This window comes from Streptomyces sp. NPDC088810 (assembly GCF_044750305.1).
GTDB lineage: Bacteria > Actinomycetota > Actinomycetes > Streptomycetales > Streptomycetaceae > Streptomyces.
In genome coordinates this window covers 225012-281101 of the sequence record NZ_JBIVJQ010000007.1, presented here as the reverse complement: position 1 = coordinate 281101, position 56090 = coordinate 225012, and the positions used below count along the sequence as shown (strand labels likewise).

Annotated in this window: 52 protein-coding genes, 3 tRNA genes and 1 pseudogene (1 of these 56 only partly in view); 39 read left to right on the top strand and 17 right to left on the bottom strand. The window is 71.9% G+C overall.

The window, feature by feature from the left end; translation table 11 throughout:
• The 8 genes from ACIP4Y_RS23610 to ACIP4Y_RS23575 form a co-directional block, all read left to right on the top strand.
• On the top strand, positions 1 to 176 hold the end of the coding sequence (locus ACIP4Y_RS23610; RefSeq protein WP_401396721.1) for an RRQRL motif-containing zinc-binding protein. The gene continues 196 nt to the left of window position 1, outside the view; 176 of the gene's 372 nt are visible here — the last part of the coding sequence; its start codon lies off the left edge, out of view; its stop codon occupies positions 174 to 176.
• Positions 146 to 511: a DUF6251 family protein gene (locus tag ACIP4Y_RS23605; protein ID WP_401396718.1), complete on the top strand. Its 366-nt coding sequence runs from the start codon at positions 146 to 148 to the stop codon at positions 509 to 511. The genes ACIP4Y_RS23610 and ACIP4Y_RS23605 overlap by 31 nt, the downstream gene beginning before the upstream one ends.
• 263 nt (positions 512 to 774) lie before the next feature.
• A complete protein-coding gene (locus ACIP4Y_RS23600; protein ID WP_401396715.1) occupies positions 775 to 2559 on the top strand; it encodes a MarR family transcriptional regulator in 1785 nt (594 codons plus the stop codon).
• A gap of 150 nt (positions 2560 to 2709) precedes the next feature.
• On the top strand, positions 2710 to 3627 hold the full coding sequence (locus tag ACIP4Y_RS23595; RefSeq protein WP_401397060.1) for a bifunctional DNA primase/polymerase: 918 nt from the start codon (positions 2710 to 2712) through the stop codon (positions 3625 to 3627).
• 77 nt (positions 3628 to 3704) lie between these two features.
• Positions 3705 to 4043: a hypothetical protein gene (locus ACIP4Y_RS23590; protein ID WP_401396712.1), complete on the top strand. Its 339-nt coding sequence runs from the start codon at positions 3705 to 3707 to the stop codon at positions 4041 to 4043.
• Positions 4040 to 5188 carry a DUF3631 domain-containing protein gene (locus ACIP4Y_RS23585; protein ID WP_401396709.1) on the top strand — a complete coding sequence of 383 codons (1149 nt, stop codon included), beginning with the start codon at positions 4040 to 4042 and terminating at the stop codon, positions 5186 to 5188. Before ACIP4Y_RS23590 ends, ACIP4Y_RS23585 begins: the two co-directional genes overlap by 4 nt.
• Positions 5189 to 5366: 178 nt before the next feature.
• On the top strand, positions 5367 to 5564 hold the full coding sequence (locus tag ACIP4Y_RS23580; protein ID WP_250288263.1) for a helix-turn-helix domain-containing protein: 198 nt from the start codon (positions 5367 to 5369) through the stop codon (positions 5562 to 5564).
• Complete coding sequence (locus ACIP4Y_RS23575) at positions 5564 to 6835, top strand: tyrosine-type recombinase/integrase (RefSeq protein WP_401396706.1); 1272 nt, start codon at positions 5564 to 5566, stop codon at positions 6833 to 6835. Before ACIP4Y_RS23580 ends, ACIP4Y_RS23575 begins: the two co-directional genes overlap by 1 nt.
• An 81-nt stretch (positions 6836 to 6916) precedes the next feature.
• Here the strand turns inward: ACIP4Y_RS23575 and ACIP4Y_RS23570 are convergent.
• Together ACIP4Y_RS23570 and ACIP4Y_RS23565 are read right to left on the bottom strand one after the other, a co-directional pair.
• Positions 6917 to 6989: transfer RNA gene (locus tag ACIP4Y_RS23570), tRNA-Arg, on the bottom strand.
• A gap of 184 nt (positions 6990 to 7173) precedes the next feature.
• A tRNA-Ser gene (locus ACIP4Y_RS23565) sits at positions 7174 to 7264 on the bottom strand.
• 198 nt (positions 7265 to 7462) lie between these two features.
• Between ACIP4Y_RS23565 and ACIP4Y_RS23560 the strand changes: the two genes are divergently transcribed.
• Together ACIP4Y_RS23560 and ACIP4Y_RS23555 are read left to right on the top strand one after the other, a co-directional pair.
• Complete coding sequence (locus tag ACIP4Y_RS23560) at positions 7463 to 7933, top strand: SSI family serine proteinase inhibitor (RefSeq protein ID WP_401396703.1); 471 nt, start codon at positions 7463 to 7465, stop codon at positions 7931 to 7933.
• Positions 7934 to 8178: 245 nt separating this feature from the next.
• Positions 8179 to 12828: a PAS domain-containing protein gene (locus ACIP4Y_RS23555; RefSeq protein WP_401396700.1), complete on the top strand. Its 4650-nt coding sequence runs from the start codon at positions 8179 to 8181 to the stop codon at positions 12826 to 12828.
• Positions 12829 to 12865: 37 nt separating this feature from the next.
• On the opposite strand, the gene ACIP4Y_RS23550 is transcribed toward ACIP4Y_RS23555, so the two are convergent.
• Positions 12866 to 13447 carry a TetR family transcriptional regulator gene (locus tag ACIP4Y_RS23550; RefSeq protein WP_358640899.1) on the bottom strand — a complete coding sequence of 194 codons (582 nt, stop codon included), beginning with the start codon at positions 13445 to 13447 and terminating at the stop codon, positions 12866 to 12868.
• A gap of 136 nt (positions 13448 to 13583) precedes the next feature.
• Here ACIP4Y_RS23550 and ACIP4Y_RS23545 point away from each other — a divergent pair, with 136 nt between their 5' ends.
• The gene (locus tag ACIP4Y_RS23545; protein WP_401396696.1) at positions 13584 to 14795 is read left to right on the top strand and encodes an MFS transporter; all 1212 of its coding nucleotides are present in this window, start codon (positions 13584 to 13586) and stop codon (positions 14793 to 14795) included.
• A gap of 468 nt (positions 14796 to 15263) precedes the next feature.
• On the opposite strand, the gene ACIP4Y_RS23540 is transcribed toward ACIP4Y_RS23545, so the two are convergent.
• From ACIP4Y_RS23540 to ACIP4Y_RS23520, 5 genes are all read right to left on the bottom strand, one after another.
• Complete coding sequence (locus tag ACIP4Y_RS23540; RefSeq protein ID WP_358640896.1) at positions 15264 to 16919, bottom strand: long-chain fatty acid--CoA ligase; 1656 nt, start codon at positions 16917 to 16919, stop codon at positions 15264 to 15266.
• A 137-nt stretch (positions 16920 to 17056) separates the two neighbouring features.
• Positions 17057 to 17608, bottom strand: a complete 552-nt coding sequence (locus ACIP4Y_RS23535; protein WP_358640895.1) for a SigE family RNA polymerase sigma factor — start codon at positions 17606 to 17608, stop codon at positions 17057 to 17059.
• A 149-nt stretch (positions 17609 to 17757) separates the two neighbouring features.
• The gene (locus ACIP4Y_RS23530) at positions 17758 to 18924 is read right to left on the bottom strand and encodes a lipid-transfer protein (protein WP_358640893.1); all 1167 of its coding nucleotides are present in this window, start codon (positions 18922 to 18924) and stop codon (positions 17758 to 17760) included.
• Positions 18921 to 19313, bottom strand: a complete 393-nt coding sequence (locus tag ACIP4Y_RS23525) for a MaoC family dehydratase (RefSeq protein WP_401396691.1) — start codon at positions 19311 to 19313, stop codon at positions 18921 to 18923. Before ACIP4Y_RS23525 ends, ACIP4Y_RS23530 begins: the two co-directional genes overlap by 4 nt.
• On the bottom strand, positions 19310 to 20215 hold the full coding sequence (locus ACIP4Y_RS23520; protein ID WP_401396688.1) for a bifunctional MaoC family dehydratase N-terminal/OB-fold nucleic acid binding domain-containing protein: 906 nt from the start codon (positions 20213 to 20215) through the stop codon (positions 19310 to 19312). Before ACIP4Y_RS23520 ends, ACIP4Y_RS23525 begins: the two co-directional genes overlap by 4 nt.
• A gap of 323 nt (positions 20216 to 20538) precedes the next feature.
• On the opposite strand from ACIP4Y_RS23520, the gene ACIP4Y_RS23515 reads away from it, so the two are divergent.
• The gene (locus tag ACIP4Y_RS23515) at positions 20539 to 21408 is read left to right on the top strand and encodes a bifunctional DNA primase/polymerase (RefSeq protein ID WP_401396685.1); all 870 of its coding nucleotides are present in this window, start codon (positions 20539 to 20541) and stop codon (positions 21406 to 21408) included.
• Between the two features lie 16 nt (positions 21409 to 21424).
• Here the strand turns inward: ACIP4Y_RS23515 and ACIP4Y_RS23510 are convergent, their stop codons facing one another.
• On the bottom strand, positions 21425 to 21754 hold the full coding sequence (locus ACIP4Y_RS23510; RefSeq protein ID WP_358640885.1) for a helix-turn-helix domain-containing protein: 330 nt from the start codon (positions 21752 to 21754) through the stop codon (positions 21425 to 21427).
• Positions 21755 to 21882: 128 nt separating this feature from the next.
• Between ACIP4Y_RS23510 and ACIP4Y_RS23505 the strand changes: the two genes are divergently transcribed.
• Both ACIP4Y_RS23505 and ACIP4Y_RS23500 read left to right on the top strand, forming a co-directional pair.
• Complete coding sequence (locus ACIP4Y_RS23505) at positions 21883 to 22263, top strand: STAS domain-containing protein (protein ID WP_401396681.1); 381 nt, start codon at positions 21883 to 21885, stop codon at positions 22261 to 22263.
• Positions 22264 to 22519: 256 nt separating this feature from the next.
• On the top strand, positions 22520 to 24247 hold the full coding sequence (locus ACIP4Y_RS23500; protein ID WP_401396678.1) for a SpoIIE family protein phosphatase: 1728 nt from the start codon (positions 22520 to 22522) through the stop codon (positions 24245 to 24247).
• Positions 24248 to 24790: 543 nt separating this feature from the next.
• Here ACIP4Y_RS23500 and ACIP4Y_RS23495 read toward each other — a convergent pair.
• Together ACIP4Y_RS23495 and ACIP4Y_RS23490 are read right to left on the bottom strand one after the other, a co-directional pair.
• Entirely contained in the window at positions 24791 to 25774 is a 984-nt protein-coding gene (locus ACIP4Y_RS23495) for a pentapeptide repeat-containing protein (protein WP_401396675.1), read from the bottom strand.
• Between the two features lie 382 nt (positions 25775 to 26156).
• A complete protein-coding gene (locus ACIP4Y_RS23490; protein ID WP_401396672.1) occupies positions 26157 to 26714 on the bottom strand; it encodes an AAA family ATPase in 558 nt (185 codons plus the stop codon).
• Between ACIP4Y_RS23490 and ACIP4Y_RS23485 the strand changes: the two genes are divergently transcribed.
• From ACIP4Y_RS23485 to ACIP4Y_RS23455, 7 genes and pseudogenes are all read left to right on the top strand, one after another.
• Positions 26650 to 26865, top strand: a complete 216-nt coding sequence (locus ACIP4Y_RS23485; protein ID WP_401396669.1) for a DUF6284 family protein — start codon at positions 26650 to 26652, stop codon at positions 26863 to 26865. The two genes, ACIP4Y_RS23490 and ACIP4Y_RS23485, sit on opposite strands and share 65 nt — an antisense overlap.
• Positions 26862 to 27206 carry a hypothetical protein gene (locus ACIP4Y_RS23480; RefSeq protein ID WP_401396666.1) on the top strand — a complete coding sequence of 115 codons (345 nt, stop codon included), beginning with the start codon at positions 26862 to 26864 and terminating at the stop codon, positions 27204 to 27206. Before ACIP4Y_RS23485 ends, ACIP4Y_RS23480 begins: the two co-directional genes overlap by 4 nt.
• Positions 27207 to 27317: 111 nt before the next feature.
• Complete coding sequence (locus ACIP4Y_RS23475) at positions 27318 to 27461, top strand: hypothetical protein (protein WP_401396663.1); 144 nt, start codon at positions 27318 to 27320, stop codon at positions 27459 to 27461.
• A pseudogene (locus ACIP4Y_RS23470) lies at positions 27458 to 28070 on the top strand (protein spdB); the annotation flags it as partial. The gene ACIP4Y_RS23475 and the pseudogene ACIP4Y_RS23470, both read left to right, overlap by 4 nt.
• 53 nt (positions 28071 to 28123) lie before the next feature.
• Positions 28124 to 28522, top strand: a complete 399-nt coding sequence (locus ACIP4Y_RS23465; RefSeq protein ID WP_401396660.1) for a tyrosine-type recombinase/integrase — start codon at positions 28124 to 28126, stop codon at positions 28520 to 28522.
• A gap of 2 nt (positions 28523 to 28524) precedes the next feature.
• On the top strand, positions 28525 to 28863 hold the full coding sequence (locus ACIP4Y_RS23460; RefSeq protein WP_201724401.1) for a helix-turn-helix transcriptional regulator: 339 nt from the start codon (positions 28525 to 28527) through the stop codon (positions 28861 to 28863).
• A gap of 305 nt (positions 28864 to 29168) precedes the next feature.
• Complete coding sequence (locus ACIP4Y_RS23455; RefSeq protein ID WP_401396656.1) at positions 29169 to 30863, top strand: hypothetical protein; 1695 nt, start codon at positions 29169 to 29171, stop codon at positions 30861 to 30863.
• Positions 30864 to 30871: 8 nt separating this feature from the next.
• Here the strand turns inward: ACIP4Y_RS23455 and ACIP4Y_RS23450 are convergent, their stop codons facing one another.
• Positions 30872 to 31495, bottom strand: coding sequence for a hypothetical protein (locus ACIP4Y_RS23450; protein WP_401397073.1), 624 nt, complete (start codon positions 31493 to 31495; stop codon positions 30872 to 30874).
• 66 nt (positions 31496 to 31561) lie between these two features.
• Here ACIP4Y_RS23450 and ACIP4Y_RS23445 point away from each other — a divergent pair, with 66 nt between their 5' ends.
• The 3 genes from ACIP4Y_RS23445 (at position 31562) to ACIP4Y_RS23435 (ending at position 34140) form a co-directional block, all read left to right on the top strand.
• A complete protein-coding gene (locus tag ACIP4Y_RS23445) occupies positions 31562 to 31897 on the top strand; it encodes an RRQRL motif-containing zinc-binding protein (RefSeq protein WP_401397057.1) in 336 nt (111 codons plus the stop codon).
• A 1-nt stretch (position 31898) separates the two neighbouring features.
• Entirely contained in the window at positions 31899 to 32216 is a 318-nt protein-coding gene (locus tag ACIP4Y_RS23440; RefSeq protein ID WP_401396653.1) for a hypothetical protein, read from the top strand.
• 127 nt (positions 32217 to 32343) lie between these two features.
• A complete protein-coding gene (locus tag ACIP4Y_RS23435; RefSeq protein WP_401396650.1) occupies positions 32344 to 34140 on the top strand; it encodes a tyrosine-type recombinase/integrase in 1797 nt (598 codons plus the stop codon).
• Between the two features lie 134 nt (positions 34141 to 34274).
• On the opposite strand, the gene ACIP4Y_RS23430 is transcribed toward ACIP4Y_RS23435, so the two are convergent.
• A tRNA-Ser gene (locus ACIP4Y_RS23430) sits at positions 34275 to 34361 on the bottom strand.
• A gap of 84 nt (positions 34362 to 34445) precedes the next feature.
• Entirely contained in the window at positions 34446 to 35831 is a 1386-nt protein-coding gene (locus ACIP4Y_RS23425; RefSeq protein ID WP_401396647.1) for a S1C family serine protease, read from the bottom strand.
• Positions 35832 to 36115: 284 nt separating this feature from the next.
• Here ACIP4Y_RS23425 and ACIP4Y_RS23420 point away from each other — a divergent pair, with 284 nt between their 5' ends.
• The 3 genes from ACIP4Y_RS23420 (at position 36116) to ACIP4Y_RS23410 (ending at position 38893) form a co-directional block, all read left to right on the top strand.
• The gene (locus ACIP4Y_RS23420; RefSeq protein WP_401396645.1) at positions 36116 to 36943 is read left to right on the top strand and encodes a glycerophosphodiester phosphodiesterase; all 828 of its coding nucleotides are present in this window, start codon (positions 36116 to 36118) and stop codon (positions 36941 to 36943) included.
• A 113-nt stretch (positions 36944 to 37056) separates the two neighbouring features.
• The gene (locus tag ACIP4Y_RS23415; protein WP_401396642.1) at positions 37057 to 37785 is read left to right on the top strand and encodes an ATP-binding protein; all 729 of its coding nucleotides are present in this window, start codon (positions 37057 to 37059) and stop codon (positions 37783 to 37785) included.
• A 145-nt stretch (positions 37786 to 37930) separates the two neighbouring features.
• Positions 37931 to 38893 carry a DUF5926 family protein gene (locus ACIP4Y_RS23410; protein WP_401396639.1) on the top strand — a complete coding sequence of 321 codons (963 nt, stop codon included), beginning with the start codon at positions 37931 to 37933 and terminating at the stop codon, positions 38891 to 38893.
• A gap of 259 nt (positions 38894 to 39152) precedes the next feature.
• Here ACIP4Y_RS23410 and ACIP4Y_RS23405 read toward each other — a convergent pair whose 3' ends face one another.
• Entirely contained in the window at positions 39153 to 39713 is a 561-nt protein-coding gene (locus tag ACIP4Y_RS23405) for a hypothetical protein (protein WP_401396636.1), read from the bottom strand.
• Between the two features lie 55 nt (positions 39714 to 39768).
• Positions 39769 to 40434, bottom strand: coding sequence for a bifunctional DNA primase/polymerase (locus ACIP4Y_RS23400; RefSeq protein WP_358635624.1), 666 nt, complete (start codon positions 40432 to 40434; stop codon positions 39769 to 39771).
• Positions 40435 to 41045: 611 nt separating this feature from the next.
• Between ACIP4Y_RS23400 and ACIP4Y_RS23395 the strand changes: the two genes are divergently transcribed.
• From ACIP4Y_RS23395 to ACIP4Y_RS23385, 3 genes are all read left to right on the top strand, one after another.
• Positions 41046 to 42425: a PP2C family protein-serine/threonine phosphatase gene (locus tag ACIP4Y_RS23395; RefSeq protein WP_401396632.1), complete on the top strand. Its 1380-nt coding sequence runs from the start codon at positions 41046 to 41048 to the stop codon at positions 42423 to 42425.
• Between the two features lie 166 nt (positions 42426 to 42591).
• Positions 42592 to 44076 carry an aminopeptidase P family protein gene (locus ACIP4Y_RS23390; protein WP_401396629.1) on the top strand — a complete coding sequence of 495 codons (1485 nt, stop codon included), beginning with the start codon at positions 42592 to 42594 and terminating at the stop codon, positions 44074 to 44076.
• 119 nt (positions 44077 to 44195) lie between these two features.
• Complete coding sequence (locus ACIP4Y_RS23385; protein WP_401396626.1) at positions 44196 to 45587, top strand: PLP-dependent aminotransferase family protein; 1392 nt, start codon at positions 44196 to 44198, stop codon at positions 45585 to 45587.
• Here the strand turns inward: ACIP4Y_RS23385 and ACIP4Y_RS23380 are convergent.
• Positions 45570 to 46013 (bottom strand): ATP-binding protein, encoded by a 444-nt coding sequence (locus ACIP4Y_RS23380; protein ID WP_358635632.1) that lies wholly within the window; start codon positions 46011 to 46013, stop codon positions 45570 to 45572. The genes ACIP4Y_RS23385 and ACIP4Y_RS23380 overlap by 18 nt on opposite strands.
• Positions 46014 to 46212: 199 nt before the next feature.
• Here ACIP4Y_RS23380 and ACIP4Y_RS23375 point away from each other — a divergent pair, with 199 nt between their 5' ends.
• From ACIP4Y_RS23375 to ACIP4Y_RS23335, 9 genes are all read left to right on the top strand, one after another.
• Entirely contained in the window at positions 46213 to 47043 is an 831-nt protein-coding gene (locus ACIP4Y_RS23375) for a hypothetical protein (protein WP_401396623.1), read from the top strand.
• A gap of 161 nt (positions 47044 to 47204) precedes the next feature.
• On the top strand, positions 47205 to 47927 hold the full coding sequence (locus ACIP4Y_RS23370) for a YcnI family protein (protein ID WP_401396620.1): 723 nt from the start codon (positions 47205 to 47207) through the stop codon (positions 47925 to 47927).
• A 102-nt stretch (positions 47928 to 48029) separates the two neighbouring features.
• Positions 48030 to 48683, top strand: a complete 654-nt coding sequence (locus tag ACIP4Y_RS23365) for an SCO family protein (protein ID WP_401396617.1) — start codon at positions 48030 to 48032, stop codon at positions 48681 to 48683.
• Complete coding sequence (locus ACIP4Y_RS23360) at positions 48680 to 49144, top strand: copper chaperone PCu(A)C (RefSeq protein ID WP_401396614.1); 465 nt, start codon at positions 48680 to 48682, stop codon at positions 49142 to 49144. Before ACIP4Y_RS23365 ends, ACIP4Y_RS23360 begins: the two co-directional genes overlap by 4 nt.
• Positions 49145 to 49157: 13 nt before the next feature.
• Positions 49158 to 51083: a copper resistance CopC/CopD family protein gene (locus ACIP4Y_RS23355; protein ID WP_401396612.1), complete on the top strand. Its 1926-nt coding sequence runs from the start codon at positions 49158 to 49160 to the stop codon at positions 51081 to 51083.
• 8 nt (positions 51084 to 51091) lie between these two features.
• A complete protein-coding gene (gene efeB, locus ACIP4Y_RS23350) occupies positions 51092 to 52378 on the top strand; it encodes an iron uptake transporter deferrochelatase/peroxidase subunit (RefSeq protein ID WP_401396609.1) in 1287 nt (428 codons plus the stop codon).
• Positions 52379 to 52458: 80 nt separating this feature from the next.
• Positions 52459 to 53391, top strand: a complete 933-nt coding sequence (gene pheA / locus ACIP4Y_RS23345) for a prephenate dehydratase (protein ID WP_401396606.1) — start codon at positions 52459 to 52461, stop codon at positions 53389 to 53391.
• Positions 53392 to 53964: 573 nt separating this feature from the next.
• Positions 53965 to 55242 (top strand): serine--tRNA ligase, encoded by a 1278-nt coding sequence (gene serS / locus ACIP4Y_RS23340; protein ID WP_358635654.1) that lies wholly within the window; start codon positions 53965 to 53967, stop codon positions 55240 to 55242.
• On the top strand, positions 55239 to 56036 hold the full coding sequence (locus tag ACIP4Y_RS23335; RefSeq protein ID WP_401396602.1) for an HAD family hydrolase: 798 nt from the start codon (positions 55239 to 55241) through the stop codon (positions 56034 to 56036). The genes serS and ACIP4Y_RS23335 overlap by 4 nt, the downstream gene beginning before the upstream one ends.
• Positions 56037 to 56090 lie beyond the last annotated feature (54 nt).

The following is a 56090-nucleotide window of genomic DNA, read 5'->3' as shown; positions in this document are numbered from 1 at the left end:
CGGCGAAGTGGGCGGCTCTGGCCAAGGCCAACGCCGCCCGCCGCACCTGCCCCGAGTGCCGCCGGGATGCGGGATACGTCATCCCGCCCTCGCTCGGCATGTGCTCTACCTGCGCTTTCCCCGACAACGCCCCGGAGGGTGCGTCATGGAACAGCTCCCCGCACACCGCCCGCTGACTGTCGTCCAACTCCCGGACGGCAGCCACGTCTACGCCGACCCGGCCAACCTGCCCGCGCAGCAGCCGAGCGGGCCGCAGGTGGTGCACATCCACCAGGCGCCGCCGGACCGCACGGTGCAGCGCGTCGCGCTCGGCTCCGGGGTCGGTGCCGGCGCGGTCGCGGCCGGCGTCTACTTCGGCCCGCTGCTCGTCGGCGTGCTCACCGCCATCGCCGCGAACCTGGCCATGCTCGCCTTCATCGCGCTCGTGCTCGGCTGGGCCGTGGTCACCGTCGTCCGCTCCATCTCCGAGGGCGGCAAGAGCACCGGCAAGCGCGGCCGGAAGAGCCACTGAAACACCCCGACGCCACAGACGGCCCCCAGAGCGTCTGAGCCTCCTTCTGTGTGGGGTTTGACCCCCGGAAGGCTGTTCGGCCGCCATAGGCCCCGTAGCGACGCAGGGTGACGGAGGTTTCCGCCCTCGCGCGCGCACGCGTAGGGGCCGCCTCGGAAACCAGGAAACCGGAAACACGCTCACTCCGCGTAACACATACGTGTGGTGACGGGCCGTCGCAGGGCCCGTCACCACCGACCCACTACCCCTGAGAAGAGGACTCCGTGAGCCACGGACAAGTCTGGCGTGCCCACCGCCAGTACGCCGCCACCGCTGCACGATGGACCGCCGACGTGTGGCGCAAGGAAGCCGACCGCCGCGCCGCTCTGCGCGCCCAGCGCAAGCCGCTCGTAGCCGACGCCCGCGCCGCCCTGGAACGGGCCCGCGCCGTCGACCCCGAGGGCGTCACCTCCCTGCGCCACCGCGCCGAACGGGAGCTGCGCACCGCCAAGCGACGCGTACCGGACCCGATGTGGCTGTTCGCCACCAAGACGACCGCCGCGCTCGGCATCGCCGGATACGTCTGGCTCCCGCAGGTCCCGACGCGTGTGTGGGTGTGGTCGGCCGTCGCCGTCGTCGCGGCCGTCACCGCCCTGTTCGTGTGGGTGGCCGTGCGCGAGCGCGACACCACCGGACTCAAGCCCACCGCCGAAGAGAGCGCGCTGCTGAAGCGCCTTCAGCCGCAGCACTGGAAGGACCACGCCGAACAGCGCGGCCTCGCCGGCACGCTGACCGGCCGGCCCAAGCTCACCGAAGCCGGGATCGTCGTCGCCGTCCGGCTCGACGGCACGTGGACGGCGACCAAGCTCCGCGCCGCCGAGGACCACATCCGCGCCCTGCTCGGCGCCCGCACGAGCCTGCGCATGCAGATCAAGGCGGGCAAGCAGGGCGGCTGGGCCGAACTCATCCTGCGCACCCGCTCGGCAGCCGACGGCGACGACCTGAAGTGGACACCCGAACGGCGCTCCCTCGGCGTCGACACCGTCACCGGCGAACAGGTCACCGTGCCGCTCGGGGAACGGCTGCTCATCGCCGGCCGGTCCGGCGCGGGCAAGTCGGTTGCGTCCCGGCCGCTGCTGTACGACGCGTCCGAGGGCGCCACGAACGCGCTCGTCATCATCGACCTCAAGCGCGTGGAAGGCCGCCTGTGGGACCACCGGGCCCGCGTCGCCTCCACCCCGCGCGAAGTCGTCGACGTGGTCGATGAGCTGGAGACGGAGATGCTGGACCGGCTCAGCGTGCTGCCCAAGGGCCAGGACACCTGGACCCCCACGAAGGAGCGGCCCCGCATCACGGTCGTCGTGGACGAGGGCGCCGAGGTCATGACGGCCGCCGACAAGGTCCCCTACGAGACCGAGACCGGCGACGGCAGGACCCGCACCGTGACCCGGTCCGCGCTGCCGGGCCTGGAGTCCATCGCCCGCATGGGCCGCGCCGCCTGCATCGACCTGTGGTGGATGACCCAGAAGCCCAGCATCAACGACGGCATTCCCAAGCAGATCGCCCCGCAGATCGGCGTTTCCATCTGCCTCGCGGTCCGCACGCCGGCCGAAGCCCGAGTCGTCCTCGGCGAGGACGCACAGGCCAAGGGCTGGAACGCCGACGAACTCCCCGTTCCCGGTGTCGCGCTGATCCGGGACGGCAAGCGCAAGCCCGACCCCGTCAAGGTCCGCTACATGGACAAGGCCGTCGTCATCGCCCTGCCCGACCGCACCCCGTGGTCCCGCACCGTCGCCCCCACGGTGGAAGCCGCGGGCACCCCGACGCTCACCCTCGTCAAGAACACGACGCTGGACGAGCCCACCACTGACAGCGCGGTGGCCCGCGTCCTGAAGGCCATCGAGACCGCCGACGACCCGGTCCGCCAGAAGGACCTCGTCACCATCACGGGCCTGTCCAAGAGCGCTGTGTCCAAGGCCGTCAAAAGGCTCACCACCGGCGGCATGGTCGTCCGCGCCGTGGACGGTCGCCTGACCACCACGCGCGGCGACGAGTCCGCCGCCGCCTAACCCATCCGCACAACGACGACGGCGGCCCCCTTCCGCCAAGAACCGGGGCCGCCGCCTTCCACCAGACCGTCAACAGACCTGTGGAGGTCTCCCAGCATGACCCAACCGACCCACATCCGGCGAGACGGCGAGCGGCCGTTACTGGGCGGCATGACCGGCACCCCGAGCGCATCCCTGGAGTGCCTGCCGCAACTCGCATCCGCTCTCACGGCGGCCGAACGCGGCTGGCCCGTCATCCCGCTTCACCCCGGCAGTAAGCGCCCGGCCGGGCACGCCGAACGTGTCTGCCCCCGCACCGGTCGGTGCGCCGGCGGGCACCGCACCCCGGAAGAGCGCGCCACCACCGACCCCGAACTGATCCACGCGGCGTGGGCCCACCGCCCGTACAACGTCGGGATCGCGACGGGACCGGCCGGGCTGCTCGTCATCGACCTGGACCCGGTCAAGGCGGAAGAGCCAGAAGGAGCGCCTGACGGCGCCACTTCCTTGCAAGCGCTCTGCGAGCGCGCCGGGCAGGTCCTCCCCGACACCTACCGGGTGCGGACTGCGCGCGGTGAACACCTCTACTTCACCGCCCCCGCCGGGGTGCGGTTGAAGTGCAGCGTGGACCGTCTCGGACCGCACATCGACACCCGCGCCTGGGGCGGCTACGTCGTCGCCCCCGGCAGCACCACCCCCGACGGCACGTACGAGGTCGCCCACGACGCTCCTGTGGCCGAACTGCCCGACTGGCTGACCGCGTTGCTCACCGAGCCGGACCAGCCCGCTCCAGCGCCCGTGCGGGTGCACGACGGCACCCGCGCCGCGCGCGCGGCGTTGGAGCGCGAGTGCGCCGTCATCGCCTCCGCGACCGCGGGCGGGCCGAACGGCCGCAACGTCACCCTGCACCGCAGCGCCTGCAAGGTGGCCCGGTTCGTGGCGTGGGGCGACATCCCCCGGCACGTGGTGGAGGAGGCAATCCAGGGGGCGGGGGAGTCGACGGGCCTGCCGCCGGCCGAGTGCCGCGCCACCATCCGCAGCGCCTTGGACTGGGTCATCGGCCACGCCACCCCACGGGAGGCGGCATGACGGCGCCGACTCCCCCCGCCCTGGATTGCCCCACCTCAGTTCCGACCGGCCCGAACGTCGCCACACAGGCTGTGAACATGGCGGCCGTGGGCGAGCCGAAGGAGGCCGCCCGTCAGGGCGTCGTAACTGCCCTTCTCTCGAACCGGTCCCCGATGCGGCCGGGTGTCGACCCGACCCCGGACGCGCCCGGGATCCGGATCTTCGCCCCGCCGGTCTACCGACACCCCTACGACGGCGCCCGCTGGTCAATGCGCCCCGGCGCCCTGCCCACCGCCGCCTACGCCTGCGCCTGCGGGCTGACCGGCACCGCCACCGGGCCCGACGGCGTCGCCGCGCTGGTCACCGAGTACGACGCCCACCGCTCCGCCTGCACCGGAACGTCCGCCCCGCCGTGTGAAGGGAGGCACGCCGCATGACCAACCGCATCGACGGCGCCGCGCTGCTCAACGAGGTGGAAGCCTTCCACCGCCGCTTCAACGTCTTCCCGCACGAGGCCGCCTACGTGGCCGTGGTCCTGTGGGACGCACACGCCCACCTGCTCGACTGCTTCGAGTCCACCCCGCGCCTCGCCTTCCTGTCCCCCGAACCGGGGTCCGGGAAGTCCCGTGCGCTGGAGATCGTGGAAACGCTCGTGCCCAACCCGATGGCCGCTGTAGACGCCTCCGCCGCCGCGCTCTTCCGCGCGGTGGCCGGGGTCGACGGCAAGCGGCCCACGATCCTCTTCGATGAGATCGACACCATCTTCGGCCCCAAGGCCGGGGAAAACGAGCAGCTCCGGGGCTTCATCAACGCAGGACACCGCCGCAACCGGCCGATGTTCCGCTGCGTGGGAGACGGCGCCAACCAGACCGTGCAGGCATTCCACTCCTACGCCGCCGTCGCCGTGGCCGGGCTCGGCTACCTGCCCGACACCATCCGGGACCGCTCCGTCAACATCCGCATGCGCCGCAGGGCCCGCAACGAGACGATCGAGCCCTATCGCACCCGCATCCACGAGAAGGAAGGGTTCGCACTGCGTGACCGGCTCGCCACCTGGGCAGAGCGGGTCAGCGAGCAGGTCATGAACGTGTGGCCGGCCATGCCCGAAGGCGTCACGGACCGGCCCGCCGACGTGTGGGAACCGCTGCTCGCGGTCGCGGACGCCGCCGGCGGGGACTGGCCCGACAGGGCCCGCGAAGCCTGCGTCGTCCTGGTCGCAGCGTCCAAAGCCAACGACAAAGGCAGCCTCGGAGTGCGGCTGCTCACCGACCTGCGCGACCACGTCATGGTCGGCATCGACCGCCTGCCCACGGTCGCAATCCTGGACCGGCTCAACGCCCTGGACGATGCTCCGTGGGCGGACCTGCACGGCAAGCCGCTCGACAACCGGCGCCTGTCCCGGATGCTCGCCGAGTACATGACGGCGGACAACGAGCCCATCACCTCCCGCAACATCAAGGCCGCCGGGAGCGTCCTCAAGGGCTACTACGCCGCCGATCTGAGGGACGCGTGGGCCCGCTACTGCCCCCCACCCCCGGAAAGTCCGCTACCTCCGCTACCGGGCACCGAAAACGTGGCCTGACCAGCACTAACGCGGTAGCGGCAACCGGCTCCGGTTGCCGCTACCGCCCCGCTACCCATCCGCTACCGCTACCCCTTCCCGCTACCGGCAGCAGGCCCCTGACCTGCGCGGTAGCGGAGGTAGCGGAAGTAGCGGCCCTCAGAGGGACCCCGACGGACAGTCCTAGAGGAGACACCGCGTGACCACCGCCATGCCCGCCAGCCACGAAGCGCTCAAGGTCCCCGAAGTCATGGCAGCGCTTCGCCTCAGCCGCAGCAAGGTCTACGACCTCATTCGCTCCAAGCAGCTCCCGAGCTTCACCGCCGGCCGGGCCCGCCGCATCCCGGTCGACGCCGTCCGCGAGTACATGCGCAACCAAATGGAGGAGGCCGCCTGATGGCCAAGCGACGCGCCAACGGCGAAGGAACGATCACCAAGCGCACCGACGGCCGCTATCACGCCGCCGCCTACGTCTACCGCCCCGACGGCACCCGCACCCGGAAGTTCGTCTACGGCAAGACCCGCGAGGAAGTTGCCGACAAGCTGACGGAGATGCAGGAGATGACCCGTCAGGGCATCCCCGCAGCGTCCTCGACCATGGCGTTCGGGGACTACCTGACGTACTGGCTCGCCACCATCGCCCCGGAGCGTCTCAAGCCTGCGACGCTGAACAGCTACGAGGGTCTGTCCCGGCTCTACATCCGGCCCGCACTCGGCAAGAAGCGGCTGAACCGGCTGTCGCCGGCGGACGTGCGCCGGTTCCTCTCCGAGTTCAAGTCAGCCTGCCTGTGCTGCCTTCGGGGAGCGGACAAGGAACGCCCGGAGGACAAGCGCACGTGCTGTGCGGTCGGTCGCTGCTGCGAGCGGCGCCCGTCCGCGCGCACCGTTCAGTACGTCCATGCCGTACTGCGGTCCGCGTTGCAGCAGGCCATCCGCGAGGAACTGATCGCGCGAAACGTGGCCCGGATCGTGGAGACGCCCACCGTCGACCACAAGGAGGTTCGCCCGCTGGACGCCAGCGAAGCCAAAGCACTGCTCAAGACGGCTCGCCCCCACCGCCTCTACGCGTTGTGGCTGTTGCTGATCTCCACCGGCCTGCGCCGCGGTGAGGTGCTGGGTCTGACGTGGTCGGACGTGGACCTGAACGCCGGTACCCTCCGGGTTCGCCGGAACGTGCAGCGCATCCGGCGAGAGCTGATCTTCGGCACGCCGAAGACGACGCGGTCCATCCGCACGGTCTCTCTGCCCCGGCGGTGCGTGCAGGCGCTCACAAAGCACCGCGAGGCGCAGGATCGTGAGCGCAAAGTCGCGGGACCGAAGTGGAAGCCGGCGGAGGGACAGCCGGCGGGGCTCGTCTTCACGACCTCCACCGGCAGGGTGATCGATCCGCGCGGGCTGAACAGGATGCTCACGATCCTGTGCCGGGACGCCAAGGTGCGACGGGTACGGGTGCACGACCTGCGCCACACCTGCGCGTCGCTGCTGCTGGCTCAGGGGGTCGACGCGCGCACCATCATGGAGACGCTGGGGCACAGCACGATCACGATGACGCTGGACACCTATGCGCATGTGATGGGGACGACGCTCCGGGCCGCCGCCGACCGGATGGACGACGCGTTGGGGCTGGACGACGACGAGGACAACGTGGAAGACGAGACGGCCGCCTGAAGATCTCTTCTCAGGGACGTTGATGTCAGCCGCTGATGTCAGAAGCCCCGCCGGATTAACCGGCGGGGCTTCTGACCTGTGTGCACTCGGCAGGATTCGAACCTGCAACCTTCTGATCCGTAGTCAGATGCTCTATCCGTTAAGCTACGAGTGCTTGTTCTTTTGTTTTGCCTTCGCTCCCGGTCCTTTCGGCCCGCTCGCGGCGACAGGAAGAACATTACATGACTGCCGCCGTCATGTGAAATCCGATCCTCATACCCCTTGTGACCTGCGAAAACGTCCAGGACGGGGGGAGAACGACGAAGCCCCGGTCCTGGGGACCGGGGCTTCGGATGGGGCGGAGGCGGAGGGATTTGAACCCTCGATGGGCTTTAAGGCCCAAACCGCATTAGCAGTGCGGCGCCATAGACCGGACTAGGCGACGCCTCCAGCACAACCGCTCACGCGAGCGCGCGAATGGTGCGTGCAGATGATGACACAGGCGAGCGCCGCGTCACCAATCGCCCCCCACGGTACTAGGCAGGCGGGCCGCAGGGCAAAGGGCTTCGCCGGGCGGGGCGGGAGGGAACCGGAGGCAAAGGGGGGAGCCCGGCGCAACGTCTCGGCGACAGCGGCGTTGGAACGGGCATGGTCTCTGTACTGCCGGGCGCCGGGCGGCGCCTTCTGTGGGCGTCGCTCTCCGCCGTCGCGTCCCTCGTCCCGCTCACCGCCGTACCCGCCGCCGCGGCCGGCGCGCTGCCGCCACCGGTGCGGCCCGAGGACGGGGCTGATCACCTGACCGTCGTGGTCCGGCACGCCGGGGCGGGGCGGGACGGGACGTACGAGGTGTCCTGCCATCCCGCCGCCGGCCGGCATCCGGACGCCGCCGGGGCCTGCCAGGTGCTCGACGAGCACACGCGCTGGGGCCGGGACCCCTTCGCGCCGGTGCCCCCGGACACCACCTGCACCATGCTCTACGGCGGCCCGGCCACCGCCCGGGTCACCGGTACCTGGGCCGGTCGCCCGGTCGACGCCTCGTACGACCGCAGCAACGGATGCGAGATGGGGCGGTGGGACCGGATGGTGCCGCTGCTGCCGAAGCCGGGCGGCCCGGCGTAGGGGCGGCCCACGGGGCCGCGGGGTGCTTGGCGGACGCATTGGTTCCGTAAAGGTCCGGAGGAGGACCGGGGGAGCCGGCCCATGCGGTCACGCGTTCGCCGTCACTTCCTCGTGGGACCTCCCTCTCATCCGGCGCCGCAAGCGCGATCCGTGCCCTTAGACTCCCTCGCGTGACACGTCGCGGGCCGGTTGGCAAGATGGCCCGAGCGGTCGGCAAGGTGCGGTAACAGGGAGGAAGGCGTCTCGTGAGCAGCAGGCCATCCCGAGGCGCTGCTCGCCTCGCAGCCATACTCGACGCGCTGCCGGATGCGTTGGTCCTGGTCAACGCCAACGGAACCGTCGTCAACGCCAACACCATCGCGCTGGAGGCCTTCGAGGCGCCCGGTACGGCTCTCGTGGGGCGCGGGCTGCTCGACCTGCTGCCCGAGTTCGACTCCCGGCTGATCCCCGGGTCGATGCGGCGGCCCGATCACATGGATCCCACGGGGCGGACCAAGCCGACCCGGATGGTCGCGCGGCGGACCGACGGGACCGAGTTCCCGGTCGAGGTCACCAGCGCCAACCTGAACGGGCAGCAGGCGTACGACGGTTACGGCTACACCGGCGACGAGCTGCTCATGATCGTGGTCCGGGACCTGTCCGGGACCGTCGACACCGAGGCCGAGCTGGCCCGCTCCCAGCGGCAGACCGAGATGATCCTGCGGGCTGCCGCGGAAGGCGTCGTGGGCACCGACACCGACGGGCGGATCGTGCTCGTCAATCCGGCCGCCGCCCAGATACTGGGGTACCGGGCCGGTGAGCTGGGCGGCAAGGAGCTGCACACCCTGGTGCTGCACTCCCGTGCCGACGGCTCGCCCTTCCCGTACGACGAGTCGCCGCTCGCCGACACCCTGCGCTCGGGGCGCAAGCACCGGGTGCGCGGGCAGGTGCTGTGGTCCAAGGGCGACAAGAAGGTGCCGGTCGATCTGACCACCGCGCCGGTGCGGGACGGGGACCAGCTCGTCGGCGCCGTGATGACCTTCACCGACCGGCGGCCGTACGACGCCCTGGTCGAGGAGAAGGCCGCGCTGGAGCAGGCGCACGCCGAGGAGCTGGAACGACTCTCCGAGGAGCACGCCTCCGACCTGACCGCGCTGCGCCAGCAGCACGTCACCGAGGTCGAGGAGCTGCGCGAGAAGCACGCGGAGGAGCTGGCGGCCGGCGAGGAGCGGTACGCCTCCCTCGCCGAGCGGGAGAAGGACCGCTACGAGGCGCTCGCAGGGCGGCACGAGCAGCTGCTCACGCTGCTCGGCGAGTCGCTGCGCGGACCGCTGGACGAGCTGCGCCACGAGCTGTCCGCGCTCGCCGCCGACGACGCCGGTCAGCTGTGGCCCGAGGCCAATCAGGTGCTGCACCACCTCTCCGCCGGATACGCGCGGATCACGACCCTGATCGACAACGTGCTCGGCTATCAGCGGCTGGACGCGGGCAGTGAGGACATCACCCGGACGAAGGTGATGCTGGACGCCGTCGTCGCCGCCGGTGTGGACGGGGCCGTCGAGCTGATCGGGCCGGGGCGCGTGCAGTTCGCCGTCCACGCCCCGCCCATCGAGGCCGAGGTCGATCCGCAGCGGCTCGCCACCGCGCTCGCGCATCTCGTGGCGGACGTCGCGGGGGTCGACGCCACCGGCAACACGCCCGTCTCGGCGGGCGGTTATCTGGACAACACCGTCGTCGTGGCCGCCGCGCAGCGCGGCGAGGTCGCGCGTATCGAGGTGCGCGGACCGTACGCCGGCGGGGACCCGGTGCACGAGCCGATCGTGCGCGGGATCGTGCGCGCCCACGGAGGCGTGCTGCAGACGCACGAGGTGCCGGGCATGAGCGGCAGTGCCTACGTGCTCGAGGTGCCGCTCGGCGGCGGGGCGGGCGCGGTCGCCGCCGACTCCCCCGGCACGGTGCAGGTCCCGGACGGCGCCGAGGGTGCCGCGGACGACTCCGGTGCGGCCGAGCAGGCCGGCGCGGGCGGTCGGCGGCGGGCCCGGCGGGCCTCCACGGACGCCTTCCTGGAGAGTGACGTGGCCGGCGCGGATGACGCCGGTGAGGCGGAGGCACCCGTACCGACCGGGCGGCGCCGGCGGCGGGCCGGCGCGCCCGCCGAGGAGGCTGTCGCGGTTCCGGCCGAGGCCCCGGAGGGCGCGTCCGGCGGGACCGGGCGGCGCCGCGGGCGGCCCGCCGAGATCGGCGCCGGAGGCGCCGGTGACGGCGAGGGCGTGGCCGAGGGTGCCGTGATGACCGCGGCCGAGCAGAGCGCGGGGGCCGCCGCCTCGGGTACGGGACTCGGTGGCACCGTGCCGCCGCAGGGCGTGCCCGCGCCCACGGGCCGGCGGGCCCGGGGCGACTCCGACGCCCCGCAGGCCGCCCTGCCCCCGGCCCTTCCCGCGGCCGGCGGCGAGCCGGCACCGGGCGCGCAGGCCGTTCCGGCGCAGGGTGGCGAGCTGGTCGCGGCAGACGGCGCGCAGCCGGGCGGACGGCGCCGGCGGGCGCTGGCCGCCGCGGCGGAGCGCGCCGCGGCGCAGGAGGCGGGCGCGCGTACGGTCTTCGCCCTGCCACCGGCCGACGCCGACCGTGCCCCGGCCGGTGCCGAGCCGGCGAACGGCACGGCCCCCGCCCCGGGTGCGGCCGTGCCGGTGGTGCCGGGTGCGAGTGCGCCCGCGGGGCCGAACGCCGGTGTTCCCGTGACTCCGGGTGGCGGTGGGCCGTCCGTCCCGGGCCCGGGTACGGCTGCCGACGCGCGGCCGCAGGTCGGTCCGGCGGCCGGTGCCGGACCGCTGCCCGGGCAGGTGCAGGTGCCCGCGCAGATGCCGGTGTCCGTCGAGGGGCTCCCGGGTGACGACGGCCGGCACGACGCCGTACCGCTCGACCAGGCCGAGGACCACACCCCGCCGCAGCCGCATCCCACCAGCGCCCCGACCGGCCGACGGCGCCGGGCCGTGGCCCAGCCGGCCGAGGCCGCGCAGGCGGTGGCGCCGGGAACCGTACCCGGACAGACCCCGCCGCAGCCCCTCCCGGCGCCGGCCGCTCCCGGCCAGGCCCCGCAGGGCACGGCCGTACCGCCGGCTCCCGGCCAGGCGGCGCCCGGCGTTCCGGCGCAGGGCACGGCCGGGCAGGGCATCGCCGTCCAGGCGGGTCCCGGGCAGGGCATCGCCGTCCAGGCGGGTCCCGGGCAGAGCGGTCCCGTCCAGGCAGGTCCCGGGCAGAGCGGTCCCGTCCAGGCAGGTCCCGCGCCGGCGGTTCCCGGTGCGCAGCCCGGTGCCGCCGTCCCGGGGCAGGCGGCCGTACCAGCGCAGCACACGCCGGGCCGGCCCGCGCCCGCTCAGAGCACACCGGCCCAGCCGGCGCCCGCGCAGGGCACCGCCCCGGCGCCGCAGCCCCCGGCCGCCGCGCAGCCGGGCACCCCGCCCGCCGGTACCCCGGTGGCCCCGGGTGCGCTGCCGTTGCCCGCCGAGGCCGGGCAGGCGACCGCGGGCCCGCAGGGCGCCCAGGCCGGCAGTCCGGCGGCCGGTGCCCCGCAGCAGTGGCCGGGTACCGGCACTCCCACCCCGGCTCCCGGCACCCCGCTTCCCCCCGGGGCCAACGGGTCCGCCGTACCGGCCGCGCAGCCGTTGCCCGCGCCGGCCGCCGGCGGTGTGCCGGTCGACCCGGACTCGACGCAGGGGCGGGCGATCAGCGTGCGCACGCTCGGGCAGGGTGTGCCGTTCGCGCGGCAGGCCGCCCAGGTGCAGCAGCCGACGGCCACTCCGCCGCCGCACGCGCCGGGCGGTTCCGGCCGGCGGCGCAAGCTGGGCACGCCTCCCGACCCGGCCACCCGCCCGGAGCCGCAGCCGCAGCCGGTCCAGGCGGCCCGGCCGCATCCGCCGGCCGAACCGGCACCGGCACAGCCGTCGCTCGGCGGTCAGGCGCCGCTCGCCGGGCAGCCGGCGGTGGCGCAGCCGGCGCCCGCCGGTCCGGTGCCCGGGGCGCAGCCCTCGCTCGGCGGGCAGTCCCGGCCGGCCGCGGGCACCGAGGGGGCCGGACGGTCGTACGCCATAGGCGCCCCGGAGCCCGACGCCGCCGAGGGGCCGGAGCCGCTGGACGGTCCCGGCGGGGCCGTGGAGGTGGCGGACACGCCGCGTCCGCAGCCGCTGGACGACGAGCTGCCCCCGGAGCCGCTGGACAACCCGCGCCGGCTGCTGGTGTGGCCCGCGCCGGACGTGACGACCCAGCAGGCGCTGAGCGACCGTGGCTACCGGCCGGTGATCGTGCACTCGCGCGAGGAGGTCGACGCGCAGATCGCGGCCTTCCCCGCCGCGCTGTTCGTGGACCCGCTGACCGGGCCCATCACGCGGACCGCGCTGCAGTCGCTGCGCCAGGCCGCGGTGGCCGCCGAGGTTCCGGTGCTGGTCACGGCCGGGCTGGGGCAGGCGACGCGCGAGGCGGCGTACGGCGCCGATCCCGCCGTCCTGCTGAAGGCGCTGGCGCCGCGGGACAGCGAGCAGCATCCGCCGCGGGTGCTGCTCATCGAGGAGCACGCGGAGATCGCGCTGGCGCTGACCTCGACGCTGGAGCGGCGCGGGATGCAGGTGGCGCGGGCCGCGAACGACAACGACGCGGTGACGCTGGCGGGGCAGTTCCGGCCGAACCTGGTGGTGATGGACCTGATGCAGGTGCACCGCCGGCGGGCCGGGATCGTGGACTGGCTGCGGGCGAACGGGCAGCTCAACCGCACCCCGCTGGTCGTCTACACGGCCGCGGTCGACCCGGCCGACCTGCCCCGGCTGGCCTCGGGCGAGACGGTGCTGTTCCTCGCGGAGCGGTCCACCAGCACCGAGGTGCAGTCGCGGATCGTGGACCTGCTGGCCCGGATCGGCACGAACTAGGCACCGGGTCCGGACACCGGCGCCGTACGGGCAGTCGCTAGCGGGCCACCAGCCTGCGGGCCGCCTCCTTGACGGAGGCCCGCAGGCGGTCGCGGTCGGAGTCCCGCGTACCGGCGAGGATGCGCCGCATCTGGGGGACCACGGCCATCCAGTTGGTCAGCGCGGTGATCAGGATCAGCAGGTCGCCGGCCGGGATGGCGTCCGTGATGACGCCCCGGGCCTGGCCGTCCTCGAGCGCGGCGACCTTGCGGGCGTAGTGGTCCTGGCGGGCCGGCTCGTCCGGGAGTTCGGCGCTGCCGTACTCGATGCCCTCCCAGAAGAGCAGGCGCAGCAGTTCGGGGTGGGTGGCGTGGTAGTCGAGGAGGCGGTCGACCCAGCCCTCGATGTCGTCGGGGTCGACGGGTACGGCCGCCGCCAGGTCGACCATGCAGGTGCCGAGGACCTTGCTGAACAGCTCCGCCTTGTTGCCGAAGTAGGCGTAGATCAGCTGCTTGTTGGCCTTGGCCGCGGTGGCGATGCGGTCGATGCGGGCGCCCGCGATGCCGTGGCGGGCGAACTCGGCGACCGCCGCGTCGAAGATACGGGCCTTGGTGGCCTCGGGGTCCCTCACTGGTGCCATGGGGACAGGGTAGGGCGCTCGGCGAGCGATAACCAACTGGTTGGTTGACTGGGAATGCCGGGACGGTGCACGCTGTTGGGGAGTTTCAACCAACCAGTTAGTTGTGTGAGTCGGCTCTAAGGAGTGCCTCCCCCTCATGCCGTCAGCCACCAGCACCCGCCGGGCGCCCGGAGTCCGGATACCCGACCGCGAGCGGTCCGCCTCCGGCACCCTCTTCCTCCTGCTCATCGCCGTCTGCACCGCCGTCACGGCCGCCAACATCTATCTCGCGGCCCCGCTGCTGCCGCTGATCGCCCACGACTTCGGCACCCTCCCCGCGGCCGTGGCCTGGATCGCCTCGGTGGCCCAGCTCGGCTACGCGGCCGGGCTGCTCTTCTTCGCCCCGCTCGGCGACCGCGTCGACCGCCGTCCGCTGGTCGCCTGGCTCTCCGTGGCCACCACGGTGGCGCTGCTCGTCGCGGCCGTCGCCCCGGGCACCGCGGCCCTGGCCGCCGCCGTGTTCGTCGCCGCCGCGGCGACCGTCGTACCGCAGCTGCTCGTGCCGCTGGTCGCCGCGCGCGCCCCGGCCGACCGGCGCGCCCGGCATGTCGCGGCCGTCATCGCCGGGCTGTTCACCGGCATCGTCGCGGCCCGCGTCCTCGGCGGGCTCGCCGGGCAGGCCTTCGGCTGGCGCTGGGTGTTCGCCGGGTCCGCCGTACTGACCCTCGCCCTGGGGCTGGCCACCGCGGCGGCCCTGCCGGCCGAGCGGCGGGTACGGCACGGCGGGCTGTTCTCCGGCATCGCCGAGCTGCCGGGGCTGCTGCGCCGCTCGCCCGACCTGTGGCGGGCGTGCCTGCGGCAGGCGGGGATGTTCGGGGCGTGGAGCGCCCTGTGGACCTCGCTGGCGCTGCTGCTGACCGGTCCGGAGTACGGCCTGTCCACCGCGACCGCCGGGCTCTTCGGCCTCTTCGGGCTGACCGCCAGCGCGGTGGCGCCACTGGCGGGCGGGCTGGTGGACCGGTTCGGCGCGGCCCGGGTCGTCGGCGCCGCGTATGGGCTGGCCGCCGTCGCCGTACCGCTGTTCTGGCTCGGCGGCCAGGTGCTGCCGGCCCTGTTCGCCGCCGCGATCGCGATCCACGCGGCCCTCGTGGCCTCCCACGTCGCCAACCAGACCCTCGCCCTGACCACGACGTCCACACCGGCCACCGCCAACACGGCCTACGTCGTCTCCGGCTTCGCCGGCGGCGCCCTCGCCTCAGCCGTCGCAGGCCCCGCCTTCAGCCACTGGGGCTGGTCCGGGGTGTGCGCGGTGGCGGGGCTGTGGCTGGTACTGGGGTGGACTACGACAGTGCGGGGCGGGCGGCGCTGACGGGGTGCGGGGGCCGGCGCTGACGGCGGGGGCCGGCGGCGCGCGGATACCGGCACCGACGCATGCGGAGGCCGGCGCCGACAGCGCCGGCAGCCGCACTAACGCACTGCGTAAGGGCTGGCGGTGGCGGCTTGCGGCAGCCGGCACTCGCAGCGTGCAGCCGCCGGCACCGACGCACTGCTGGGGGCCGGCGCTGACGGCGCGCGGCGGCCGAGCAGCGCGCCGGAGCGGCGACCGGAGTGCCGCCCAGGGCACGCAACGCGCCGCAGTGCGTCCCGGCGCGCGCGGTGCGCGTCGTACGCCGCCCGTGCCTCGGCAGGCCGGCACCGATGCCACGGGACGGCCGGCACGCCCACCGCGCGGCGGCCCCGAAACGCCGGCGGTGGGGGCCGGAGCCGGATCCCGCCCCGATGCCCGGTGTCGAGTTCTCGCTCGGCACCGGGTCCTTTCCACGGCGGCGAAGCCCCGTCAGAGGTGGGTGACGTCCAGCTCGCCCTCTGCGTACTGCCTGCGGAGCACCTTCTTGTCGAACTTGCCCACGCTCGTCTTCGGGACCGACTCGACGACCGTCCAGCGCTCGGGCAGCTGCCACTTGGCGATGCGGCCCTCCTCGGCGAGGAAGGTGCGCAGGGTCTCGAAGTCGGCGGTCGCGCCGGGCCGCAGGACGACCGTGGCCAGCGGCCGCTCGCCCCACTTCTCGTCCGGTACGGCGACCACGGCGGCCTCGGCGACGTCCGGATGGGACATCAGCGCGTTCTCCAGCTCGACCGAGGAGATCCACTCGCCGCCGGACTTGATGACGTCCTTGGCCCGGTCGGTGAGGATGAGGAAGCCGTCGGGGGAGATGGTGCCGACGTCACCGGTCTTCAGCCAGCCGTCCGCGCTGAACTTGTCGGCGGGACGCAGGGGTTCGGCGTCGGGGCCGTTGTAGTAGGCGCCCGCGATCCAGGGCCCGCGCACCTCCAGCTCGCCCGCCGACTCGCCGTCCCAGGGCAACCGTGCGCCGCCGGGGCCGGTGAGGCGGGCCTCGACGCTCGCCGGGAAGCGGCCCTGGGTGAGCCGGTAGCCGAACTCCTCGTCCGTGCCGACCGCGTGAGCCGGCGGACGGGCCACCGTGCCCAGCGGGGAGGTCTCCGTCATGCCCCAGGCGTGGCAGACGCGCATGCCGAGCTGGTCGAACGCCTCCATGAGGGAGGGCGGACAGGCCGAGCCGCCGATGGTGACCTGGGTGAGCGAGGAGACGTCCCGCGGCCTGGCGTGCAGCTCGCCGAGCAGGCCCTGCCAGATGGTCGGGACGGCCGCCGCGTGGGTGGGCCGCTCGCTCTCGATCATCTCGGCGAGCGGGGCCGGCTGCAGGAAGCGGTCCGGCATCAGCATGTTGACGCCGGTCATGAAGGTGGCGTGCGGCAGGCCCCAGGCGTTGACGTGGAACTGCGGGACGACGACGAGCGAGGTGTCCTGGTCGGTCAGGCCCATCGACTGGGCCATGTTGACCTGCATGGAGTGCAGGTAGATCGAGCGGTGGCTGTACACCACGCCCTTGGGGTCGCCGGTCGTGCCGGAGGTGTAACACATGGCGGCGGCCTGGCGTTCGTCCAGCTCCGGCCAGTCGTAGTGGGTGGGCCGGCCCGCGATCAGTTCCTCGTACTCGTGCACCTGCGCGCCGGCGTCGGCCAGCGGGGCGCGGTCGCCGGGCCCGGAGACGACGATGTGCTCGACCGTGGGCAGCTTCGGCAGCAGCGGCGCCAGCAGCGGGATGAGGGAGCCGTTGACGAGGACGACCCTGTCGGCCGCGTGGTTGACGATCCACACCAGCTGTTCTGCGGGCAGCCGCAGGTTCAGCGTGTGCAGGACGGCGCCCATGGAGGGGATCGCGAAGTACGCCTCGACGTGCTCGGCGTTGTTCCACATGAGCGTGGCCACCCGGTCGTCGCCGGTCACCCCCAGCTCGTCCCGCAGGGCGTGCGCCAGCTGCGCGGCGCGGGCGCCGATCTCGGCGAAGGTGCGCCGGTGCGGTTCGGGGTCCCCGGTCCAGGTGGTCACCCGTGAGGAGCCGTGGACCGTCGACCCGTGGGTCAGGATCCTGGAGATCAGCAGCGGTACGTCCTGCATCGTGGCCAGCACGGCGTCCTCCCGGGCGACATTGCCTACGCGGTGGTCCTACGCGGTGGTAGGGGGTGCGCTGAATTCTGCGCACATACCACGCGGTATGTCACTAGGGGGTGGGTCACTGAGCGGTCACGTTCCGCGGGAGACCGCGGCTAGCGGACCAGCATCAGGTCCGGGTCCTCGCGCAGCTTGCCGAGCGCGCGGGAGACCGCCGACTTCACCGTGCCCACCGACACCCCGAGCACCTCGGCGGTCTGGGCCTCGCTGAGGTCCTCGTAGTACCGCAGGACGACCATCGCCCGCTGGCGCGCCGGCAGCCGCAGGACCGCCTGCCACATGGCGTCGTGCAGCGCCTGCCGCTCGGCCGGGTCGTCGCCGCCGGGCAGGGGTTCCGGCTCGGGCAGCTCGTCGCAGGCGAACTCGTCCACCCTGCGCTTGCGCCACTGCGAGGTGCGGGTGTTCAGCAGCGCCCGGCGCACATAGCCGTCGAGCGCCCGCTGGTCCTCGATCCGCTCCCAGGCCACATAGGTCTTGGCGAGCGCGGTCTGCAGCAGGTCCTCGGCATCGCTCGGGTTCGCGGTCAGCGAGCGGGCGGTACGCAGCAGGACCGGCTGGCGGGCGCGCACGTACGACGCGAACGACGGGTAGGTCTGCCGCGCGGGAGCGGCGGCGGCCGAGGCGCTGGTGCAGACGGGTGTGGTCATGGCTCCACGCTAGGAGCGAGGCCCGCCGCGGCGGATCGCCCGCAGGTCCCGAAGGCGAGTCCCCCTCAGGTTGTAGGGGTGGGGCTGCCTCCACCTCCTGAAGGTGGACTGCGGGACCGTACCATCTCCGGGTACGACCCCCGAGGAGGTCAGCCGTCCGCCGTCAGGACCAGCCCTGATGTGGGCACTCCGGTGCCGGCCGTCACCAGGGTGCGGGCCGCCCCCGGGACCTGGTTCACGGCCGTGCCCCGCAGCTGCCGTACCGCCTCCGCGATGCCGTTCATGCCGTGCAGGTACGCCTCCCCGAGCTGGCCCCCGTGGGTGTTCAGCGGCAGCCGCCGCTCGGCCACGAAGTCCGCCGCCTCGCCCCGGCCGCAGAAGCCGAACTCCTCCAGCTGCATGAGCACGAACGGGGTGAAGTGGTCGTACAGGATGCCCACGTCGACGGCGTCCGGGCCGAGTCCGCTGGTGCGCCACAGCTGCCGGGCCACCGCGCCCATCTCCGGCAGGCCGGTCAGGTCGTCCCGGTAGAAGCCGGTCATCTGCTCCTGCGCCCGGCCCGCGCCCTGGGCCGCCGCCGCGATCACGGCGGGCGGCCGCGGCAGGTCCCGGGCCCGCTCCAGGGAGGTGACGACGACCGCCTGCCCGCCGTCGGTCTCCTGGCAGCAGTCCAGCAGCCGCAGCGGCTCGGCGATCCAGCGGGAGGCGGCGTGGTCGGCGAGCGTGATCGGGCGGCCGTGGAACCAGGCGGCGGGGTTGGTCGCCGCGTACGCCCGGTCCACCACGGCCACGTGCCCGAACGCCTCCGGCGTCAGGCCGTACGCGTGCAGATACCGCTGGGCGGCCATCGCCACCCAGGAGGCCGGGGTGAGCAGCCCGAACGGCAGCACCCAGCCGAGGGCCGCCCCCTCCGCCGACGGCTCCCGGTGCTGCACGCCCGCGCCGAACCGGCGGCCCGAGCGCTCGTTGAACGCGCGGTAGCAGACCACGACCTCCGCGACGCCCGTCGCCACCGCGAGCGCCGCCTGCTGGACGGTGGCGCAGGCCGCCCCGCCGCCGTAGTGCACCCGGGAGAAGAAGGACAGCTCGCCCATCCCGCAGGCCTGGGCCACGGTGATCTCCGGGCTGGTGTCCATGGTGAAGGTCACCAGCCCGTCCACGTCCGCCGGGGTGAGCCCGGCGTCGTCGAGTGCGGCCCGCACCGCCTCCACCGCCAGGCGCAGCTCGCTGCGGCCGGAGTCCTTGGAGAACTCGGTGGCCCCGATGCCGGCGATCGCCGCGCGTCCGCCGAGGGTGTCGCGACTGCGCAGGCTCATGATCCGGCCTCCGGGAGGATGACCGTCACCGTGCCCGTCACATGGGTGCCGAGGCCGTTGGTGCCGACGACCCGGACGACGGCCGTGTTCCCGTCGACCTCCTCGACGCTGCCGGTCAGCACCATCGTGTCCCCGGGATGGTTGGGCGCGCCCAGCCTGATGGCGACCTTGCGGAGCACCGCCGGGGGGCCGACGTGGTCGGTGACGTACCGGCCGACCAGGCCGTTCGTGGTCAGGATGTTCATGAAGATGTCCGGTGCGCCCTTCTGCCGGGCCAGTTCCGGGTCGTGGTGCACGTCCTGGTAGTCCCGGGAGGCGATGGCGCCCGCCACGATCAGGGTGCGGGTCACCGGGATCTCCAGCGGCGGCAGCCGGTCCCCGGCCCTCACCGGTCCACCACCCGGAACACCGGTACCGTCAGCTCCTCGTCGCACCGCTGGAACTCCAGCCGCACCGGCAGCCCGATGCGCACCTTGTCGTACGGCACCCCGACCACGTTGCTCACCATCCGCACCCCCTCGGCGAGTTCGATCAGGCCGACCGCGTAAGGGGGGTCGAAGGCCGGGAAGGGCGGGTGGTGCAGCACCACGTACGAGTGGACCGTGCCCTCGCCGCTCGCCTCCACCGTGTCCCAGGCCGGGCTGCCGCACGCGTTGCAGCCAGGCAGCCAGGGGTGGCGCGGGGTGCCGCAGGCCGTGCAGCGCTGGATGAGGAGCCGGTGCTCGGCCACGCCCTGCCAGAAGCCGGCGTTGTCCCGGTTGACCACCGGGCGGGGGCGGCGCGCCCGGGGGGCGCGGGGTGCGGGGGCGTACTTGAGGATGCGGAAGCGGTGGGTGGCGACCGGCTCGCCGTCGACCCGTACGTCCATCCGGGTGGTGACGAAGTAGCCCGTGCCGAGCTTGGTCGTCTTGCGGCCGGAGACCTCCTCGATGACCGTGTCGAACGCGACCTCGTCGCCCGGCCGCAGGGGCCGCAGGTACTCCTGCTCGCAGTCCGTGGCCACCACGGCGGTGCAGCCCGCCGCGTCCAGCAGGGCGAGGAGTTCGCCGTACGCCCCGGTGCGGCCCTGGTGTCCGGTCAGGCCGCCCATCGTCCAGGCCTGGAGCATGGTGGGCGGGGCGATGGCGTCCGGGCCGGTGTAGGCGGGGTTGGTGTCGCCCAGCGCCTCGCACCAGTGCCGGATCATCGGCGCGTTCACCGGGTCCTTGCCGACACCGGCAACGGCGGCCGGACGCCCCTGGAACTCCTTGAGCCGCGCGCCCAGTTCGTCGCCGGCCTGCTCCTCGCGCACCGCCACCCCCAGACTCGGGAAACAGTTTCTGACTGTCCGTCAGATATCGTGGAGTGTCAAGGCCGGCCGGGCGCTCCCGCGAAAACGCCGACGCGGCGGCGCCGAGGCACCGCCGCGCAGACGTGTTGCGAGTTTTGAAGCACACCCCGCGAGGATCCTCGTCACGACAGCCGTCACCCGAGGCTCACCAGCACGGACGTCCAGCCCTCCGGGCAACACGAGGAGTGAATCGCTCCGGCAGCATCCCGCCACCCCCACTCCGCACCGGCGCGCCGGCTCGATCCACCCTTCCTTTTTTCGAACGCACGTACGAACATGGAGCCATGGCCACCACCGACCGGCAGGCAACGACGCTGGCCCTCGCACACGCCCTGTCAGCCGCCGAACGCGGTCTGGCCGTCATCCCCCTGTCCCGGACGAAGCTCCCGGCCCTGCGCTCCCCGCACCGCGACGACCCCGCCCCGGGGCGCCCCTGCCACGGCGAGTGCGGACGCTACGGCCACGGCGTGTACGACGCCTCCACCGACCCCGTCCGCATCCGCGAGCTCTTCGCCGCCGCGCCCCGGGCCACCGGCTACGGCATCGCCTGCGGGCTGCCCCCGTACCACCTGATCGGCGTCGACCTGGACACCAAGTCCGGCACGGACTCCTCGGCCGCCCTGCGCGAACTGGCCCTGCGCCACCTGTTCACGATCCCGGAGACGGTCGTCGTCCTCACCCCGAGCGGCGGCCGCCACCTGTGGCTGACCGGCCCGCCGGACACCGTCGTACCGAACTCGGCCGGCCGGCTGGCGCCCGGCATCGACATCCGGGGCGCCGGCGGCTACCTCGTCGGCCCGGGCTCCCGCACCGACCACGGCGTCTACACCGCCGCACCCGGCACCGCCCACCTGGCCCCGGCCGCCTGCCCGCCCTCCCTGCTCCGCCTGCTGCTGCCCCCGCCGCGCCCCCACCAGCCGGCGCCGCCCGCCGCCGGCGACCACGGCCGCGGCCTGGTCCACTTCGTCCTGACCGCCCACGAGGGCCAGCGCAACACCCGCCTGTTCTGGGCGGCCTGCCGCGCCTACGAGAACGGCATCGGCCCTGCCCTGGTGGCCCCCCTCACCGAGGCGGCCCTGCACACCGGCCTGACCGAACGCGAGGCCCGCGCCACGATCGCCTCGGCGGCCCGCATGACGGGCCACCACCCCTGACGCCCCGAGCCGGGAGCTACTGGGCGACCGGGTTCCTGACGCGCTCGGACTCGTCCTGCACGAGCAGGGAGAGCAGGGAGGCCACGGGGAGGCCGGCCTCCGCCGGGTGGCGCAGCACCTTGTCCGGCTCGATGCGGTAGGTGTTCGTGCGTCCGTCACGGGTGTGGGAGAGGTAACCGTCCTGCTCCAGATCGGAGATGATCCGCTGGACGGCCCGCTCCGTGAGCCGGCAGCGGGCGGCGATGTCACGGATCCGGATGTTCGGATTGTCGGCGATGGCTGCCAGGACGCGCGCGTGGTTGGTGATGAACGTCCAACCGGTGTGAGGTTCGGGCACTCCAACCATGCCCCGCATTTTATGCGACGCCATTGCCGGAACACAGATACATGACATACTTTTCACGTATTCGCTGACCTGGTCCCGCGATGAAGCGCCATGGAAGGAGCCTGAAGGTGTCCTCGGATGAAGCCGTCATGCCAAGGCTCACGACCAACGCCGGCGGGAAGCAGGGGTCGGACCGGGCCGGCAAGCATCCCCCTCAGGCGGCGGTCGTTCAGTACGAACGGCGCGATGCGTGGGTCGTCGCCGCGCACGGCGCCTACGACCTGCACTCGATCCCGCCCCTGGCGGACGCGCTGGACGCCGCCGCCAGGAAGCACCCGAAGGTGGTCCTGGACGCCTCCGGTGTCGTCTTCGCGGACTCGACGTTCCTCAATCTGCTGATCCTCACCCACCAGGCGGGCACCCTGCGCGTGGCCGCGCCGCCCCGGCAGCTCCAGCGGCTCTTCGAGATCACCGGAGCCGACACCGTCCTGGAGATACGGGAGACGGTGGACGACGCCGCCGTCTCCTGACCCCCGCCCGAAAACGGGTGACCCTACGGCACGCTCCCGGCCCCTGCGGGGCGGTTCCGGAGCTGTCCGACGCCGAGCTGTCGAGCACCGTGCGGGACCCCTCGCGCGCCCAGCGGTGTCCCCGGCGCCCAGGAGGCCGGCGGATGCGAGGTCGGATCCTCCCTGTGGGGGCATACGGGAAAGGAAGCGTGAAGACATCGCGCGGCGCTCCCCCTGCGGCACCGCGGACGGGGCCCGAGCTTGCGGAGGCGAGGACATGACGGAGCCGAAGACCGCCGAGACCTGCCCTGCACGGTCACCGGGAGTTCCCGACGCCCGGCTCACCGACGCACTGGACGCCATCGGGGCCGGCGCCTACGTCGCCGACGAGCAGGGCCGAATCGTCGCCGTCAACTCCCTCGCCGAGCATCTGCTGGACCGGCCCGCCGAAGACCTGATCGGCCAGGACGCCCACGAGCTGCTGCACCGCGGGCCTCTGGGCCAGCCGCTGCCCACCACCCGGTGCAGCATGCGGCAGGCGTTCCACGCCGGGCACCCGGCCCAGGGCGAAGAGGACTACTTCGCCCGCGCCGACGGCTCCGTCCTGCGCATCTCGTGGATGATCGCCCCCTACGCCCTCGCCGACGCCGGGGCCGGCACACTCGTGGTCTTCCACACACCCGAGGCGGTGCACGGCACCGAGCCGCACCCGGAGCAGGCCGCCGAACGGATGAGCGATCTGGAGCGGCTGGCCCTGCTGGCCGAGACCACCACACAGCTGACCTCCACCTTCGATGTCGACGAGGCACAGCGCCGGCTGGTGGCCCTGGTCGTGCCCCGGCTGGCGGACTGGGTCGTCATCGACCTGATCACCGAGCGCGACGAGGTGTGGCGCACCACCGTGGTCCAGGCCGACGGCGACACGCTCGTGCACCATGAAGATCTGCAGGGACCCATGCCGCCGATCCCCGAGGAATCCCCGATGCCCCTGTCCCGGGCCCTGCGCGGTGTCGCCTCCACCCTGGCGGGGCCCGACACCTACCAGGGCGCCCCGGACTCCGGGATAGCGGTGGAGCAGCGCCGCCTGTTCGACGCCACCGGCATCCACTCCGCGGCCATCGCCCCCCTGCGCAGCACCCGCGAAGTCCTGGGCGCCCTCACCCTCGGCCGCGCCAAGAAACCGGGCGACTTCACCACCGCCGACCTGCCGCTGATCGAGGACATCGCGCGCCGCGCCGGTGTCGCCCTGGACAACGCCCGCCTCTACCAGCGCCAGCGCGCGGTCGCCGAGACCATGCAGAACCACCTGCTGCCGCAGATGCCGAGCGTGCCCGGGCTGCAGATGACCGTCCGCTACCTGCCCGCCCCCGACGCCTCACAGGTCGGCGGCGACTGGTACGACGCCTTCACCCTCTCCGACGGCGCCACCGCGCTGGCCATCGGGGACGTCGTCGGCCACGACCTGGAGGCCGCGGCCGGCATGGCCCAGCTGCGCAACATGCTCCGCGCCTACGCCTGGTCCCAGCGCCAACCGGCCAGCCGGATCGTCGAACGCCTCGACGAGGCGGTCATGCCGATCACCGACGTCAGCATGGCCACGCTCATCTTCGCCCGGGTGACCGAGACGGACGACGGGCACTGGCAGCTGTCCTGGACCAACGCGGGCCACCCTCCGCCGCTGCTCATCGACCACAACGGCCTGGCCCGCTACCTCACCGACGGCCACGGTCTCCTGCTGGGCACCGGAGTCTCCACGCCCCGCCCCGACGCCACCGTGGCGCTGCCGCCCGGCTCCACCCTGCTGCTGTACACCGACGGCCTCATCGAAGCACCCGGCCAGACCCTGGACGAGGGCCTCCACCGGCTCCGGCAGCACGCCGCCGCCCTCGCCCACCGCCCCCTGCCGTCCTTCACCGACCAACTCCTGCGCCGCGTCCAGCCCCCCGGCATCGACGACGTCGCCCTCCTCGCCCTGCGCACACCGTCCCAACGGCACACCGGCTGAGACAGACCTCATGCAGAAGGGGCGCCCCGAAAACCGGGACGCCCCTTCTGACCTGCATATCTACGAGCTGTGCGGAGGCGGTGGGATTTGAACCCACGGTGACATCGCTGCCACGACGGTTTTCAAGACCGGCCAACCATCGCACGCTGCGAAGGTCGTGACCTGGGCAGACGCCAGCAGCGAGAAGCTAGCCGGCGGTCTCCTGGCCAGAGGTTGGCCGCACGCCACTCGACTACAGGATCGGGCATCACCCTTATCAAGTCGATCACACAGCGTCTTCTCAGTCGGCTCACCCACTGCACGCCTCGATCCGCACTCCGCTGGTCAGACATTGGTGTCAGCTAAAGCCGACGACCTCCACAAGCAAGGCAGCACCCTGGACTTGCCCCGCTGCGTGCCTCCGGCGCCCGCCGGGCTGCCGGGGCGGCGCTGCCTCGTTAACCCGCCGTGTGGAGAAAAGAAAGAAGAAGCCAGCCTACAAGCGTGCCACCCTGGCAGCGCCCTGATCGTGCTACGTCCTGCGACAGTCAGCCCGGCAGGAACTCAAGAGCGGATACCAGAACATGAGGCTGGCACTTTCGTCTTTTCGTCCATCTTGGCTTTAGCTAGCTGACTGCAAGACACCCGGGCCCTGGAGAGGTCCGCGCCCCTCAGATCTGCCTCATCCAGCTTCGCGCCGGAGAAATCCACGTCGCGGAGTAAAGAATTGCGGAGGTCGGCTTCTCTGAAGTCCGCCTTGGAGAGATCCGTCGATGCTATGTCGGCACCTGAAAGGTCAGCGTTAAAGAAGACCGCTTCGCGGAGCCCCGCTTTTTCGATCGAGATATTCCTCATTGTTGCGCCAACGAAGGACGCGCCAAATAGGTCGGCCTCTAGGATATAGGCGTCGGTAAAATCCGACTCGGAGAGATTTACCCTAGGGAGATTGTAATCCCAATAAATGCGACCGAATACAACTCCACTTAGATCCAGAGAGTGTGGACTACTTCCTTCACGTATCCAACAATCTTCGTTTTTTAGACACCAACCCTGCAGCGTGACGATAGCACCCTCAATGTCACTGCGGAGATCGTTGAAGTAGTGGCCGAGAGGTGAAGGGATGTTCGCCTGAGGACGCTGCTGATCCCTCACGAAGGTTGCAAGAACATCGACGATAGCGCCTTGATCTGTCGGAGAATCCAGCATCAGCCGCGCGAGCGCATACACCCCACCCACTCGGACCTCTTGTGATTTGGATCCAACCTGGTTGATGGCTGTAGCAAACCTACTTGTTACGTGCTGCTCGCGGGTAGTGGCCAATTCATCGGCGCCGTGCCGAAGAGTAAAAATCAGGGCGATCGCCGTTGCGAGCGTAACGACCCATTGGGCCCAGGCGCCTATTCTGGACCACTTGGCTTTTTCAACCTTGGCCCGCTCCTTAGACAGGTCCAATCGGGCCTGATTAAGCTGTTCTCGCAAACGGAGGCGTGACGCCAACCCGAGATACTGGCGCTCCGAGCCAATCCGCCGATGCTTAGAACGACCCATACTCCAAGTCTTGCACCCAAATGGCGTATACGCATCTCCCCGCCAACAGCTGACTCGTCAATAATTGAATGGCATATTAGCGTGCGGACGGCGCCGTGGTCGGCACGTTCGTGGTGGATGCAACTGACGCGGCAGCGCTCTGTCAGGCAGTTGACTGATCCCTTGCATTCAGGTCGAGCGCGCTACCGTACGAACGACCTGAACGCCGGTGAAGCCCCGACGCCCGCCATGACGGACCCCAGTCGGGAACGGCGCCTAGCAATGCAAGTCACAGCAGCATCCGGTGGCGGTCACACCCGTGCATCGCCACTCCTGCGTCCTGCACGGCTCAGGACGAGAGTGAATGAGACTGAGACCGAGTGCTGCCCGGCCGACCTGTGCATCAGTCATCTGCGGGACGAGGGTGTGAGCCGTCTAGAGCCGCGAGGACAGCCGCAGTGTCGCCGTCATAGGCGAGGTGCGGTTCGTCTGCCTGAGGAGGGAGGAACCGGGTGCGGTACCGATGGAGGTCGCTTTCCGAGAAGTAAATGGAGTTCGGGTCGTTCTTGTGGAACTCGTTGCGCCTGCTGATCCTCGCCCACAGCTCGTCGTGGCTGGCTGCGAGGTAAACGAGCACTGGGGTAGCGCCGGCATCGGTAGCGATGGCTCGCCATCTTCCCCGATCTTCCGGGGTCCAGAAGCCGTGGTCAACGACGACGTCGTGTCCCGCCTTGAGCTGTTCTCTAAGCTCAGCCGCCACATCTTCGAGGACTGGCCTCTCAAGGGTGGGAAAGGTGCCCCGGGGGAAGTCCACGCCATAGACCCCGTGTCGGCGGTACATCTCTTCGTCCGGACACAGCCGCACGAAGCCGCGAGTCGTTAGAGCGCGGGAAAGGGTGGTCTTGCCGGAGCCGGGGAGTCCAGCCATCAGGACACAGAACGGCGGACGGGTGACCGACACTAGGAGACCTCCGACTCTGTGCGCCACTTGCGACCGGGACCGCCGAGGTCACGAGCGCCGGCTGCGCCGGGCCCGCCGCCGGGTGCTGGCCGAGCGGACCGCGCTGGCGAACCGTACGGCCACGGCGAGCCTGCCGGGCGGTGCGGCATGACCACGGCCGCTCCCGCTCCGGAGAGGCTGGCGGACCACACCGTCCGGCGGCGCCCGATGCAGCACATCCCGCTCACCTACGAGCAGGCCCGGCCCGGTATCGCCTTCCACGAGGCCGGGCACGCGGTGCTGTCCATGGCCTACGGCATGACCATCGTCACCTCCGAGGTGATCGCGTGGGAGCCGGAGCCGGGATGCTGGGTCGTGACCGGCAACACCGCACACCAGGCGCACGGCACCCCGCCCTGGCACTACGCGGCGCAGTGCGCGGCCGGGGAGATCGCCCACGTTCAGTACCTGCTGGCCTACGGGCTCTGGACGCCGGAGAGGGCCGCCGCGTGAGCCGCCGACCACGACCGCGAGCAGGCCGTCGAGGTCCTGACGCAGTTCGGGTACCGGCTCGGCCCGGACCACGTCCCGCAGGGCGGGAAGTCCTGGGGGATGGTGCGGGGCATGGCCCGCCGCAAGGTATCCCAGCTGTGGCACGAGATCCGCACCGTGGCCCACGCCATGGACGAGAACACCGTCCTGACCGGCGATGAGATCGCTGCCCTGACCGGTCTGACCAACCCTCCCCTTTCGGGGGGTGCGGCATGAGCGCCAAGACCGGGCTGCCCGCCGTCGCGATGACGGCGGTGTCGATGGTCCTCACCCTGGCCGTGGTCGTGATGTGGCTGGGCACGGCGGTGCCCTGGCCCGTCGCTCTGGTCGTCGGTCTCGGGATCGACGGCGGATGGCTGGCCACCCTCGCCTACGAACGCCGCCTCGCCGCACAGGGCGACCACAGCCCCGCGGTGACCGGGGTCGGCTGGTGCTTCGGTTTCATAGCGACCGGCGTCCTCGTGGCACACGCCCTCAGCACCGACGGCTCTACGCGGCGTGGCTGGCCGTGGCGTGGCTGCCGATCGCCGCCAAGGCCCTGTGGCTCGTCCATGGGCTGTGGGAGCGCACCGCGCTCACCCCCGGCGCGCTGGACGCCATCCGGGGCATCCAGCAGGAAGCCCGCGACGAGGCGGCCGTGGCCCGTGCCCGGCTGCGCGCCGAGGCGGCCACTGAGGAGACCCGGCTCGTGGCCGTGACGGGGGCGGGGCCCGCGTCGCACGCGTCCAGGCAAAGACCGCCGCGACCCTCGCCGGCGCCTGGTCGACCCTGGAGGCCGCGCGGCGGGGCGAAGACACCGGCACGGCGCTGACCAGCGTGACGACCGCGGGCAAGCGTGAGCGGCAGGCCTACCTTTTCGCGGAGGGACGCGAACTGCTGTGGTGGTAATCGAGGACATCCGCGCCTTGTTCAGCGACGACGCCTTGGACCCGGCCGCGCCGTTGTTCCCCTCGGAGCGACGGCCGCGGGCCGTGGCGGACCTGAACATCGCGGTGGCCATGCCGGTGCGTCCTGACGCGTTCCGCAAAGCGCTCAAGACTGCTGGCGGTCTCTACCTTCCAGGCCCGGTGACCTGCTTGTTTCCCCATCTGCTGCGGCATGCGAGGGCGACGCACCTCTACGAGAGCGGCATGGCGCTCTGGGACGTGCGAAAGGTCCTCGGCCATATCTGGGCCAGTACGACGGTCGGCTACCTCTCGACTGTCCAGGCCGATCCCGAAGTGGCGAGTTTGCAGTCCGCGCGCCGGGCAGTGCGACGTTTGAGCATGGAGGCATGAGGGTGAAATGGAATCTGCGGATGGTCGCCGCCCAGCGCGACATCTGGCGCCCAACCCAGTTGCAGACCGTTCTGGCCGAGGTGGGCTTCACCCCCTCGTTGAGCAAGGTCGCGGCGTTGTGGAGCGGGAAGCCCGTGACGGTGAGGCTGGAGGATCTGGACAAGATCTGTGCGGCTCTGGACTGCACCGTCGCGGACCTGATGCAGGCCGAGCCTGAGCCGCACCTCGCATCCCGGGAGCGTGAGGAACGCAGGGTGGCAGGCACCCGGCCCGACCGCGGTTCTGCGGTCCGGCCAATCCCGGGAACGGGTCGTGGTCTGCGCGGCCTTCCGCCCAACTGAGGCCAGGACGCGATGCACTGGCGTCAGCGGGTTTTCCGCTTCCCTGAGTTGCCCATTCCGGACGGCCACTGGCGTCCCTGATCGTCGGAGCCACAGGCGTCGGCCGTCCGCGACGATCCACGGATTTGTCCGACACAGGTACACGGCCAGCTGTCCTGGCCGTCGCCGCCACGGACGCTGAAGGTGGACCACGCGCAGCGGATCATGGACCGGGGCTTCCCGGAACTGCCCACCTTGACCGCTGTCATCGCGCAGATGACGGCCGAGCGGACCTGAGCGACGCATGGGAAAGGCTCGCCCTCCACATGGCCCGCCTCGTGCTTGCTGCCCGGGATGCCGACCAGACCCTGGTGAGCGAACAGGACATCGCCCAACTGCCCCAACTACGCGGACCTTTGGTAGAAATCTTCCGTCGTGCGGGTTTGTTGCGGCGACGCCCGAACCGGTGGCACCTCGCGCTTCACCCTCACTCGCCGGGCGTCAGTTGTGAGCACTGCCTGTCCTGGTCAGGAACCACCGCGAAACTGTGCTCCGCCTGCAAGAACTGGCGACGGTCCAGCGAGAAGGGCACCTGCCGACGCTGCCATCGGACGCTGCCTCTCTCCCTGGGACGCTGTCGTCGCTGCCGCGTCGTCGAGCTGGAGCAAACCCTGGCCGACGCCCCGATCCCTGACCAGTTGCGGTTCGGCGGCGACATCGACATCTACGTCAACAAGACGGGCCGCGACCTCAACAACGCACGGGACCGGCAGGCTCAACAGCGCCGGTCGGAACTCCGTTACTGGCCCGAGCACCTGATCGATCCTGCTCAACTCGAACTCTTCCCGGCTCCGGACAGGAACTGGAAGGCCATCCATGACCCGGGCCTTCTGAAGATCAGCGAACCAGGGCAGGCGATCATCGGCGAGCTCGACCAGCTTGCCCGAGACCAGGCATGGTCGAGCGCTACGCGCAAGAAGAGTCTTCGCACCCTGCGGGTTCTGCTGGCCTGGCTCGGCACCGGAACTCCGATCCTCGAGCGTGACGTTCTGGGCGTCGGTGATCTCTCCCCGTACTACAACACTGTCCGGGTCGCCGGGTTCTTGCAGGCCAAGGGCATGCGGTTGGTCGACTCAGACACCATCGGCACCCACGAGGCATCGGTTCGCCGATGGGTGAACCAGGCGCCGGCCCAGTTCCAGGCCGATCTGCGCACCTGGATAGCCGTGCTCCGCGGCGGCGGCAAACGCCCCTCGCCACCGATGCTCTGGCACACGATCCGCGGCTACACCCTTCACGTCGTGTCAGTCCTCGGTGCCTGGGACCATCTCGCCTCGCTGGGCGAAGTGACTGAGCAGGAAGTGAAGACAGCAGCCGTCAACTATTCAGTGTTCACCTCACTGCGTTCGCTGTTCCGAGCCCTGCGACGCGAGCGTCGAATCTTCCGCGATCCGGCCAGAAACGTGCACCTCACCACCCCGGTCAGGGTCCCCCGGCCCATCCCAGCGGACCGGCTCAAAGGCCTACTCAACCAGGCCGGCGGCACCAAGGACCGACTCGCCCTGGTCCTGATGGCCGTCTACGCGGTTCGCCCCAAGCAAGTCGCCGAAATCCTCCTCGACGACCCTGACCGGTCCACAGGACGATTACGAATCCGCAGGCCAAACCGGCTCGATCACGAGATCTGCCTTGATGAGTTCGCTCTGCAACTCGTCAAGGAATGGCTGACCGAACGCCACCGCAGGTGGCCGCTGAGCACCAACCCCTACCTGATCGTCAGTCCTCTCACCGCACTGCACATCAACCGTCCGTCCGTGGGAATCGCCAACTTCAAATCGCTCCGCGACCGCATCGGCATCAACTTCACCCAGCTCCGACAGGACCGGTTCCTGGACGAAGCACGGGAGACCGCCGACCCGGTCAGGCTGATGCGTCTGTTCGGGATCACCTCCCACACCGCGATCCACTACGTCCGAACCGCCCACCCCGAACGCTTCGCCATCGATCCGTCGCAGGCATAGCAGCCGCGTCACAGCCAGCCGACCTTCTTGATCACATCGGCGGCGACCTCGCCGACCGAGCGCGTGGTGGCGTCAACACTGAAGTCATCGACTGCTGCTTGGTCGAGGATCCCAGCCAGCTCGCTGGCCCTGGCCAGGTGCCATCGCAACGCCTCGGGCTCGTTCTCGTGGCGCCGCATGAGTCGCTGGTGGTTGACAGGCAAATCGACCTGGAGTCGGCAGACCGAAAGCTCAGTGCCGACCGCATCACCGCACAGCTTTCGCTCATCCAAGTCCTCGATCACACCGGCGAGGACCAGCCGAGCCGCCCCAGCAGCGAGGTAGTTGCCGGCCATGCTGCGCAGGTTCCGCAACATCATGCCGAAGTTGAAGCGGTCTCCCGAAGGCGTTGGCCAAGACTGGCGCAGCCAGTCGAGGTCGATAACGGCATGCGGTATCCCGGCATCGGCGAGAAGGTCGCCCACGCTCTCAGCCACCGACGTCTTGCCGACGCCGACAGTGCCGTTGATCAGGAGAGAACGTGGTTCCAGAGAGCTATCTGCTTGCATGCACGAGACCCTACGACCCAGCGCGGTGGCAAGCCCGTCGGCCTCCCAGGGGCGCAGACGAATGGTCCCGAACTTACCCTCCATCCGGCGACTGCACCTCAGATCACAAGCAGGTTCGCTGATCGACCACCTTCAGAATCCGCGAACCCGCTGGTTTCGGTCTACCGGTGGCGGCTGGCCCCGGACGGTTACGCCACCCGCCGCCAGCTCCGTGCGCTGGACCTACGGCCGGGTGGTCAGGACGTGGCGGCGCAGCTCGAACGCCCGCGCCGCCGCCGGGGCCCGCTGGTCGCCTACCTGTACCGCATCGACTTGGCCAAGCCGGTCCGGCCGATGACGCCGGCGCGGTGGGCGGCGCTGGCCAAGGCCAACCGTGCCCGCCGCATCTGCCCGCAGTGCCGCACCGATGCGGGCTACGTCATCCCCGCCTCGCTCGGCACCTGCGTGCCCTGCGCTTCCCCTTCCACCTCGCCGAGGAGTGCCTGACATGGGCAAGCCCGACACCCGTTGCCTGGACAAGGCGATCCAGCAGAACGAACGCAAGCTCGCCGCGGTGCAGAACCGCGAGATGTGGCCGCTGACCGGGAGCGAGCGCCGTGCCGTGCTGGGCGCGGCCGTGTCCGGGGCGCGCAGCCTGCGCCGGGGCAACGGCACGGCCCGCGCGGACCGGCAGATGGACACCGCCTGGCAGTCCGCCGAGACCCGGCTCATCGCGGAGATCGTCGCGTTGAAGACCGAGCGGCAGCGCGTCGTGAACGAGGCCGCCGCCGCCAAGGCCGCCAAGAAGTCCTCCGGCTGGTGGTGACCGCCCCCGCCGGCGCATGACCGGCATCTGCACCGCCCGGGGTGGCCGCCGCGCCACCGACCCCGGCCACCCCGGCGGTTTCCTCAACTCCAACCCCGATCGGGGCAGTCAGGAGATACCCCCCAGCATGTCCTCAAATGTCGTTCACCTGCACAAGAACACCGACCCGCCCGCCGAACCGGCCCCGGTCACGACGCTGACCGTGATCCCCGACGCGCCGGCCGCGCCCTCGGTGCCGCTGTGGGTGCGCTCCGGGCGTGCCATCCGCGCGGCCGTCACCGACGAGCGGACCAAGACCGCCGCCCGCACCGTGGCCCGGCAGTCTCTCTACGTCTTCGGCGGGGCCCGGATCGTGGGCCGCCGTGCGTGGGACGGGCGGACCGCCGCCCGCTACGAGCGCTACATGCGCACGGCGGAAGCCACGGGCAACATGGAGGCCGCCGCCGAGTGGGAGGAACGCGGGCAGCGCTTCCGCGAGGCCCGCCACCGCCGCCGCATGGACCTGCTCCACTCGCCCCTGGACGCGGCCAAGGGCGCCGCCGTCAGCGCCGGTATGGGCGTCGGCGGGCTGGTCCTGCTCGGCATCGCCATGGTCGTGGCCACCAAGGACCCCACCGACGTCGTCACCCCGCTGATGGCGGTCATCAAGTTCATCAACCTGATGATCACCATCGTGCGGGTGGTGTGGGGACCGCTGGTCACCCTGGGCCCGTTCCTCGCCTTCGACACCGAGAACGGGCTCCCCGTCTCGGAGGTACGCGAGCGTAACCGTACGAATTGGTACGCCCATGCCCGCGCGCACGCCGCCCGGGAGTGGCCGACGGCAGCAGCGAAGCACCGGGCCAGCATCGCGGAGAGCCTGACCATCGCAACGATGGCTCTATGTCCCACGGGGAAGGGTCGCCCGGCAGACGATCTCTTGCGTCGGGCGCTCTACCCGTGGGGATTCAACGCGGGACGCCACGACCAGCAACCGCCGGAGGCGGAGGCCAGGGCGTTGGCATGGGTCGAGCGCAACGCGCCAGCCGTGACCGACCTGGACAGCCCTCAGCGTGTCCGCACGGTGCTGGAGCACTTGGCCAAGCGCCAGGACGGCAAGCCGGCCGCTGCCAACACGTTCCGGCGCCGCCGCGCGGTGCTGAGCAACTGCCTGCGCTTGGCCGTGGAACACGAGCTGCTGCCTGGCAACCCTCTGCATCGGGTGCACTGGGAGACACCCAAGGCAGTGGAAGAGCTGGACGTGCGGAGCGTCGCCACGCCGGCGCAGGCGCGAGCCCTGTTGGACGCCGTCCGCGCGCAGGGCCTTCGAGGCGCCCACCTGGTCGCGTTCTTCGCGTGCATCTACTACGCGGCAATGCGGCCCGAAGAGGTATCCATGCTCAGCGCTGACCAGTGCGAACTACCGTCGGACGGTTGGGGACGGCTCATGCTGGCCGGCGCCCGGCCGCAGGTCGGTTCGGCCTGGACCGACGATGGCAAGCCGTACGAGGAACGGCAGCTGAAGCACCGGGCCCGCCGCGCGGTCCGTCCAGTACCCATCCCGCCAGTGTTGGTCGGCATCCTGCGGGATCACCTCGACACCTTCGGCACCACTGCCGAAGGGCGATTGTTCAGCGCCGTGCGCGGCGGCCCCGTCCGATCGCAGGAGTACGGGGCGGTGTGGAAGGAAGTGCGGCGGAAGGCGCTCACCCCAGCGCAGGTCGCCTCTCCACTGGCCGCCATCCCATACGACCTGCGCCACGCGTGCGTGTCGTTCTGGCTCCGCTCGGGGGTGAGCCTGGCCGAGACCGCCCGGCGCGCGGGACAAAGTGTGGCCGTGCTCCAGCGCTACTACGCCAAGGTGCTGGACGGCGAGGAGGACAGGATGAATGCCCTGATCGACCAGGGTCTGGCGGAGGACGAGAGCGGCGCTGAGGGGCCGTGAATCCTGGCCGCAGCCTGGCCGCACGCGCTGGTCAGAGGTGGGATACCGGCGAATCAGGGTGAGACAAGGTACGCGCAGAGGGGGTGCCCCTGGTGGGGGGCACCCCCTCTGACCTGCGGTCTCTATGACCTGTGCGGAGGCGGTGGGATTTGAACCCACGGTGACATCGCTGCCACGACGGTTTTCAAGACCGTTCCCTTAGGCCGCTCGGGCACGCCTCCCCGCGCCACCGGAGATCGACGGCGCGGGTACAGATTACCGGCCCGACGCCGGATCGCGGGGCGGTGGTTGCCGCACGGGGCGGGTCAGCTGTCGCCCTCGCGTGCGCCCAGTGTCAGTTGCGCCGTGTGCTCCTGGCCGCCCCGCTTGTAGGTGATCGTGACCTTGTCGCCCGGCTTGTGCGTCCAGATCTCGCCGATCAGGGTCGGACCGCTGTCGATCACATGGTCGTCGAGCTTGGTGATGACGTCGCCGGGCTTGAGGCCGGCCTTGTCCGCCGGGCCACCCGACTCGACCGCGGCGGAGCCGCCCGTGCCCTGGTCGGTGATCTGGGCGCCGTCGCCGGAGTCCTCCAGGGAGACGGAGGCGCCGATCTTGGCGTACACCGGCTTGCCGGTCTTGATCAGCTGCTGGGCGACGTACTTGGCCTGGTTGATCGGGATGGCGAAGCCCAGACCGATCGAGCCGGACTGGCCGGAGCCGAAGCCGCCGCTGCCGGTGGACTGGATCGCGGAGTTGATGCCGATGACCGCGCCGGAGGCGTCCAGCAGCGGGCCGCCGGAGTTGCCCGGGTTGATCGACGCGTCGGTCTGCAGCGCGCTCATGTACGACGCCTTGCTGGAGGAGCTGCCGTCACTGGAGGCCACCGGGCGGTTCTTGGCGCTGATGATGCCGGTGGTCACCGTGTTGGACAGCCCGAAGGGGGCGCCGATGGCGATGGTCTCGTCGCCGACGGCCACCTTGTCGGAGTCGCCGAGGGCGAGCGGCTTGAGGTCGGAGGGGGCGTTCTTGAGCTTGATGACCGCCACGTCGTAGCCCTGCGCGTGGCCGACGATCTCGGCGTCGTACTTCCTGCCGTTCGGGAAGGAGGCCGTCAGCTTGCCGCCGTCCACGGCCTCCGCCACCACGTGGTTGTTGGTGACGATGTGGCCCTGGGTGTCGAAGACGAAGCCCGTGCCCGTGCCGCCCTCGCCGTTGTTGCTCTCCGCCTCGATGGTGACCGTGCTGGGCAGCGCCCTGGCGGCCACGCCCGCGATCGTCCCCGGCGCGCGCTTGACCTGGGCGGCGCTGCTGTCGGAGGAGATGGTGGTGGAGCCGCGGTCGTCCCGGTCCTTGGCCAGGGTGTAGCCGAGGCCGCCGCCCAGGCCGCCCGCGACCAGCGCGGCCACCAGCACCGCCGCCACCAGGCCGCCGCGCCCGCTGCGCGGCTTGGGGGCGGGCTGCTGGTAGGAGGCGCCCCAGCCGGCGCCCGGACCGCCGGCGCCGCCGTCGCCGTAGGCCGGGGTGGCCGGCGGCGGGGGCCAGGAGCCGTCGGAGGCCGCGGGGGCCTCGTGCGGTACGGGAGGGAGGGGGGCCGTCGGTGCGTTCCCCTCGGGCGCGTGGCCCTGCGGGGAAGCGGCGGGAGAGGCCATCGGCACGGGAGGTGCGGACGGCGCCGGGGGTACCGCGTTGCCCTCGTTCTCGGTGCTCACAGGTCTTCTCCTCGGTCCACGCCTGTTGTCGTCGGTCGCACTGGTCGGACTGCACTGCAGTCAGCTTTTCCCACGGGCCGTCAGAGCACCATAAGCGGTGGCTGTGGGTCCGCCGGTCCCCTTTATATAGGTTTATATAGGATTATTCGCGCAAAGGTTTTATAAACGAGCGCCTTACAAGACCGTCTCGGAGTGCCTTACGGAGGAGCGGCCCGCGTGCTCGTCCCGCGCGCGGATGCGCCCGCGCCGCCACGCCTACCCGGCGACGGTGGCACCATGACGCGGTGACCCACGCACGACAGCACACCATCCAGGTCGTCGCCCACCGCGGCGCCTCCGAAGACGCCCCCGAGCACACCCTCGCCGCCTACCGGAAGGCGATCGAGGACGGCGCGGACGCTCTGGAGTGCGACGTACGGCTGACCGCGGACGGACATCTGGTCTGCGTCCACGACCGGCGGGTGAACCGTACCTCCAACGGCCGCGGCGCGGTCTCCGCGCTGGAGCTGGCCGATCTGGCCGCCCTCGACTTCGGCTCCTGGAAGACGCGCGAGGCCTGGCGCGGGCGGGACGAGGAGCCCGACTGGGAGCACCGGCCGGAGGACCGCGAGGAGACCTCCGTCCTCACCCTTGAGCGGCTGCTGGAGCTGGTCGCGGACGCCGGGCGGCGGGTGGAGCTGGCCATCGAGACCAAGCACCCCACACGCTGGGCGGGCCAGGTCGAGGAGCGGCTGATCGCGCTGCTGGAGCGGTTCGGCCTGGACACGCCGGCCTCCGCCGCCGAGTCGCCGGTCCGGATCATGAGCTTTTCGGCGCGTTCGCTGCACCGCGTACGGGCCGCTGCACCGACCCTTCCGACGGTCTACCTGATGCAGTTCGTCTCGCCCCGGCTGCGCGACGGGCGGCTGCCGGCGGGGGTGCAGGTGGCGGGTCCCTCGATGCGCATCGTGCGCAACCACCCCGCCTACATCGAGCGGCTGAAGCGGGCCGGGCACCAGGTCCACGTGTGGACCGTGAACGAGCCCGAGGACGTCGACCTGTGCGTCGGGCTGGGCGTCGACGCCATCATCACCAACCGCCCGCGCGCGGTACTGCGGCAACTGGGCCGCTGAGCCGCCCGCCCGCTGCCCATCGACCCGCCGAATCGCGCCATACCGCCCACTTCCGGGCGGAGTTCGTCACGGGGAGTGCACCGGCGCGTTCGCTGCGTGTGCGGTCGTGTCGAATGCGTCACCGGAAGGGGATTGGCCGGTTTCCGGTACAGGCCAAGAGGGCATCCACACCGTGGCGTGGGGCGAAGGAGGTCTCGGGGGTGGCGTTGGTGGTGGCACAGGAGGTGCCCACGTCGTCGAGCATGGCCGTACCCCATGGCCCTGCGGGCGTGGGCGAGGCACGGCACCGGATGCGCGCGCAGCTGCGCAGCGGTGGCGTATCGGAATCGGTCATCGACGACGCCGTACTGATCCTTTCCGAACTTTTGAGCAATGCCTGCAAGCACGGACGCCCCCTGGGCGACGCGCCGGCCGGGGACGGGGACGTCCGCGCCGCATGGCGCGTCGACCCGCGCGGACGGCTCATCGTGGAGGTCACGGACGGCGGCGGCCCGACCCGCCCGGCCCCGGCCACTCCGTCGGTGACCGCGCACGGCGGTCGCGGGCTGAACATCATCACGGCGCTCGCCGACGACTGGGGCGTCCGCGACGACGTCCAGGGCGAGGTGACGGTCTGGGTGGTGGTCCACGAGGACGTCCACGATCCCGACGCCCGCTGCCACCGCGACGCTTTCGCTACGCGCGTCACGCACGCGGCACTGCCGGACCTGCCGGACCTGCCGGTCCCAGGCAGGCCGCTGTCCGGCGCGAGCCGGCCGCTGTCCGACCCGGGCACGCCGCTGCCCGGCCTGCCCGGCCTGCCCAACCTGGACTTCGCGGACGCGTTCGAGGACACGGACTGAAGGTCCGCCACCCCCCGCCAATCGCCCCCGACTTCACACCACCGGCGTCGAGCGCCCGTGCGTTGTCCACAGGTTCCCGTCGGTCATGGTCCGAACGGCTAGGCTCCCGACGTACGAGAAGAGCCGTAACCGGGAGACACCCATCATGGCCAAGAAGCGACCCCAGACGAAGGCCAAGCCGCAGCCGATCGACGGGGAGATCCCGGTTGTCGGCGCTCGCGAACCCTGCCCGTGCGGCAGCGGCCGGCGCTACAAGGCCTGCCACGGCCGGGCCGCCGCGCACGCCGCGACCGAGCTGGTGCAGCGCCCGTTCGAGGGGCTGCCCGGCGAGTGCGACTGGGTGGCGCTGCGCGAGCTGGTCCCGGCGGCGACGGCCGAGCTGCCCCTGCGGGAGGGCCTGCCCGAGGGCGTCCCGTCGGTCACCCTGGCCACGGTGCTGCCGATGGCCTGGCCCGCGCTGCGCCGCGACGACGGTTCGGTCCTGATCGGCCTGCAGAACGACACGGCGTCCGGCGACATCAGCCGTGACCTGGCCGACACGCTGCTGCGCGCCCTGGAGGCCGAGCCCGGCACCCCGGTGCAGGGCCGCCGCGCCCCGGCCGACGGTCCGCGGCTGCAGGACCTGCTCGACCCGGAGGGCGCCTTCGAGCCGGTCGTGCACAGCGGCTTCGAGTTCTGGGTGCCGGACGCGGAGAACGCCACCCCGGAGGTGGCCGCCTCCCTGGAGCGGGCCAACGCAGCCGCCATCCCGACCGTGAAGCTGGCCGGCGTGGACGCGGCCTACTGGTGCGAGACCCCGGAGAAGAACCACCTGCGCTGGGTCATGCCGCACCCGGAGGAGCAGCTTCTGGACGCACTCGCGCGCCTGCACGCGGCGGGCCGCTCCAGCCTCGGCGAGGGCACCCGGCTCGTCGGCTCCTTCCGTGCTCACGGCCTCACCGTGCCGGTCTGGGACCTGCCGAGCGGGGTCTTGGCCGAGGACGTGGAGAAGCCCGCCGCCGAGTTCGCCGAGCGCCTCGCCGCGGCCCTCGCCGTCCAGGAGCCGCTCACTCCGGAGGAGCGCCGGGCGCGCGGCGGGCTGACCAACCGGCAGGTCACGCTCAGCTGACGTCCCGCGCGCGGGTGTCACGGCTGACCGGCCGGTCAGCCGTGACACCCGGCCGCGCGGCAGGTGACTCCTGTCACAACTCCCGGTTCGGTCAGGGAAATCGGTGTCCGAATAGCCAACCCGGAATTTGCGAACCGCCGATCTCTTGTTACCGTTCCAGTAGCCCGGTTGCTGGTGCATCCCCCGTCGCCAGCAACCGGGCCTTTCCATGTCCGCGTCCGGCACCCGGCGCCGCAGGCGAGCAAATCCCTCGCTGCGCTCAGGAGTTGCTGCCCGAGCGGAGCAGCAGCGCCCCGTCCGCGCCGCGCTCGGCGAACTCGGTGACGGCCGTGTAGCCGCCCGGACCCCCTCGGCTGCGCTCGCGCGGTGTCTCGCAGGTGGCGGGCTCGTCGTCGGCCCCGGTGACGCAGCGCATCTGCAGGCTCCGGCCGCCCGGACCCATCAGGCTCAGCACGGAGTCCAGCGACTCGCCGGTGGCGTTGCGGTAGTAGGTGCGCGCCCAGGTGTCCTCGCCCTGCGTCAGCACACAGGTCTGCGCCTCGATGCCGTCGGGCGAGGTCAGTTCGGGACCGCAGCGGGCGGCGGTGGCGAGCCCCAGGCCGAGCGTGAAGGGGGAGCTGTGCACGGTGTCCGGGCGGGGCACGGCGTCACCGGGGGAAGCAGCCGGCAGGGCGGCCCGGCCGGCGTCGCCCGCCTGCCCGGCGGAGGCCATGGTCAGCGGCAGGGCGACCACGGCCGCCACGACGCCCACGAGGGTGAGCAGACGCAGCCGTCGGGGATCCCGCTGTGGGGCACGGTGGCCGCCGGAATGTCGCAGCATGTCCGGAAGATAACGAGCGGGCGGGGCCCGGCCGCCCCGCCCGCGCCGACACCCCCTACAACTCGGGCGCGCTCACACCCGTACGAGTGAGGGCGTCGACCACGGCGTCCACCACGGCCTCCACGCCGGGCACCCAGGGCGCGGCCGAGCCGGGCAGCGGGGCCCGCTCCCAGCGGACGGCACCCTGGCCGGTCTCGGACGGTGGCAGCGCGACATAGCCGCCCTCGCCGTGGAAGCGCAGCGAGCCGGGGACGAAGTCCTTGGCGTACAGCAGTTCGCCGAGCTGTTCCATGGAGTACGGCTGCACGAGCAGCGACCAGCGGGTCGGCGCGGCGATGACCGGGCCGAGCCGCATGCCGCGCCGGTCGAGCAGGGCGAGGGCGCGGGAGGCGGCGAGCGCCGGCAGGCTGACCGCGCAGGGCGCGTTGCCCCCGGTGGCCAGGATGATCGGGGCGTTCGGCCGGTTGGTCCACCACCAGCGCACCATGCGCGCGTCGGTGGTGGCCGCGAGCAGGCCGGGGTCGAAGGGGTGCGCCCCGGGCACCGTGCACTCCGGGTCCGGGCAGGCGCAGCGGGCCCGCCCTTGCGGGTCCGGTGCCACACCGGGGAGTACCGGCCACTGCCATTCCGCCGCAAAGGTCAGGGCCGCGCCGATCAGCTCAGGCCTCCCGCCGTTGCGCCTGGACAGAAGCCTGCGTCGCCTTCCGAGGATCTCGCGCATGAGCGCTCGTTCCTTTCCGTTGCACCGCTGGCAACACCGTGGGCCACATCACACCATGTGTCGATCACTTCACTGTGCGTACCTATTGGCGCATCACACCCCTGCGCACGGCATGGGAACCCCAAGGGGTCGAGCGTTGGCCGCGTCCGCGTCCATAGTGCGTCTATCAAAAGCACGGGCGCGGCGTGGGGGTGGCGAAGTCTGGCGTTTTGCCGTCGCGCGTATTTCTCTCCGCCTCCGCCACGGGAGGATGGGGCTCGGTCGTCGGTGGCTATGACGCCCGGGTCCGTCGCCAGGTTCCGGGTGGTCCCCAACCACCCCTGGCCTTCTCCGAGTACGTACCCATCACGACCGCTGTGACGCTCCGTCGAGCAAGGCCAGTCGACCGCAATGGACCGATACCTAAGGCAGTTTTTAGCCAACTTGGCAGTAAGGCAAGGGGTTCGGGAAAAACCCTCTCGCGACCCATGGACACCAGGAATCCCCGCAGGACAATGCTGGACATCCCCTCACGAGTGCGTGTACATGTGGAGACACTGCTAGCGGCGCAGAACGACATGGGGGTTTGCGATGCTTCTGAGCAATACGCACCGGTCTGAAGGCCGGGCGCCATGAACGCCCCGCACCCTCCGAAAGTGGCTGGAATCGATCCTACGGTCCCCACGCCCGCACACACTGCGCCCGCCTCCCCCGCCGCCGGCGCCGCCTCCGTCCCCGCCCCCCACGCACCCGCCCCCGGCGCCCTCCTGCAGGACCGGCTGGCCGGCTGGGTCTCCGATCTCACGACCCTCCACGAACTCACCGAGCGCCTCTCCCGCACCCACGCCCTCGACCCCGCCCTGCACGAGCTGCTGCGCGCCGGAGCCGCCCTGGTCGGCGCGCGCCGCGGCCTGGTCGTCCTGGAGCCCGCCGACGGCCTCGGTCCCCGCACCACCCTCGGCCTCGGCCTCGGCCGCGCCGACCTCGGCCACATCGAGACCGTGCCGCGCCGCGCCCTGCCGTACGACACCCGCGGCACCGCCGAGGTCGTCCACCCCGACCTGTTCGCCGAGGACGGCCTGGACCCGCGCCACCGCGAGGTGGCAGCCCGCCTCGGCTACGCCGCCAGCTACGCCCTCCCGCTCGCCACCGAGTCCGCCGGCCGCCTCGGCGCCGTCGTCTGGCTCTACGACGAGCCGGCCGAGCCGCACGCACGCCGGCGCCACCTCGCCGGGCTGTACGTCCGGCACGCCACCGAGCACCTGGCCCGGCTGCTGGAGGTGGAACGCACGCGCGCGTGCATGGCGACCATCACCGAGGAACTGCTGCCCTCCCGGCTGCCCCGGGTGGCCGGCGTCCAGCTCGCCGCCCGGCACCGCTCCGGCCCGCGCGGCGGCGGCGACTGGTACGACGCCCTGCCGCTGCCGGACGCCGCCCTGGGCCTGTCCGTCGGCTCGGTCACCGGTTCCGGGCCCAGCGCGGTGGCCGCCACGGGCCGGCTGCGCGCCTCCCTGCGCGCGTACGCCGTGATGGAGGGCGAGGACCCGGTCGCCGTCCTGTCCGACCTGGAGCTGCTGCTGCGGCTGACCGAGCCCGCCCGCTCCGCCACCGCGCTGTTCGCCTACTGCGAGCCCGCCCTGCGCAAGGTCACGCTGGCCGGTGCCGGGCACAGCCCGCCGCTGCTGATCGGCGAGCGGCGCACCCAGTTCGCCGAGACCTCCGTCTCCGCCCCGCTCGGCATGCTCGCCTGCTGGGAGGCGCCGAGCGTGGAGATCCAGGCGGAGGCCGGAGAGACGGTCCTGCTCTACACCGACGGGCTGCTGCACCGCACCGGCGACCCGATGGACCGCGCCTTCGCCCGGCTGCACGCCGCCGCCTCGGGCATCCCGCGCGCGGTGCGGCACGATCCGGGCGCCGTCGCCGACCACGTCCTGCGCGCGGTCCTGCCCGACGGCCTGGACGCCGCGGACAGCGAGGAGGACGTGGTCCTGCTCGCGGCCCGCTTCGACTGAGGGCCCGCGGCCGCGGGGCCCGGCCCGCTGGCATGACCGGGCATAACAGGTCATCCGGCCCCGCCCGCACCCGGTACGACCGTACGATGATGGAGGTCCCCGCTCGGCCACAAGCAGGAGCGTCGCGGGCCCCGGGGGAGATCAATGGCGTATCGAGGAGGATCACGTGTCCGACGAGCTCAACCCGGCTGTGCCCGACTCCGCTACCGCGGAGGGCCCGGAGGCCGAGGCCGAGGAGACCGTCAAGCAGCGGAAGAACGGCCTTTACCCGGGCGTCTCCGACGAGCTGGCCGAGAACATGAAGTCCGGCTGGGCCGACACGGAGCTGCGTGACCTGGAGCCGATCCCGCAGGCCGCCGAGACCGCGCGCCGGCGCGCCGCGCTCTCCGCCCGTTTCCCGGGCGAGCGCCTGGTGATCCCGGCGGGCAACCTGAAGACCCGCTCGAACGACACCGAGTACCCGTTCCGCGCCTCCGTCGAGTACGCCTACCTCACCGGCAACCAGACCGAGGACGGCGTCCTGGTGCTGGAGCCCAGGGGCGACGGCCACGAGGCCACCATCTACCTGCTGCCGCGCTCCGACCGCGAGAACGGCGAGTTCTGGCTCTCCGGCCAGGGCGAGCTGTGGGTCGGCCGCCGCCACTCCCTCACCGAGTCCGAGGCGCTGTACGGCATCCCGGCCGCCGACGTGCGCGAGCTGGCCGACAAGCTCCGCGAGGCCACCGGCCCGGTCCGCGTGGTGCGCGGCTACGACGCCGGCATCGAGGCGGCCCTGACCGACAAGGTCACCGCGGAGCGCGACGAGGAGCTGCGCGTCTTCCTCTCCGAGGCCCGTCTCGTCAAGGACGGGTTCGAGGTCGGCGAGCTGCGCAAGGCGGTCGACTCGACGGTCCGCGGCTTCGAGGACGTCGTCAGGGTCCTCGACAAGGCCGAGGCCACGAGCGAGCGCTACATCGAGGGCACGTTCTTCCTCCGCGCGCGCGTGGAGGGCAACGACGTCGGCTACGGCTCCATCTGCGCGGCCGGCCCGCACGCCTGCACCCTGCACTGGGTGCGCAACGACGGCCCGGTCCGCCCCGGCGACCTGCTGCTGCTCGACGCCGGCGTGGAGACGCACACGCTGTACACCGCCGACGTCACGCGCACGCTGCCGATCAACGGCACGTACAGCGAGATCCAGAAGAAGATCTACGACGCCGTGTACGAGGCCCAGGAGGCCGGTATCGCGGCCGTGAAGCCGGGCGCCAAGTACCGCGACTTCCACGACGCCGCGCAGCGCGTGCTGGCCGAGAAGCTCGTCGAGTGGGGCCTGGTCGAGGGCCCGGTCGAGCGTGTACTGGAGCTGGGCCTGCAGCGCCGCTGGACCCTGCACGGCACCGGGCACATGCTCGGCATGGACGTCCACGACTGCGCTGCCGCGCGGACCGAGACGTACGTGGACGGTGTTCTGGAGCCGGGCATGGTGCTCACCGTCGAGCCGGGGCTGTACTTCCAGGCCGACGACCTGACCGTGCCGGAGGAGTACCGGGGCATCGGCGTCCGGATCGAGGACGACATCCTGGTGACGGAGGACGGCAACGAGAACCTCTCGGCCGGTCTGCCCCGCCGCTCCGACGAGGTCGAGGCGTGGATGGCCGCACTCAAGGGCTGATTTGCGTTTGAATGGCCGGGTACCGGGAGGTGCCCGGCCATTTGGCGTGCCGCGGCCGAGCCGCATATCGACACGGTCTCGCGCCCCTTCGGGGGCGCGTGCACTGACGGGGGTGGGATATGGACGACTTCTGGTCCGGGGTCGGTGTCGACCTGCATCTGGAACCGGACTCGGTGGACGGCCGCCGGGTGGGCCTGGAGCGGGCGCTCAGGGACGCCGTACGCGCCGGGCGGCTCGCCCCTGGTACCCGGCTGCCCGCCACCCGGCGGCTCGCGGCCGAGCTGGGGATCTCCCGGGGGACCGCCAAGGCGGCGTACGACCAGCTGGTCGCCGAGGGGTACCTGACCGCCCGCCAGGGGTCCGGCACCCGGGTCGCAGAACTGCCCGTCGTGGACGCCGAGGCGCCACAGGCACACCCACACGCGCGGGCGCCGCGTTTCGATCTCCGCCCGGGCAGCCCGGACGTGGGCGCGTTCCCTGCGGCCGCCTGGCTGCGCGCGCTGCGCCGGGCCATAGCGACGGCCCCCTCGCTGGCGTACGACTACGGCGACCCGCGCGGCCGGATCGAGCTGCGCACCGCACTCTCCGGCTATCTGGGCCGGGCGCGCGGGGTCCTCGCGCCGCCGGAGCGGATCGTCATCACCTCGGGGTACGTGCAGGGCCTCGCGCTGCTCACGCGCGTGCTGGACGGCGCCGCCGTCGCCATGGAGGACCCGGGGCTGCCCTTCCACCGGCAGGTGGTGCGGCACAACGGCGGAACGGTCCTGCCGGTCCCGGTCGACTCGCGCGGGGTGCGCCCCGAGGAACTGGGCGAGACGGCGGCCGTGGTGGTCACGCCGGCCCACCAGTACCCGACCGGGGTGACCCTGCACCCCGAGCGGCGCCGGGCGCTCACCGACTGGGCCCGCGCGCGGGGCGGCCTGATCGTCGAGGACGACTACGACGGCGAGTTCCGCTACGACCGGCAGCCGGTCGGTGCCCTGCAGGGCATGGCACCGGGCCAGGTCGTCTACCTGGGCACCGCCTCCAAGACGCTCGGCCCCGCGCTGCGCCTCGGCTGGATGGTGCTGCCCCCGCACCTGGTGGACGCGGTCGCCGACGCCAAGCTGCACAGCGACCACCACACCGAGACCATCGGCCAGCTCGCCCTCGCCGAGCTGATCGACAGCCACGCCTACGACCGTCATGTGCGCGCGTGCCGGCTGCGCTACCGGCGCCGCCGGGACCAGCTGCTGGACCGGCTGGGGGCGCGGCGGAGCGTGCGCGGGATCGCAGCCGGGCTGCACGCCCTGGTCGAGGTGCCGGACGAGGCCGAGGCACTGGCCCGCGCGGACGCGGAGGGCCTGGCGCTGGGCACGCTCGGCGAGCACTGGCACACCCCGGACCCCGGCCGGCCGCAGGGCCTGGTCGTCGGCTACGGCACGCCCCGGGAGCGGGCGTACCCGGAGGCCCTGGAGGCACTGGCGAGGGTGCTGGAGCCCGCCCGCCGGCCGTCACGCCGTGAGCAGTGAAGGATCCTTCTTCCACTTGAGGATCTTGTCGAAGCTGACCACCGTCCCGCTCCGGCCGGGGCTGGCCCCGATGTGGACGTGGTCGGCGAGTTCGCGGATCAGACAGAGACCCCGGCCGTGCTCCGCGTCCGGGCGGGCCGGCCGGGGGTCCGGGGGGCGCTCGAAACCGGGACCGGAATCGGAGACTTCGATACGGCACTTCTCACCGTCGAGATACGCGGTCACCCGGTACGCCTCCGAGGTGCCGGGCGCCGTGTCCCCGCCGTGCTCGACGGCGTTGGCGCAGGCCTCGCTCAGGGCGACGGACAGGTCGTAGGAGATGTCCGGGTCGACGCCCGCCGTCTCCATCGTGCCGATCAGCAGCCGCCGGGCGAGCGGCACGCTGGCGGCCTCGCGCCGCAGATGGAGTGACCACCAGATGCTCATGCTCCAGCCTCCTGGCCGGCTCGACATACCGTTACGTATTGCCGCCCGTAGGCGGTCATAAGCACTCCGTCGGCGTGAGTCCGCCCATCCGGCCGATGCGCCGGGGGATGAATCGGTGTATGAGGGCGGTACGGCGGGGCCCCGGCCCGGGCGCCCTGCCGTAGTCGGCACGTAAGGGCAGTGCGATGATGAGGCCGCCATGACTGCCCCCCACCCGCGCACGGCGCGTCCCGGAGCCGGGCTCCGGATTCTGCGGGCCGCGGTGTTCGCCGCGGTCTGCGTCGCGCTGGCCGCGTGCGGGCACACCCTGGCCTCCTGTGCGGGCGTGCCGCTGTGGTCGCTCGGTGCGGGCTTCCTCGGCTCCCTGCTGCTCGTGGCACCGCTCGCCGGGCGGGCCCGCTCGCTGCCGGGCATCGCCGCGCTCCTCGCCCTCGGCCAGACCGTGCTGCACACCCTGTTCGGACTGGGCCAGCACCAGGTCACGGCGGCCGGGATGCCGGCAGTGGCGCCGGGCGGGGTGCTGAGCGACAGCGCGCTGGTCGAGCGGGCCGCCCGGCTGCTGTGCGGGTCGGCCCCGGCCTCCATCACCCCGGGACACGCCTTCCGGCTGCTGCTCGACGCGCGTCTCATCGACCGCGCCGGCCGGCCCACGGCCGCCCTGGGCACCCTGGAGCACGCGCACGACGCCACCGGCGCCTCGGCCGGCCTGCTGCCCTCGCTGCCGATGCTGCTAGGCCATGTGCTCGCGGCCCTCGCCGTCGGCTGGCTCCTGCGCCGCGGGGACCTGGCCGTGCTGCGGCTGATCGAGCTGTCGGCGCATGGAGTCGCGGAGGGGGCGCTCGTACGATCCCTGCGCGCTGGGCTGGCGCTGGCTCGCGCCCTGTGCGCCGGCCTGCTCCCCGCCGCCGGACCCGGCCCGCGCGGCCCGCGCCCCGACGGGGACGAGACACCGGCCCCGCACACCGCCGTGCTCCAGCACACGGTGATCCGGCGCGGCCCGCCCGCCGCCGCCTTCCTCCTCGCCGCCTGACGCGGCCACCGCTCCGCTCCACGGACACGGACCCCGGTGCGCCGCCGTCGTGCGGCACACGCGCGTGCGCTTTTTTTCAGCGGTACGGCAAAGACACCGGCCCCGCGCGCGCGTATCCCTCTTCACCACCGGACCTCACTCAGAGTGGAGTGCTTCCTTCCATGAAGGCTTCTCGTATCGCCGCCGCCGCTGCCGCCGCGGGTACGGCCGTTCTGGCCCTGTCCGCGCCCGCCTTCGCGCACGTCTCCGTGCAGCCCGAGGGCGTCGCGGCCAAGGGCGGTTACGCGGTCGTGGACTTCAAGGTCCCCAACGAGCGCGACAACGCCTCGACCACCAAGGTCGAGGTGAACCTCCCGGCCGACCACCCGATCGCCTCGGTGATGCCGCAGCCGGTCCCCGGCTGGAAGGTCGAGGTCACCAAGTCCAAGCTGGCCAAGCCGCTGACCATGCACGGCGAGAAGATCGACGAGGCCGTCACCAAGGTCGTCTGGACCGCCGACGGCAAGGGCATCGAGCCCGGCTACTTCCAGAAGTTCCCGCTCTCCCTGGGCGCCCTGCCCGAGAACACCGACGAGCTGGTCTTCAAGGCGGTCCAGACGTACTCCAACAAGGAGGTCGTGCGCTGGATCGAGCTGCAGCAGGAGGGTCAGGACGAGCCGGAGAACCCGGCCCCGGTCCTGGAGCTGTCCGCCGCCACCGGCGACCACCACGGCACGGCGAGCGCCGAGAACACCGCCGAGACGACCGAGAAGACGACCGCCGCCGGGGACTCCGGCAGCGACAGTGACACCACCGCACGCGTGCTCGGCGTGGTCGGCATCGTCATCGGTGTCGCCGGCGTGGCCTACGGCGTCCTCGCGGGCCGCCGCCGGACCGCCGCCTGAGCCCTTTCTTCCGCCGCGCGCACCGGGCGTCGCGCGATCGTCACATGACGCCCCGCCCGACCCCGGTGCGCGCCGGAGTTCAGACATCTGGGACATTTTTCTATGCGCAAGAAGACGCTCACCGCGGCCGTACTGCTCGCCGCCGCCACCCTGCCCCTGTCCGCGTGCGGCAACGGGGACGACGCCGGGTCGCCGGTCGCCGTGGTCTCGGGAGGATCCGACGCGGGCAAGGCCGCCACCGTCCTCGACCAGCCCTTCACCAAGCCGGACCTGGTCCTCACCGACACCCACGGCAAGCAGTACGACCTGCGCAAGGAGACCGAGGGCCACCCGACCCTCGTCTACTTCGGCTACACCCACTGCCCCGACATCTGCCCGACGACGATGAGCAACATCGCCGTCGCCAAGAAGGCGCTGCCCAAGGCCGAACAGAACGACCTGCGCGTGGTGTTCGTCACCACCGACCCCGGCCGCGACACCCCCGCCGAGATGGGCAAGTGGCTCAAGGGCATCGATCCCCAGTTCATCGGCCTGACCGGCGACTTCGCCAAGATCCAGACCGGCGCCCGGTCCCTGGGCATCTCCGTGGAGCCGACCAAGAAGGACAAGAACGGCAAGCTCGTCTCCGTGCACGGCACCCAGGTCATCGCCTTCTCCCCGAAGACCGACGCCGGTTACGTCCTCTACGGCGAGGGCACCACGGTCGACGACTACACCAAGGACCTGCCGAAGCTCGTCAAGGGAACCAAGCCGTGAGGCGTCGGGCCGCCGTCCTGACCGCGGGTGCGCTCACCGGCACCCTGGCCCTCACCGGCTGCTCCGGGTCCGGTTCGGGCCCGGAGCGGGCCGAGCTGTCGGTCAGCGCCTCCTACATGCCCCAGCCCGTCTCCGCCGACATGGCCGCCGGGTTCCTGACGATCACCAACAAGGGCGGCACCGGGGACGAGCTGACCTCGGTCAGCAGTGACGTCGCCGGCGAGGTCACCATGCACAGCACGTCCGGTGGGGCCATGACGGAGAAGTCCTCCTTCGCCATACCGGCCCACGGACGGCTCGTGTTCCGCAGCGGTGGCAACCACCTGATGTTCGAGAAGCTGAAGCGGGCACCGAAGCAGGGCCAGACGGTCACCCTGAAACTCGGGTTCGAGAAGTCCGGGCCCCTCACCGTCGAGATGCCGGTGAAGGCCACCACGTACAACCCGTCGACCGGCCACTGAGGGAGGGACCACCGTGACCCGGACCATCACCCCCCGCCTGCGGATCCTGGTGCTGCTGTTCATCGCCGTCACCGGCGCACTGCTGGCGGGCGCGGGACCGGCCTCCGCCCATGCGGCACTGACCGGCAGCGACCCCGCACAGGGGGTGGTGGCCGACAAGGCGCCCACCCAGGTGTCGCTCACCTTCTCCGAGAAGGTGGCGATGAACGACGACTCCCTGCGCGTCCTCGACCCCAAGGGCAAGCCGGTCCAGACGGGCAGCCCCGCCAACGTGAGCGGCACGACGTACGCCGTGCAGCTCAAGAGCGGCCTCGCCAAGGGCACCTACACCGTCACCTACCAGGTCGTCTCCGCCGACAGCCACCCCGTCGCCGGCGCCTACACCTTCTCCATCGGGGCGCCCTCGCAGACCGTCGTCTCCGGCACCGGACCGGCCGCCGGCGGCGGAGTCGTGGGCGGGCTCTACGCGTTCGGGCGGTACGTGTCGTACGCCGGCTTCATCGTGCTCGCCGGCGGCGCGGCTTTCGTGCTCGCCTGCTGGCAGCGCGGCGCGGGGGTACGGCCCCTGCAGCGGCTGGTCGTCGGCGGCTGGGTCGCGCTGACCGCGGCCACCCTGTGGCTGCTGCTCCTGCGCGGCTCCTACACCGGCTCCGGGAAGGTCGCCGACGTCTTCGACCTCGACCTGCTCGGCCAGGTGCTCCAGACCAAGACCGGTGCCGCCCTGGTCTCCCGGCTGCTGCTGCTCGCCGCCGCCGCGCTGTTCGTCGCCGTCCTCTTCGGCGCCTACACCCGCCGCGAGGAGGGCCAGGACAAGCGCGACCTGACCTTCGGGCTCGCGGTCGGCGGAGTGGTCGTCGCGGCCGGTCTCGCGGCCAGCTGGGCCATGGCCGAACACGCCTCCACCGGGCTCCAGCCGGGCCTCGCCATGCCGGTCGACGTCGTCCACCTGCTGGCCGTCGCCGCCTGGCTGGGCGGCCTCACCGCCCTGCTGACCGCCCTGTACCGGGCGCCCGCCGAGACCCCGGTCGAGGCCGCCGCCGTACAGCGCTTCTCCCGGGTGGCCTTCGGTTCCGTCCTGGCCCTCGTGGTCACCGGCGTCTACCAGTCCTGGCGGCAGCTCGGCTCCTGGTCGGCGTTCACCGAGACCCGCTACGGACAGCTGCTGCTGGTCAAGATCGCTCTGGTGGCGGTGCTGGTCGGCATCGCGGGCGTGTCCCGGCGGTGGACGGGCCGGCTCACCGACCCGGTCGCCCGCGCAGGGAAGGCGCGCACGACCCAGGCCCGGGCCCGCAAGGAGCAGGTCACCGCCTCGCAGACGGCCCGCGGCAAGGGCGGCGGCACCGGCGCCGCCGACTCCGGGCGTGCCGCCCAGCTCGCCCGGCAGCGCGCGGCCGTCGACGCCGCCCGCGAGAAGCGGCTGCGCGACGCCGACCCGAACCGCTTCGGCCTGCGCCGCTCGGTGCTCGCCGAGGCCGGTGTCGCCCTCGTGCTGCTCGCCGTCACCACCGCGCTGACCCAGACCGAGCCGGGCCGCACCGAGCAGGAGGCCAAGGCGGCCACCTCCGCGTCGGCCGGCTCCGACACCTCGGCGGCGTCCGGCGCGCTCACCCTGGACATGCCGTTCGACACCGGCGGCGCCGACGGCAAGGGCGTCGTCAGCATCGACCTCGACCCGGCGCGCGTGGGCGGCAACGAGATGCACGTCTACGTCCAGCGGCCCAACGGGCGGGCCTTCGACGTCCCCGAGGTGAAGCTCTCCTTCACCCTGGAAACGAAAAAGATCGGCCCGCTCCCCGTGAACCCCGACCACATCGCCACCGGCCACTGGTCGGCGAACGGCGTGCAGATCCCCATGGCCGGCGACTGGAAGATCGCCGTCACGGTCCGCACCTCCGACATCGACCAGGTGACCGTCTCCAAGAACGCGCAGATCGGCTGAACCGCACCATGCCCGACCAGTCCGTCCCCCAGACCCGTACGCCCGAGGCGCCGCCGGCGCGGCCCGAGTCCGTCCCCGGCGCCAACGGCATCTCGCGGCGCGCCCTGCTCGGCACCGCCGGCGCCACCGGTCTCGTGCTCGGCGCGGCCGGCGGGGCCGCGGGCTACGCCGCCGCACCCGCCGGGGCCACCCCGCTGACCTCGGTGGGCTCCGACCGGGCGATGTTTCACGGGAAACATCAGCCCGGCATCACCGAGGGCCTCCAGGCGCGCGGCCATCTCGTCGCCTTCGATCTGGCGCCGGGCGCGGGCCGCAAGGAGGCCGCGGCCCTGCTGCGCCGCTGGTCGGCGACGGCCGAACGGCTGATGGCGGGCGAGGTCGCCCCGCACGGCGACACCGACGTGGCCCGGGACGCGGGCCCGTCCTCGCTCACCGTCACCTTCGGCTTCGGCCGCAGCTTCTTCGGCCGGACCGGCCTGGAGCAGCAGCGGCCGGCCGCCCTGGACCCGCTGCCGGACTTCTCCTCCGACCGGCTCGACAAGTCCCGCAGCGACGGCGACCTGTGGGTGCAGATCGGCGCGAACGACGCCCTGGTCGCCTTCCACGCCCTGCGCGCGATCCAGAAGGACGCGGGCTCCGCCGCGCGGGTGCGCTGGCAGATGAACGGCTTCAACCGCAGCCCGGGCGCCACCGCCCACCCCATGACGGCCCGCAACCTCATGGGCCAGGTCGACGGCACCCGCAATCCGAAGCCCACCGACGCCGACTTCGACCGGCGGATCTTCGTGCCCGCCACGGGCGAGCCCGCCTGGATGGCGAACGGCTCCTACGCCGTCGTACGCCGGATCCGCATGCTCCTGGACGACTGGGAGAAGCTGTCGCTCGCCGCGCAGGAGCAGGTCATCGGGCGCCGCAAGGCCGACGGTGCGCCGCTGTCCGGCGGCGGCGAGACCACCCCGATGGACCTGGAGAAGACCGACGCGAACGGTGACTACGTCGTCCCGCTGAACGCGCACGCGCGGATCACCCGGCCCGACAAGAACGGCGGCGCGGCCATGCTGCGGCGCCCGTTCTCCTACCACGACGGCATCGACGCGGACGGCACGCCCGACGCCGGTCTCCTCTTCATCTGCTGGCAGGCGGACCCGCTGCGCGGCTTCGTACCGGTGCAGCGCAAGCTCGACCGGGGCGACGCGCTGTCGAAGTACATCCGGCACGAGGCCAGCGGCCTGTTCGCGGTGCCGGGCGGGGCGGCGAAGGGCGAGTACGTGGGACAGCGGCTGCTTGAGGGGTGAACCGGGTTCAAACCACCCGGTCGAGTGGCATTCATGAGACACCTGCGACGGGTCTCCCCGCGGCTATTAGGGTGAGGGACATGCCAGCGAGCTATGCCTATCTCGGCCCGGAGGGCACCTTCACCGAGGTCGCTCTGCGCACGCTTCCGGAAACGGCCACCCGGGAGCTGATCCCGTACGTGTCGGTGCAGTCCGCGCTGGATGCGGTGCGGGCCGGCGAGGCCGAGGCCGCGTTCGTGCCGATCGAGAACTCCGTCGAGGGCGGCATCACCACCACCCTGGACGAGCTGGTCGCCGGCGAACCACTGATGATCTACCGCGAGGTGCTGCTGTCGATCACCTTCGCGCTACTGGTCCGCCCCGGCACGAAGCTCACGGACATCAAGACGGTCTCCGCGCACCCGGCGGCCCAGCCCCAGGTGCGCAACTGGCTGCGCGCCAATCTCCCGGACGCCCTGTGGGAGTCGGCCGCCTCCAACGCGGACGCCGCCCGTCTGGTCCAGGAGGGCCGCTACGACGCCGCCTTCGCGGGCGAGTTCGCCGCCGCCCGGTACGGCCTGGAGGCGCTGGAGACCGGGATCCACGACGCGGAGAACGCGCAGACCCGGTTCGTGCTGGTCGGCCGACCGGCCCGGCCGGCCGCGCCCACCGGCGCCGACAAGACCTCGGTGGTGCTGTGGCAGCGCGACGACCACCCCGGCGCGCTGCGCGACCTGCTCGGCGAGTTCGCCTCGCGGGGCATCAACCTGATGCTGCTCCAGTCCCGGCCGACCGGCGCCGGCATCGGCAATTACTGCTTCTGCATCGACGCCGAGGGCCATATCGCCGACCGGCGGATGGCGGAGGCGCTGATGGGGCTGCGGCGGATCTGCCTCCAGGTGCGCTACCTCGGTTCCTATCCCCGCGCCGACATCACACCGGGCGAGGCCGGACCGACGCCGCCGGGGACCTCGGACGAGGAGTTCATGGCGGCGGCGGACTGGGTGGCGCGCTGCCAGGACGGCCGGTTCTAGCCCGCCGCACCCGGTCGTACCTGCAGACGAACGTTATCCACAGGAGTTATCCACAGGTGCCCTTCTCGACCTGGGGACAAGTCGACAGGGCGGAGTCACCGGGTCGACAAATCGGCCTGGAACCCCCGGCGGACCACCCACCCCTGGATCACCCTTCGTCCACCCGTTTCCTTTGGTTCATCTTTTAGGGCGACCGTTTTCCACCCGAACGTGGGTGTCGACAGGGTTTGACCCGGGAATTCTTCAGCGTGTTCGAGCTTTCCGGAGTGATCAATTCCGAAATCCACAGACCTTCCACACAGCCTGTGGATAACTCTTCGGAGGGTGTGGGTTCCTGTGGACAACCGGGCCGCCAAATCCCGTTCGAGACAAGGGAATCCGGTCAACCGGGCACCCGGGACGTGCCCCGTCCCAGGGAGTGAGACACTTTTCCCTTGACGCACACCCGTGACCTACGGGCTTGACGGAGTGACACGCACGGCAATTACCGCATAACGGACGGTAGACCGCGAATCAGAACTCTCCGGAATAGTGATTCGTGGGCCGCGACCCCGCACCGGTAGCCTTGGCCACGTGATTGACCTTCGCCTGCTTCGTGAGGACCCCGACCGTGTGCGCGCATCCCAGCGCGCCCGTGGAGAGGACGTCGCGCTCGTCGACGCCCTCCTGTCTGCCGACGAGCGGCGCAGGTCCTCCGGCGTCCGCTTCGACGAGCTACGCGCCGAGCAGAAGCAGCTCGGCAAGCAGATCCCCAAGGCCACCGGCGACGAGAAGGCCGAGCTGCTCAAGCGCGCCGAGCAGCTGAAGGCCGACGTCAAGGCCGCCGACGCCGAGCGCGACGCGGCCGACACCGAGACCCAGGAGCTGCTGCTCCGGCTCGGCAACCTCGTCCACCCCGACGTGCCCGTCGGCGGCGAGGAAGACTTCGTCACGCTGGAGACGCACGGCACGATCCGCGACTTCGGTGCCGAGGGCTTCGAGCCCAAGGACCACCTGGAGCTGGGCCAGCTGCTCGGCGCCATCGACGTCGAGCGCGGCGCCAAGGTCTCCGGCTCCCGTTTCTACTTCCTCACCGGCGTCGGCGCCCTGCTGGAGCTGGCCCTGGTGAACGCCGCGATCGCCCAGGCGACCGCCGCCGGCTTCACGCCGATGCTCACCCCGGCGCTGGTCCGCCCGCAGTCCATGGCCGGCACCGGCTTCCTCGGCCAGGCCGCGCAGGACGTCTACCACCTCGACAAGGACGACCTGTACCTGGTCGGCACCTCCGAGGTCGCGCTGGCGGCCTACCACATGGACGAGATCATCGACGCCGACCGGCTGCCGCTGCGGTATGCGGGCTTCTCCCCGTGCTTCCGCCGCGAGGCCGGCTCGCACGGCAAGGACACCCGGGGCATCTTCCGCGTCCACCAGTTCGACAAGGTCGAGATGTTCTCGTACGTCGCGCCGGAGGACTCCCAGGCCGAGCACCAGCGCCTGCTGGAGTGGGAGAAGCAGTGGCTGACCTCGCTGGAGCTGCCGTTCCGCGTCATCGACGTCGCCTCCGGTGACCTCGGCTCCTCGGCCTCCCGCAAGTACGACTGCGAGGCGTGGATCCCGACCCAGGGCAAGTACCGCGAGCTGACCTCGACCTCGGACTGCACCGAGTTCCAGTCCCGCCGGCTGTCCATCCGGGTCCGCGACGGCAAGCAGGTCAAGCCCCTTGCCACCCTCAACGGCACGCTGTGCGCCGTACCGCGCACGATCGTGGCGATCCTGGAGAACCACCAGCAGGCCGACGGCTCCGTCCGGGTCCCCGAGGTGCTGCGCCCGTACCTGGGCGGCCGCGAGGTCCTGGAGCCGGTGTCCCGGTGAGCTTCCCCTACGGGCTCATCGCCACCGACCTCGACGGAACGCTGCTGCGCTCCGACGAGTCGATATCGCAGCGCACCCGTGACGCCCTCGCCGCGGCCACCGCGGCGGGCGCCGCGCACATCGTCGTCACCGGCCGTGCGGTCCCGTGGACCCGGCACATCCTGGACGACCTCGGCTACGACGGCCTCGCCGTCTGCGGCCAGGGCGCCCAGGTCTACGACGCCGGGTCCCACCGTCTGCTGACCTCGGTCACCCTGGACCGGCAGCTGGCGGGCGTGGCCCTGGCGAAGATCGAAGCCGAGGTGGGGCCGCTGTACCTGGCGGCCAGCCGGGACGGCCTCGACGGCGAGGTGCTGGTGGGCCCGGGGTACGCGGTCACCGGCAAGCTGCCCGCGACCCCGTTCACGGACGCCTCCGACCTCTGGACGGCGCCCCTCAACAAGATCTACATCCAGCATCCGACGCTGAGCGACGACGAGCTGGCGGACGCGGCCCGGCGGACGGCCGGCGGCTTCGTCACGGTGGCCATGGCGGGCGCGGGCATCGTCGAGCTGCTGCCGCTCGGCCTGTCCAAGGCCACGGGCCTGTCCCTGGCGGCCCGCCGACTGGGCCTGAAGGCCGCCGACACGATCGCCTTCGGCGACATGCCCAACGACATCCCGATGTTCGCCTGGGCCTCCCACGGCGTGGCCATGGCCAACGCCCACGAGGAACTGAAAGCGGTGGCCGACGAGGTCACGTCGTCCCACGAGGAGGACGGCATCGCGGTGGTGCTGGAGCGGTTGCTCGGCTAGCGGGCCGGCACGTCAGGGCAGCTCGCTGCCGTTCGCGGTGCAGCGCGAACGGAC

Coding starts and splice junctions, on each gene's coding strand:
- ACIP4Y_RS23515 (WP_401396685.1), top strand. CDS start 20,539: ATGGCCACCACCGACCGGCAGGCAACGACGCTGGCCCTCGCACACGCC.
- pheA (WP_401396606.1), top strand. CDS start 52,459: ATGCCAGCGAGCTATGCCTATCTCGGCCCGGAGGGCACCTTCACCGAG.
- ACIP4Y_RS23365 (WP_401396617.1), top strand. CDS start 48,030: ATGCGCAAGAAGACGCTCACCGCGGCCGTACTGCTCGCCGCCGCCACC.
- ACIP4Y_RS23475 (WP_401396663.1), top strand. CDS start 27,318: ATGGCCCGCCGCAAGGTATCCCAGCTGTGGCACGAGATCCGCACCGTG.
- ACIP4Y_RS23400 (WP_358635624.1), bottom strand. CDS start 40,434: ATGCGCGAGATCCTCGGAAGGCGACGCAGGCTTCTGTCCAGGCGCAAC.
- ACIP4Y_RS23585 (WP_401396709.1), top strand. CDS start 4,040: ATGACCAACCGCATCGACGGCGCCGCGCTGCTCAACGAGGTGGAAGCC.
- ACIP4Y_RS23480 (WP_401396666.1), top strand. CDS start 26,862: ATGACCACGGCCGCTCCCGCTCCGGAGAGGCTGGCGGACCACACCGTC.
- ACIP4Y_RS23545 (WP_401396696.1), top strand. CDS start 13,584: ATGCCGTCAGCCACCAGCACCCGCCGGGCGCCCGGAGTCCGGATACCC.
- ACIP4Y_RS23440 (WP_401396653.1), top strand. CDS start 31,899: ATGGGCAAGCCCGACACCCGTTGCCTGGACAAGGCGATCCAGCAGAAC.
- ACIP4Y_RS23455 (WP_401396656.1), top strand. CDS start 29,169: ATGGCCCGCCTCGTGCTTGCTGCCCGGGATGCCGACCAGACCCTGGTG.
- ACIP4Y_RS23375 (WP_401396623.1), top strand. CDS start 46,213: ATGACTGCCCCCCACCCGCGCACGGCGCGTCCCGGAGCCGGGCTCCGG.
- ACIP4Y_RS23510 (WP_358640885.1), bottom strand. CDS start 21,754: ATGGTTGGAGTGCCCGAACCTCACACCGGTTGGACGTTCATCACCAAC.
- ACIP4Y_RS23595 (WP_401397060.1), top strand. CDS start 2,710: ATGACCGGCACCCCGAGCGCATCCCTGGAGTGCCTGCCGCAACTCGCA.
- ACIP4Y_RS23410 (WP_401396639.1), top strand. CDS start 37,931: ATGGCCAAGAAGCGACCCCAGACGAAGGCCAAGCCGCAGCCGATCGAC.
- ACIP4Y_RS23370 (WP_401396620.1), top strand. CDS start 47,205: ATGAAGGCTTCTCGTATCGCCGCCGCCGCTGCCGCCGCGGGTACGGCC.
- ACIP4Y_RS23415 (WP_401396642.1), top strand. CDS start 37,057: ATGCGTCACCGGAAGGGGATTGGCCGGTTTCCGGTACAGGCCAAGAGG.
- efeB (WP_401396609.1), top strand. CDS start 51,092: ATGCCCGACCAGTCCGTCCCCCAGACCCGTACGCCCGAGGCGCCGCCG.
- ACIP4Y_RS23395 (WP_401396632.1), top strand. CDS start 41,046: ATGAACGCCCCGCACCCTCCGAAAGTGGCTGGAATCGATCCTACGGTC.
- ACIP4Y_RS23590 (WP_401396712.1), top strand. CDS start 3,705: ATGGCGGCCGTGGGCGAGCCGAAGGAGGCCGCCCGTCAGGGCGTCGTA.
- ACIP4Y_RS23385 (WP_401396626.1), top strand. CDS start 44,196: ATGGACGACTTCTGGTCCGGGGTCGGTGTCGACCTGCATCTGGAACCG.
- ACIP4Y_RS23495 (WP_401396675.1), bottom strand. CDS start 25,774: ATGGGTCGTTCTAAGCATCGGCGGATTGGCTCGGAGCGCCAGTATCTC.
- ACIP4Y_RS23380 (WP_358635632.1), bottom strand. CDS start 46,013: ATGAGCATCTGGTGGTCACTCCATCTGCGGCGCGAGGCCGCCAGCGTG.
- ACIP4Y_RS23530 (WP_358640893.1), bottom strand. CDS start 18,924: ATGAGCCTGCGCAGTCGCGACACCCTCGGCGGACGCGCGGCGATCGCC.
- ACIP4Y_RS23405 (WP_401396636.1), bottom strand. CDS start 39,713: ATGCTGCGACATTCCGGCGGCCACCGTGCCCCACAGCGGGATCCCCGA.
- ACIP4Y_RS23500 (WP_401396678.1), top strand. CDS start 22,520: ATGACGGAGCCGAAGACCGCCGAGACCTGCCCTGCACGGTCACCGGGA.
- ACIP4Y_RS23605 (WP_401396718.1), top strand. CDS start 146: ATGGAACAGCTCCCCGCACACCGCCCGCTGACTGTCGTCCAACTCCCG.
- ACIP4Y_RS23435 (WP_401396650.1), top strand. CDS start 32,344: ATGTCCTCAAATGTCGTTCACCTGCACAAGAACACCGACCCGCCCGCC.
- ACIP4Y_RS23550 (WP_358640899.1), bottom strand. CDS start 13,447: ATGGCACCAGTGAGGGACCCCGAGGCCACCAAGGCCCGTATCTTCGAC.
- ACIP4Y_RS23450 (WP_401397073.1), bottom strand. CDS start 31,495: ATGGAGGGTAAGTTCGGGACCATTCGTCTGCGCCCCTGGGAGGCCGAC.
- ACIP4Y_RS23575 (WP_401396706.1), top strand. CDS start 5,564: ATGGCCAAGCGACGCGCCAACGGCGAAGGAACGATCACCAAGCGCACC.
- ACIP4Y_RS23560 (WP_401396703.1), top strand. CDS start 7,463: ATGGTCTCTGTACTGCCGGGCGCCGGGCGGCGCCTTCTGTGGGCGTCG.
- ACIP4Y_RS23535 (WP_358640895.1), bottom strand. CDS start 17,608: ATGACCACACCCGTCTGCACCAGCGCCTCGGCCGCCGCCGCTCCCGCG.
- ACIP4Y_RS23505 (WP_401396681.1), top strand. CDS start 21,883: ATGCCAAGGCTCACGACCAACGCCGGCGGGAAGCAGGGGTCGGACCGG.